Here is a 55,917-nt window from a genome sequence, read left to right as displayed (position 1 = left end):
TTCTTCCCCGGCAGGCCGGGAAGCCGCGGCGCGCCGCTAGGCAGTCCCGGCAGGCCGCCGCCCATGCCACCGAAGCCGGGCGGCATGCCGCGGGGCATTCCGGGCATCCCGCCACCGCCCTGCGCCGCGCGGGCCATCGCCTCGAGTTCCTTGGGGTCCATCTTCGACAGGTCCGGCATCCCGCCGCCCATGCCGCCCGGCATGCCGCCAAGACCCATCTTGCCGGCGAGGCCGCCCATCATCTTCTGCATCATGCCGCCCTTGCCCTTGCCCATAGACTTCATGACGTCGGCCATCTGGCGGTGCATCTTCAGGAGCTTGTTGATCTCGGCGGACGAGGTGCCGGAACCGGCGGCGATGCGCTTCTTGCGCGAGTGCTTGAGGATATCGGGATTGGCCCGCTCCTTCGGCGTCATCGAGCCGATCACCGCGAGCTGGCGCTTCAGCATCTTGTCGTCGAGCCCGGCCGCCGACATCTGGTCCTTCATCTTCCCCATGCCGGGCATCATGCCCATCATGCCGCCCATGCCGCCCATCTTCTGCATCTGGCGGATCTGGTCGGCGAGATCGTTGAGGTCGAACTTGCCGGACTGCATCCGCTTGGCCATCGCCGCGGCCTGTTCCGCGTCGATGTTCTCGGCAGCCTTCTCGACCAGCGAGACGATGTCGCCCATGCCGAGAATCCGGTCGGCGATGCGGGCCGGATGGAAATCCTCCAGCGCGTCCATCTTCTCGCCGGTACCGATCAGCTTGATCGGCTTGCCGGTGACGGCGCGCATGGACAGCGCCGCGCCGCCGCGCCCGTCGCCATCGACGCGGGTCAAGACGATGCCGGTGATGCCGACGCGCTCGTCGAAGGAGCGGGCGAGGTTCACCGCGTCCTGGCCGGTCAGGCTGTCGGCGACGAGCAGGATCTCGTGCGGCTTGGCGCGCGCCTTGATCTCGGCCATCTCGGCCATCAGCGGCTCGTCGATATGCGTGCGGCCGGCGGTATCGAGGATGACGACGTCGTAGCCGCCGAGACGGGCCGCCTGCTCGGCCCGGATGGCGATCTCGACCGGGCCCTGGCCGGCGATGATCGGCAGCGTCGCAACGCCGGTCTGCTCGCCGAGCACCTTCAGCTGCTCCTGGGCGGCCGGCCGGCGCGTATCCAGCGAGGCCATCAGGACCTTCTTGCGCTGCTTCTCGGTGAGCCGCTTGGCGATCTTACCGGACGTCGTCGTCTTGCCCGAGCCCTGCAGGCCGACCATCATGACGACGACCGGCGACGGCGCGTTCAGATCGATCGGGACCTGCGTCTCGCCGAGCGTCGCGATCAGCTCGTCATGGACGATCTTGACGACCATCTGGCCGGGCTTGATCGACTTCAGGATCTCGGCGCCGACGGCCTTGGCACGCACCCGGTCGGTGAAGTCCCGGACGACTTCCAGCGCGACGTCGGCCTCGAGCAATGCCCGACGGACCTCGCGCAGCGCGGCGGCGACATCCTTGTCGGACAGCGCGCCGCGGCCGGTGAGGCCGTTCAGGATGGACCCGAGGCGGTCCTGGAGTGAATCGAACATCGAGGCTTCCTTCCGTCCTTCCGGTGTCTCACCGGAAGGTGGTGCGGCTCGCCCTCCCCGACACGGACCATGCACAAAGCAAGGCGTCATCCGCGGGCGAATATCGCTGGCGGATGGTGACCTCCGGGCGGCTCTCGTAAAGAGGGACCCGGTCGGCGTGTCGCGGACGGCTAGTCGCGGATATGGGTCGGCAGAAACACCAACGGGTGGCAATTGTCAAATTTCGTCGGCATTGCGCGCGCCGGCTGCGACCGCAATGGAACCGTCACGCGTCTACGCTACTTCGGCTGCTGGTGGGACTGCAGCCCTTCGCCGACACCCGGCCGATCGCAAGAGCGTCCGTCTCGCACCGTAGCGGGCCGGCCGGGCGGCATCCCGGAGCATCGCAGGCGACGGTTCAGCCGGTCCAGCAGCCATCCCCATCGGCGGGCCGTCCCCCCCGCCCCGCGCAAGGAACTGAACGTGACCGCCCACCTGGTTCTTGCCGTCCTCACGGTTCTCTTCCTCGCCGCGACCGGCATTTCCTTCGTTCGGATCGCGCACGGCTTTGTGCGCTCCTTCTCCTTCCCGCGATTGCAGATCCTCGCCCTGACTGTCGTCCTCGCGGGCTTCACGATCTGGCTGGTCGACGACCCGCAATGGCTGTGGACCCTGCTGGCCGGCCAGGCGATCGTCGCCATCGTCCAGGCCGCCTGCATCCTGCAGTTCACCCCGCTCCGGCCGCGCCAGTCGGAACGCTTCGATGGCCCGGACGACGCCCCCAACGTCGTCTCGATCCTCTCCTCCAACGTTAAAATGTCGAACCGCGACTATGGCCGGACCGTCCAGATCGCGCGGGACGCAAATCCCGACATCGCGCTTTTCATGGAAGTCGACCAGGCCTGGACCGATGCGCTCGCCCCGATCGGCGAAGGGCGGCCGCACCAGGTCGTGCAACCCCTGGATAACGCTTACGGGATGGCGCTCTATTCGCGCCTCGAACTGGCGGACGTGCAGGTGCAGGACCTGATCATGGACGAGGTGCCCTCGATCATCGCCACGGTGACGCTTCGCGACGGCCGGAGCTTCCGACTCTACTGCGTCCACCCCGAACCGCCGGTCCCCCACATCGATTCCGCCGGCCGCGATGGTGAACTCATGCAGGTCGCGCATCTCGTCGATAAGGACGAGATGCCGGCGGTGGTCTGCGGCGACCTCAACGACGTCGCCTGGTCGCACACGACACGCCTCTTCCAGCGGCTCTCCGGGCTGCTCGACCCGCGCATCGGGCGTGGCTTCTACAGCTCCTTCGACGCGCGCTTCTGGTTCCTGCGCTGGCCGCTCGATCACCTGTTCCACGATGCCCGCTTCCGTCTCGTGTCGATGCGTCGGCTGCCTTATACCGGCTCGGATCATTTCCCGATGTATTTCAGCCTGGCGCTGACCCAGTCGACCGGCGACTCGGCGCCGCCGCCGGAAAAGGACGAGACCGATCTGGAAGAAAGCCGCGAGATTCGCGAGGAAGCCAGGGAGCTCGATCGCGACGCGATCGGCGTCGACTGGGAGAAGTGATCGTGGCCGCTGACAATCGTTGCAGAATGCAAAGGTCGCTGGCGGAACGATAGCCCGGCTACGGCATTCTGTCGCCGAAGGAACGCCGCGGCAACGGGCGCGTCCGGGTTGCGTTACCATCGCCCCTTGCCGTGACCTCTGTGGATCACGCCAGCGGGTCTCGGCCGCATCCGGGCTCGCCGGTCCGCTTCTCGCAAGGACCATTTCCATGACCGACCCCCACGACACGCGCCCCGAGCGCGACCGCACCGTCATCGTCAACAACGACCGCGGCGGCGGTGGTGGCGGCGGCTCCGGCTGGCTGATCGCCGGTCTGCTCATCGTTGTCATCGTCGTCGGCGGCTACTTCCTCTTCGGTGACCGTCTCACCGGCGGCGCTGGCGGCGGCGACACCAACGTCACGATCGACGCGCCGGACGTCAACGTGCCGGACGTCGACATGCCCGACGTCGACGTCACTCCCGAAGGTGGCAATGCAGCGCCCGCTCCGGCACCGGCCAACTGATCGATACTCCAAGGATCGGGACCCTGCGTCCCGATCCTTTCAATTCCGGGGTTGATCGGCCATATAGCCGTGATGACCGAGAGTGCCGAAACCACTGACGGGCGTTTCGTCCCGTTCGCCCGGATGAACGGGCTCGGAAACGAGATCATCGTCGCCGATCTGCGCGGCAGCAAGGCGCGCATTGCTGCCGATGCCGCGCGCACTCTGGCCGCCGTCGATGCGACGCGTTTCGACCAGATCATGGCGATCCACGATCCGCTGACGCCAGGCACCGACGCCTATATCCGGATCATCAATCGCGACGGGTCCGAGGCCCAGGCCTGCGGCAACGGAACGCGCTGCGTCGTCCAGGCGCTGTCCGCCGAGACCGGCCGGCACGACTTCACCTTCGAGACCCGCGCCGGAATCCTCTCCGCCAGCGAACGCCCGGACGGGCTGATCGCCGTCGACATGGGTATTCCCCACTTCGCCTGGAACGAGATCCCGCTGGCCGAGGAATTCCGCGACACGCGGGCGATCGAGCTGCAGATCGGGCCGATCGACGCGCCGGTGCTGCATTCGCCCTCCGTCGCCTCGATGGGCAATCCGCACGCGATCTTCTGGGTCGACCGCGACGTCTGGGATTACGAGCTCGACCGGTTCGGGCCGATCCTCGAGAACCACCCGATCTTTCCCGAGCGCGCCAACATTTCCATCGCCCGGGTCACCGGCCGCGACGCGCTGACGCTGCGCACCTGGGAACGCGGCGTCGGCCTCACCCGCGCCTGCGGCTCGGCGGCTTGCGCCGCAGCCATCTCGGCCGCGCGCACCCGCCGGACCGACCGGACCGTCACCGTCACCGTCCCCGGCGGCGACCTCTTGATCGAGTGGCGCGACGACGACCACGTGATGATGACCGGTCCGGCCGAATGGGAATGGTCAGGCAGGCTCGACCCGGCGACCGGTGTCTTCGAACGCGACGGCGAGCCGGTGCCGGCCTGATGGGGGTCGAGATCGTCTCCTTCGGCTGCCGCCTCAACACCTACGAGGCGGAGGTGATGCGGCGCGAGGCCGAGGCCGCCGGCCTTGGCGGCGACGCGCGCCCGGCCATCCTCTTCAACACCTGCGCCGTCACCGAGGAAGCCGTCCGCCAGGCGCGCCAGCAGATCCGCCGCGCCCGCCGCGACAACCCTGAGGCCCGGATCGTCGTTACCGGCTGCGCCGCGCAGACCGAGCCCGGCCGCTTCGCGGCGATGGCCGAAGTGGACGCAGTGATCGGCAACGCCGACAAGCTTTCGGCGGACGCCTATCGCGCGCTGCCGGATTTCGGCGTCGGCACCGAGGAAAAGATCCGCGTCAACGACATCATGAGCATCACCGAGACCGCCGGCCATATGGTCGACGCGATCGAGGGTCGCGCCCGCGCCATCGTCCAGATCCAGAACGGCTGCGACCATCGCTGCACCTTCTGCATCATCCCGTTCGGGCGCGGCAATTCCCGCTCCGTGCCGATGGGCGCGGCGGTCGACCAGATCCGGCGCCTTGTCGACAGCGGCTACAACGAGATCGTCCTCTCCGGCGTCGACATGACCAGCTGGGGCGCCGACCTGCCGGGCCGGCCACGGCTCGGTGATCTGGTGCAGGCGATCCTCGTTCACGTGCCGGCGCTGCGCCGCCTGCGGCTTTCCTCGATCGATTCCGTCGAGGCCGACGACGCGCTGGTCGAGGCGATCGGCTCGGACCGGCGGGTCATGCCGCATCTGCACCTGTCGCTGCAGGCCGGCGACGACATGATCCTGAAGCGCATGAAGCGCCGCCACACGCGCCAGGACGCGATCGATTTCTGCGCCACAATGCGGGGGCGCCGCCCGGAGATCATCTACGGCGCCGACCTGATCACCGGCTTCCCGACCGAGACCGAGGCGATGTTTCAGAACACGCTTGCGCTGGTCCAGGATTGCGGCCTGACGCATCTTCACGTCTTCCCCTTCTCGCCGCGCGAGGGAACGCCGGCGGCGCGCATGCCGCAACTACCGCGACCGGTGATCAAGGAACGCGCCGCGCGGCTGCGCGCGACGGGCGACGCGGCGCTGAAGGCTCATCAGGGGCGCCTGGTCGGCACCCGCCAATCGGTGCTCGTCGAGCGCGGCGGCGGCGGCCGCTGCGAGGACTTTACCCACTGCCGCATCGACGCAGGCCTCCCCGGCGACGTCGTCGACGCTATCATTGCGGCACAAGAGAACGGAAAACTGCAGGCGCGACCGTGGAACGGCGATGTTCCCCGCGCCACACTGGCTGCACAAGCCGAGAACGGGATCCATGGCTGACAAAAAGAGCTTCTTTCGGCGCGTCTTCTCCTTCGGCTCCGATACGGAGGCAGAGCGCACGCCCGAGCATGGCACGACGCCGCGCGCTTCGGACAGCGAATATGGCCGGCCGGGATCGCCCGATCCGGAAGTACGCCCGGTCGCGGCCGCCAGTTCCGTCGCCGACGACGAGGCCGGCGCCGCCAACGACGGGGGTGCCGGCGACGATGGCGGCGGCATCACGCCGCTGGCCGAGATGGCGGCGGCGGCAGACGCGAAATCCGACGATCACTCGGGCCCGGCTCAAAAAAAAACTCCGATTGGCTGACTGAACTTCCCGAAGACGAGAAGGACGGCGCGGATTTCTCCTTCCTCGAGTCGCCCGAGCCGGAGCCGGCCGAGGTCGACTTCTCCTTCCTTGAGCCGGGCGTGCCCCCGGTCGAAGGCGAGACGCGGGAGCCCTCGGATGAGGCTGAGGCCGTCGCGCCGCCCGTTGCGCCGGCATCCGACGCGGATCATCTCGACGGTCACGAACCGGAGGAGGACGCGGAAGAGGCGGACTTTTCCTGGCTCGACGAAGACCTGCCGCCCGAGGACGACGAGACCGTCCCGACCGACGTCGAGCGGATTGAGCCGAGCTTCGACGAGCCGGCAGCCGCCACGCCGCTCGCGCCGCCCGCTGCCCGTCCGACCATCGATCCCGACGCGGGCTTCCGGCTGCGGCAGGCACCCGCGCCGGCGGCACCCGCCGAGCCGGTGCGGGCACCCTGGCTGCTGCGCCTGCGCGAAGGCCTGTCGCGCTCGTCCAACCAGCTGTCCGGGTCGATCGGTTCGATCTTCACCGCCCGCAAGCTCGACGAGGAGACGCTGCAGGATTTCGAGGACGTGCTGATCCGCGCCGATCTCGGCCTCGAGACGGCGCTGCGCATCACCGACCGGCTGTCGGAAGGCCGCTTCGGCCGGACGGTCTCGGGGGCCGAAGTCCGCGGCATCCTCGCCCAGGAGGTCGAGAAGACGCTCACGGCTGTGGCGGTGCCGCTGGAACTCGACCTCGAGAAGAAGCCGCACGTGATCCTCGTCGTCGGCGTCAACGGCACCGGCAAGACGACAACGATCGGCAAGCTCGCCGCCAAGCTGACGCGCGCCGGGCTCAAGGTGACGCTCTGCGCCGGCGACACGTTCCGGGCCGCCGCCGTCGAGCAGCTGAACATCTGGGGCGAGCGCACCGGATCGGAGGTCGTTGCCAAGGCGATCGGCGCCGATGCGGCTGGCCTTGCCTACGAGGCCTATGACCGGGCCATCGAGAACGATTCCGACGTGTTGATCATCGACACGGCCGGCCGGCTGCAGAACAAGACCGAGCTGATGGCCGAGCTCGAGAAGATCGTCCGCGTCCTGCAGAAGCGCGAGCCGGACGCACCGCACACCGTCCTGCAGACGCTCGACGCCACTACCGGCCAGAACGCCCTGCAGCAGGTGGAGATCTTCCGCAACGTCGCGGGGGTGAACGGCCTGGTGATGACCAAGCTGGATGGCACGGCCCGCGGCGGCATCCTCGTGGCCATTGCCGCCAAGCACAAGTTGCCGGTGTATTTCATCGGCGTTGGCGAAGGGATCGACGATCTGGAGCCGTTCAGGGCGAAGGATTTTGCCGACGCCATTGCCGGCACGACGGCCGACGCGTAGCGCCGGCGACGACGCACGCAGGATTGTTCCGGCGATGCCTCGCATTTGCCGGCTTCCGCGCCGATAGCCACGCCGAACACGGAGTTTCCATGCGCGACCACATCCTCGAAGAAGACCCGAACAGTCCTGCCCGCAAGGAGATGAACCCGCTCCTGAAATTCGCGCTGGAGCTCGGGCCGCTGCTGGTCTTCTTCTTCGCCAATTCGCGCGGCGACCAGCTGGCCGAAGCGTTTCCCGTCCTGCATGAACTCGGCGGACCGCTGTTCATCGCGACCGGCCTGTTCATGGCCGCGATGGCGATCTCGCTGTCGGTCTCGTGGGCGATTACCCGCAGCCTGCCGATCATGCCGCTGGTGTCCGGCGCCGTGGTGCTGGTGTTCGGGACGCTGACCCTGTGGCTGCAGGACGAGACCTTCATCAAGATGAAGCCGACCATCGTCAACGCCTTGTTCGGGGCGGTCCTGCTCGGCGGCCTTGCCTTCGGCAAGTCGCTGCTCGGCTACGTCTTCGACCAGGCCTTCAAGCTCGATGCCGAAGGCTGGCGCAAGATGACGCTGCGCTGGGGCCTGTTCTTCCTGTTCCTCGCGGTGCTGAACGAGGTCGTCTGGCGGAATTTCTCGACCGATGCGTGGGTGGCATTCAAGGTGTGGGGGACGATGCCGATCACCATCGTCTTCATGCTGACGCAGATCCCGCTGCTGAAGCGGCATGCGCTGGAGCCGAAGGTCGCGGACGCGGGCAAGAGCTAAGGCACCCGCGCCGCCGGTCTGTGCCGGCCGGGGTCGCCCCCGCCGGCAGTTGTTCCTACCAGCGGTAGCTGACCCGTCCGATGCCGGAGAGCGTGGTGGAGTCGCTGGAGAGTTCGCTGTCGAAGGTGGCACCCACCGCCAGCCCATTGGACCAGGCCACTTCCGCTCCCGCCGAGGCGAGCAGGTAATCGCCGGACTCGTCGGCACCCTTGATCTGGAAGTCCGACCCCGGCAGCGCCCGGAAACTCGCGTCGAGGGTCTGTCCCGACACTTCGTCGTGGGCCCAGGCAAGACGGCTGCGCAGCTTGAGCGTGGCATCGTCGGAGAGCGGGATGATCTGGCCGAACCGGGCGCCGAGTTCGGTCCGCACGCCGGTCGAGTCGCTCGAGTCGACGTCGAGGACGAAGACCGAATTGCTGTCCGACGTCTCGCTGTAGTCCGGCGTATAATACTGCTGGACCTGCAGACTGGCATAAGGCGTGAACCACCCGCGGCCCGGTATCACAGCGATCTCGGGGACATCGAAGCGATAGCCGGTTTCCACCCGGCCGGCGAGATTCCAGGCGGAAAAGTCGGCATCGAAGCGCTCGGTTATGCCGATCGTCAGGTCGCGTTCCGTCGACACGTCGCTGTAGCCGACCGCGATCGAGGCCGCGACATAGGCGGCATCGAAATTGGTCCGACCGTAGATCGCCGCATGCACCATGTCGCTTTCGCCGGAACCGCTGGCGCCGTCGAGCCCGAAAGTGCTCCGGCCGAGACCGACGGCAAAGCCGGCAATCGTGTCGGGGGTCAGCGCGTAATCGATGCCGACGGCGACGCCCACCGTGTCGATTTCGCGGTCATGCGATCCCCAATAGCTGTCGCCGTCGGTCCGGGTCTCCTGGCCGTAGCCGGCAATCCAGCCATTCCAGGGTTTCGTCTGAGGCGGCGGGGCTGCGACCGGCGCGCCGTACATGGCGACGCCGCCCAGCATCTGCAGGGTCGTGCCGGCCTCCGGGCCATAGCCGAGAACCCGGACCGTGGCCGGCGGCGCCGGCTGTTCAGGGACGGTCTCGGGGGCGTAGGGTCCCTCGTTCATGCGGTCGAAGACCTCGTTCATGAACGAGTTCATCGCCTGCCGGCCGGCCGGCGCTACCGACGTGGCGACCTCGCCGGTCAACTGCTCGAGGACCAGGACGGTCTGCGCGGGCGTCAACAGGCGGAAGACCAGCGGCAACTCGCCGCCGCCGGCAACGAACGAATCGATGCCGTCAGCGACGGAGACGGCCGCGGGAGTCGGCAGGACCACGGGAGCCACGATCGCAATACTGCCGTCGGGCAGGATGAACACCGGCGTGCCGTCTGGGAGGGTGATTATGGGGGTGCCATCCGGGGGCGTCGCCACCGGCGTGCCGGGCGGAACCACGACGACGGGCGTGCCATCGGGCAGGGTCACGACCGGCGGCGTCACCACCGGAACCACCGGCACGGTCACTGCCGGGCACACCGTGATCCTGTTGGTGTCCAGTGTTACCGCGCCGTTGCGGGCCAAAGCGGCACCGCAGAGGATGTCGGCGCCGGTGTTGAGCGTGATGCTCGTCAGGGCGAGGATTTGCCCGGCCAGCGTCGTCTCGGTGCCGAGCGTCGCCGAGCTTCCGACCACGAAGAATACATTAGCACCCTGCGCACCGTTGATCAGCGATACCGTCGAGGTGCTCGCCGTCGTCAGCGTGCTGCCGATATTGATGATGAAGACGGCGTTCGGATTGAACTGCGCGTCGAGGGTCAGCGTCCCAGAGAGCTGCGCCGAGGTATCGTACTTGAACACGCCGGGTGACAGGGTCAGCCCGGCTAGATCCCGCCCGGAGAGATTGATCGTTGCCGGCCGATTGAATAGGTCGACATACCGGTTCGTCAGGTCGATCTGCGCCTGAACCGCGACACCATCATTGAGGAACGTCGCGTAGGGTGCGTTCACAATGCCTGGCGGAAAACCGACGACCGCGGTGCCTGGGCTGACGCCGACATTGCCGTTGATAACGGTGGACCCGGTATTGGTGACCGTGGATCCCGCCAGCACACCGAAGCTGTCGAGACTCTGTGCCAGCGACCGCGTTTCCCCTGCGCCAATGACCGCCAAAGCGGCCATGGTCAGTTTTACCCCAGCGAGTACCTTCATCATGCGAACCCCTGAATTTCCCCTATCACAAAGCGTTTAATCGCTTTCCCGACGGGAATCTGAGCTATATTGAACAACGTGTAATTGTGTCGCTTGCCGTTGCTGATCGGATACGCAAATGACAGGCTGCGTCGTCTCGTCATCGCTATCCCCGGGTCATCTGTTGGCCCCGGAGGGAGGGACCCTCTGCGATTATGCCAAGGGAGAGCGGATCTTCGTCCAGGGCGATGAAGGCGACGCGGTTTTCTTCATCCGGCGTGGACTCGTCAAGATTTCCGCCCTCTCCCCCAATGGCAAGGGAGCCGTCATCGCGGTTCTGCCGGATGGCGTATTCTGCGGCGAGACGTGCCTCGCCGAGCCGCAGCCAGTGCGCAACGCTACCGCGACAGCCTTGGTCGACAGCAGGATCACCCGATGGGACAGGACGGCCTTCCTGCAATTGCTGCAGCATGACCCGGAATTTGCCGCGACCGTCGTTTCCCGCCTTGCGGCCCGTGCTGGCCGCATGGAGGAAGATCTGATCGATCACATCCTCAACTCCAGCGAGAAACGGCTTGCGCGCCTGCTGTTGCTTCTCGCCGAAGTTGACCAGGATGGAGCGGCGGTGAAAGTCAGCCAGGAAGTGCTGGCGGAAATGGTCGGCACGACCCGCTCGCGCGTCTGTTATTTCATGAACAAGTTCCGCCGTCTGGGCTTCATCAGCTACAGTGATCAGTTGATCGTGCATCCTTCGCTGCGTAGCGTCGTGGATGCCGACGTCCCGCATGACGGGACGCATCCCTGATGTGGGGCGACACGAAACCTCTCTGACGAACGTGCCGCACACGGCCTCGGTGGTCATACTGCTGCAGCTCAGCGCATGACCGTGACCGGCGTGCCGACGGCGACGCGGGCGTAGAGGTCCAATATGTCGGCGTTGTGCATGCGGATGCAGCCATAGGACACGAAGCCGCCTATGGATCCCGGCCGGTTGGTCCCGTGAATGGCGTATTCTCCGCCGGACAGCGTCATCGCCGCCTCGCCCATCGGATTGTTCGGCGCACCGCTCGGGATCATCGCGGGAAGATCGGGCCGGTCCTTGAGCACCGCGAGCGGCGGGGCCCAGTTCGGGCGAATGTATTTTCCGGTGATCGCCGCAGTACCCGTCCACTGCCGGTCTGCGCGTCCGACGCCGACGTCGTAGCCGATGGCCTTGCCCGGTCCGACCACCAGATAAAGCCGGCGCTCGGAAGTCCTGACCATGATCGCCCCGGCCTCCAGGCCCGCGGTGTCGACACGAACCCGCTCGGCGCCGCTGGCTGTATTGGTTAGGCTGCCGAGCGACAGGGCCGCAACAGCGACCACCAGCTGAAGCAAGCGACGGCGCGGAATGATGGCAGAGGGCACGAAGGCTACTTCTCGCAAGGGGATCTCGATCCCGGTAAAAGGTCAATAGCCGACTATCATACGTCACGCGAGAGCGACGATGTCACACCGGCCCTCGCCTCGGTGCGATCCGCCCGGATGATGAAGCGCGGGTTAACAATCGCCACCGATTTCGGGAACGGTCCCGGCAACCACGGCTTTTCAAAACAATCGCGCCATTGCGATCGGCCGGTTCGGTGCCGATATCGCAAGCAGCAACGCAACCAGGGACCTCGTATTGATGGACATTCAGAAGCTACTCGGCCAATTCCTCGGCACCAACGGACAGGGAACGACAGGCTCGCAGCCCGGCCAGAACCGCCCCGGACAGGGCGGTGGGTCGCTGGTCGATCAGCTGGGCGGCATGCTGCAGGGCGGTGGTTCCGGCTCCGGCCTCGGCGGCATGCTCCAGGGCGGCGCCGGATCGGCGCTTGGTGGCGCACTGGCCGGCGGTCTCGCCACCAGCCTGTTCCGCGGCAAGGGCGTCGGCAAGCTGGGCGGCACGGCGCTGAAGCTCGGTGGCGCGGCGCTCGTCGCCGGCCTCGCCTACAAGGCCTATCAGTCCTACCAGGCGCAGCAGGGTCAGACCGCCCTGCCCGGCGCCGAGCCGCTCCGCCAGCTTCCCGCGGCCACCACGGCCGGCGAGATTCCCGAGCCCAAGGGCACGGCCTTCCTGCCGGCGGGCGAGGAGGAGGTCCGCTCGCGCCTGATGCTGTCGGCGATGATCGCCGCCGCCAAGGCCGACGGCTACATCGACGCCAACGAGGAGCAGGCGATCTTCGGCCGGATCGACGAACTCGATCTCGACGCCGAGGAGAAGGGTTTCCTGGTCGACGAGATGCGCCGGCCGATGACCCCCGAGCAGCTGGCCTCCCGCACCTCCACGCCAGAGATCGCCATGGAGGTCTACACGGCCTCGGTGCTGGCGATCGACGCCGACCACCCGGCCGAGCGCGCCTATCTCGACCGGCTGGCGGCGCAGCTCAAGCTACCGCCCGAACTCGCCGCAGAAATCCGGCGGACGACGAGCGAAGTCCAGGCCTGACGCTCCTCGCAGCGCTTCAGAACTCACCCGGCTTCAGGGAACGGCCGTCCGGCATGGCATCGCCGGACGCGCCGGCCGGGTTTCCGAAGGGCACGGTCGTGGCGCCCGTCTCGGCCTCCCGGTCATGGGCAAGCGCCCAATGCACCGTCGGAAACGCCAGATCGTCCCATGGAATGTCATCCCAGTCGAACAGCGCAACCTCGAGGCTTTCGGGCCCCGCCGAAAATTCCGGCACGGCCAGCCGCGCGCGGTAGATCAGCTGCACCTGGCTGATACGCGGCACAGAATAGACCGCCAGCAGCCGCTCGATGGCAAGCGTGGCGGTCGCCTCCTCCCGCGCCTCGCGCCGCGCCCCCTCCTCCGGGGTCTCGTTCAGCTCCAGATAGCCGGCCGGGATGGTCCAGAAGCCGCTTCGCGGCTCGATCGCCCGGCGGCAGAGAAGGATCCGCCCCTCGTGCCGGACCACCGAGCCGACGACGATCTTGGGGTTCTCGTAGGCGACGAAGCCGCAATTGTCGCAGACCTTGCGCGGCAGGTCGTCGCCCTCGGGGAGGCGCAGGGAGAAGGATGGCTGGTTCATGCTGGCAAACATGGTCCGCGATCGCCGTCCGGAAATGGCGACATCGGGTAGCGGAGGGCAGCTTTCGCGTCAGCTCGTCGGCGGCTTGCCGCGGGCATCTGGCGAAAGCGCCCGTTCCAGCGCCGGCAGCAGCCCACCGGCCACGGACTCGAGGGTGAACGGCCCGGTCTGCTTGAACAGGATCTCGCCGTCGGCGGCGACGAGGAAGCTCTCCGGTACGCCATAGACGCCCCAGTCGATCGTCGTCGTCCCGGTCTGGTCGACGCCGATCGCCGCATAGGGATTGCCGAGCGTGGCGAGGAAGCGCCGGGCATTCTCCGGCTTGTCCTTGTAGTTGATGGCGACGATGGCGAGGCGCGGATCCCGGGCAAGTTCCATCAGCAGCGGGTGCTCCTCGCGGCAGGGGCCACACCAGGAGGCGAAGACGTTGACCAGCACCGGCCTTCCGTCGCCGAATCCGGAAAGATCGAGACCGGGCATCGCCCGCCCGTCCGGGCCAGAGACGCCCTCGAGCGGCGGCAGCGTCGTCTGCGGCGCGGTCTTGCCGACCAGCACCGAGGGGATCTGCTGCGGGTCGTGGCCGGAAACCAGCTGGTAGAGGAACACCGACGCGAGCCCGCCGAACAGCAGCAGCGGCAGGAGCACGAAGACATTGCGCCGCGGCCGCGGCGTCGGGACGGTCGGCTCGGTCATGACGAGGTCTCCGGGCGTGCCGATGAGCGGCGGCGCACGCCCTTTTCCTCCAGCCCCGCGAGTGCCCGGCGCTGCGCCCGCGCGTCGAGCACGATCCACAGCGCCAGGCCTGCCAGGAGCAGCGCGGAGATCCCGTAGGCCGCGGCGATGAAGCCGAAATAGTCGTTCTGCATGCGAGCCTCAGGCCTCCGCGCGGCGGGCGGCGAGCCGCGACAGGGCGGCGACGCGCCGGCGCAGGATCTCGCTGCGCATCGCCGTCAGATGCAAGGCAAAGAACAAGAGCGTGAAGCCGAGCGCCGAGACGAGCAGCGGCGTCAGGAACACCGCCGGCATCGCCGGCCCGTCGGCGCGGATGACGCTGGCCGACTGGTGCAGCGTGTTCCACCAGTCCACCGAGAACTTAATGATCGGGATGTTGACGAAGCCGACGAGGACGAGGATCGCAGCGGCCCTGGCGCTCTTGCCGGGATCGTCGAGCGCCCGGGTCAGCGCGATCAGCCCGAGATACATCAGGAACAAGACGAAGACCGAGGTCAGCCGCGCGTCCCAGACCCACCAGGTGCCCCACATCGGCCGGCCCCAGATCGAGCCGGTGATCAGCGCCAGCGCGGTGAACACCGCGCCGATCGGCGCCGCCGCCTTGACCGCGACGTCGGCGAGCGGATGACGCCAGACCAGCGTGCCGAGCGCCGACAGGCTCATCACCGTCCAGACCATCATCGACAGCCACGCGAACGGCACGTGGATGAACATGATCTGCACCGTGGCGCCCTGCTGGTAGTCCGGCGGCGCCATGAAGCCGAGCGTCAGGCCGACGACCAGCGCGACCAGCGCCGCCGCATAGAGCCACGGCTGCAGCCGGCCCGACAGTTCGAGGAACCGGGTCGGGTTGGCGAGGATCGTGAAGCGCGACGGCTTGGTGGCGGAGAGGTCGGTCATGGTCCCGAGTTTAGGATGGTTCGAACCAAGCCGTAAACACCACGATTCCGGCCAAAGGAAGAACCGGCCGATCGTCGCGCTCAATCCCCGCCCGCCTTGAGCGCCGCGGCCGCCGCGATCGGGCCGAGCGCCCCGAAGAACAGCGTCAGGGCGACGAGGATCAGGAAGGGCGACAGGAACGGGTCCGGATCGTTTACCGCGCCATAGGTGGCCGAGACGCCGAAGATCAGCACCGGGATCGCCAGCGGCAGCACCAGCACGGACACCAGCAGCCCGCCGCGCGGCAGCGCCACGGCGACCGCCGCGCCGACGGCGCCGATGAAGGTGATGGCCGGCGTGCCGGCCAGCAGCGTCAGCGTGACGGCGCCGATGGCCGTCGGCTCCAGCGCCAGGAACAGGCCGAGCGCCGGCGCCGCCAGCACCAGCGGCAGGCCGGAGGCCGCCCACAGCGCCAGGCATTTGCCCAGCACCACCAGCGGCATCGGCGTCGGGCCGGTGAGCATCAGGTCGAGCGTGCCGTCCTCGCGGTCGGCTTGGAACAGCCGGTCGAGGGTCAGGAGGGTCGACAGCAGCGCCCCGATCCAGAGGATCGCCGGCCCGATCCGCGACAACAGGTTGAGGTCGGGGCCGACGCCGAACGGCACCGTCGCGACGACGGCGAGAAAGAAGATCACCGCCGTCATCGCGCCGCCACCGCCGGAGACCGCGAGCTTCAGGTCGCGCCAGAATACCGCCGTCACAGCCAGCCCTCGGCTGCGGCAAGGTCCGCATCGGCGATCGCCTGCCCCTTGTCCGTGAGATGTTCCGCCGGCGCCGGCACCATGCTCAGCTCGCGCGCCCCACCCAGCCCAAGCGGCTGGTGCGTCGCTGCGATGACGCTGCCGCCCGCATCGAGATGGCCCGCCATCAGTCCCGCGAAGCGCGCCTGCGAGGCGGTGTCGAGCGCCGCGGTCGGCTCGTCGAGGATCCACACCGGCCGGTGGGCGACGAGAAGCCGCGCCAGCGAGACGCGGCGCTGCTGGCCGGCCGAGAGATAGGCGAAGGGCAGATGCGCGAGGCCGGGCAGCCCCACTGATTCCAGCGCGGCGTCGGCCGAAAGCCCCGCCCCGCCGAGGAAGCGCGCCCAGAAGCCGAGATTGTCGGCGACGCTGACCGACGGCTTCATGGCGTTGCGATGGCCGACATAATGGGCGATCTCGGCGAGGCTCCGTGCCGGCTCGCCGTCCGGTGCCATCGCGCCGGCGACGGTGATTCGCCCGGCGAGCGGCCGCAGCAGCCCGGCCAGCGTGCGCAGCAGCGTCGACTTGCCGGCGCCGTTCGGGCCGGTGACGATCAGCGCCTCGCCGCCGCCAAGCGACAGATCCAGCGGGCCGGCGACCGCCGTGCTGCCGCGCCCGATGGTCAGGCCGGATACGGTGACGGCAAGGCCGCTCACGCGGCGCCGCCCGTCGTTTTAGCCCTTGCCGCCGGCTGCGGCCTCGTCGTGCCGCGCGTCCCCGCCCTGATCATCCGCCCTCGCATCCCCTCGCCGCGGCGGTCACGGCACAAATTCACCATCACCGTCCGACACGCCTTTATAGGCGTTACAAACTTCGTTATGAGGACGGCAACCACGCCAGCGACCGGAGTGGAATTTTTCAGCGCCGATCTCAAGGTTCCCGCCTGGCACCAGCGGAACCGGGGCGGACTAGCGGAAATGGTCGCACCCGCATCTTCGAGCGCTTTTCCGCTGCGCTCAAGGCCGTTCGCCCTTCGGACTCCATCCTGGTTCGAGAAGGAACGAAGCCACATGTCCAACGCATCCGACAGCTTCCATAGCCGCAAGACGCTCTCCGTCGAGGGCAAGGACTATGTCTACTACGATCTGCAGGAGGCCGAACGGAATGGCCTCGCCGGTGCCTCGCGGCTTCCCTTCTCGATGAAGGTGCTGCTCGAGAACCTGCTGCGCAACGAGGACGGCCGCACCGTGACGGCCGACGACATCCGCGCCGTCGCCAACTGGATCCACGACAAGGGCACCGCCGGCCACGAGATCGCCTACCGCCCGGCCCGCGTCCTGATGCAGGACTTCACCGGCGTTCCCGCCGTCGTCGACCTCGCCGCGATGCGCGACGCGACCACGCAGCTCGGCTCCGACCCCAAGAAGATCAATCCGCTGGTGCCGGTCGATCTCGTCATCGACCACTCGGTGATGGTCGACTTCTTCGGCCAGAAGGATTCCTTCGAGCGCAACGTCGACGCCGAATACGGCCGTAACGGCGAGCGCTACACCTTCCTGCGCTGGGGCTCGGAAGCCTTCGAGAATTTCCGCGTCGTGCCGCCCGGCACCGGCATCTGCCACCAGGTGAACCTGGAATATCTGGCGCAGACGGTCTGGACCAAGGAAGAGAACGGCGAGACCATCGCCTATCCGGACACGCTCGTCGGCACCGATTCGCACACCACCATGGTCAACGGCCTGTCGGTGCTCGGCTGGGGCGTCGGCGGCATCGAGGCCGAGGCGGCCATGCTCGGCCAGCCGATCTCCATGCTGATCCCCGAGGTCATCGGCTTCCGCCTCGGCGGCAAGCTGCCCGAGGGCACCACCGCGACCGACCTCGTGCTCACCGTCACCGAGATGCTGCGCAAGAAGAAGGTCGTCGGCAAGTTCGTCGAGTTCTTCGGCCCGGGCCTGTCGAACCTCACCCTTGAGGACCAGGCGACGATCGGCAACATGGCGCCGGAATACGGCGCCACCTGCGGCTTCTTCCCGATCGACAAGGACACGCTCGCCTATCTCGACGCGACCGGCCGCGACAAGCACCGCATCGCGCTGGTCGAGGCCTACGCCAAGGCGCAGGGCATGTTCCGCGAGGATGGCGTTGCCGATCCGGTCTTCACCGACACGCTGGAGCTCGACCTGTCGACGGTCGTGCCGTCGCTGGCCGGACCCAAGCGCCCGCAGGACCGCGTCGCGCTGACCGACGCCGCTTCGGCCTTCCGCACCGCCCTCGTCGAGCTGCAGGGCGGCCGCAAGAAGGCCTCCGACACGCAGAGCACCGCCGAGGCCCGCTACGTCGCCGAAGGCGCGACGGGGGCGTTCGACGCGCCGCCGGCCCGCCATCCGGTTTCAGGTGCCGACCACGGCATCTCCGACGGCGACGTCGTGATCGCGGCGATCACCTCCTGCACCAACACCTCGAACCCCAACGTCCTGGTCGCGGCCGGCCTCGTCGCCCGCAAGGCCCACGCCAAGGGCCTGACCGTAAAGCCCTGGGTGAAGACCTCGCTGGCACCCGGCAGCCAGGTGGTGACGGAATATCTCGAGAAGGCCGGCCTGCAGGCCGATCTCGACGCGATGGGCTTCAACCTCGTCGGCTATGGCTGCACCACCTGCATCGGCAATTCCGGCCCGCTGCCGGAGCCGATCTCCGAGGCCATCACCGAGAACGACCTCGTCGCCTGCTCGGTCCTGTCCGGCAACCGCAACTTCGAGGGCCGGGTGAACCCGGACGTGCGGGCGAACTATCTCGCCTCGCCGCCTCTGGTCGTCGCCTACGCCATCGCCGGCTCGATGTTCGTCGACATCACCAAGGAATCGCTCGGCAAGGACCACGACGGCAACGACGTGTTCCTCAAGGATATCTGGCCGACCACCCAGGAGATTGCCGAGATCGTCCGCGAGACGGTCACCCGGCAGATGTTCGAGGAGCGCTATGCCGACGTCTTCAAGGGCGACGCGCACTGGCAGAAGATCGCCGTGTCCGGCGGCCTGACCTATGACTGGGACGACCGCTCGACCTACGTGCAGAACCCGCCCTATTTCGAGGGCATGACCATGGATCCGGTGCCGGTCACCGACGTCCACGGCGCCCGCATCCTCAGCCTGTTCCTCGATTCGATCACCACCGACCACATCTCGCCGGCAGGTTCGATCAAGGCCAACGGGCCGGCCGGCGACTATCTCGTCAGCCACCAGGTCCGCCCGGTCGACTTCAACTCCTACGGCGCCCGCCGCGGCAACCATCAGGTGATGATGCGCGGCACCTTCGCCAATATCCGCATCAAGAACCAGATGCTGGACGGCATCGAGGGCGGCATGACCAGGCACTATCCCGACGGGGAGGTGATGCCGATCTACGATGCGGCGATGAAGTACCAGGAAGAAGGCGTGCCGCTGGTCGTCTTCGCCGGCAAGGAATACGGCACCGGCTCGTCGCGCGACTGGGCGGCCAAGGGCACCAACCTCCTCGGCGTGCGGGCGGTGATCGCCGAGAGCTTCGAGCGCATCCACCGCTCGAACCTCGTCGGCATGGGCGTCGTGCCCTTCGTCTTCGCCGAGGAAGGCACGTCCTGGAAGACGATCGGCATCAAGGGAGACGAGAAGGTGACGATCGAGGGCCTCGCCACCCTCAAGCCGCGCGAAGTGCTCGAAGCCAAGATCGAGCGCGCCGACGGCACGGTCGACAGCGTCCGGATCCAGGCCCGGATCGATACGCTGGACGAGCTCGAATACTACCGCAACGGCGGCATCCTGCATTACGTGCTCCGGCGCCTCGCCGCCTGAACGTCGATGGCGGCGCTCCCCGCGCCGCCCTGTGGCCGCCGGTCCCGAGCGACCGGCGGCGCGCTGCTTTCTCACCCGCAATTGACTGGAGGGTGTTCGCCTCCGTCGGTAGGTTCGCGTCCATGATGACAGCCGACGAGACAGCTCTGCGCCCGGACACCACGCGGGCGAGCGGCAAACTGCCGTGGCTCGCGTGAGCAGGATCGCCCCCGGGCGTTGTGCCCTCGCGTTCCTGGCGATGCTGCTCGCCGGCGGGGCGGCTCGCCCGGCCGTCGCCGGCGAGCCCATCGCCAAGCAGATCACCCACGTCATCGAGATGTTCACCAGCCAGGGCTGCTCGTCCTGCCCGCCGGCCGACGCGCTGCTGGCGAAACTCGCCGACGAGCCGGGCATCCTCGCCCTCGCCTATCATGTCGACTACTGGGACTATATCGGCTGGCGCGACACGTTCGGCTCGGCGGCCAACACCGATCGCCAGCGTGCCTATGCCAAGTCCTTCGACACGACGACGATCTACACGCCGCAGGCGGTGGTGAACGGCAAGGCCGCCGTCGTCGGCTCGCACGAGGCCAAGTTGCGCCGCCTGATCGACGGCGACGCGCTGTCCTCGCGGGCCTCGGCGGCGAAGATCGATCTGTCGGTCGTCGCCGACCGGCTGCACATCACCGCCAAGGGCGCGGCGGCAAGCCCCGGCGGCCAGACGCCGGTGCTGATGCTCGTTACCTTCGTCGACGAAGCGCCGGTCGCCATCGAGCGGGGCGAGAACAGCGGCCACACGCTGGCCAACACCCATGCGGTCAAGGACTGGCGGGTGCTGGGCATGTGGACCGGCGAGACGATGGAGATCGACCTGCCGCTGGTGACGCTGTTCGGTCCGGACACGCGGAAGGCCGGCTGCGCCGCCATCCTGCAGTCGGTGACGGCCGACGGCGCGCCCGGCCCGATTCTTGCCGCCGCCCAGCTGGAATTTCCCGCCGAATAGCCTTCTGCGGTGCTGCGAGGGCGGCGCCGGCTTGCCGCCGTCTTGCCGTGACGGGTGGACGCTTCCGGTTGCATCGCGTCGCCCGGCGCTTATCTTGGGAGAACCATGCGCGCCTTTCGGACGGCGCCGACAGATCGGACGAGGGGTCTCATCTTGCAGGATTTCAGGACGAACGGCGACGCGGCGGCGAATCTCCTAGCCTTCCCCGACAACCGTTCGCGAAGTCCCGTGGTCAGCTTCGATCGCGCCGAGCTGTCGCAGATCCTGCGCATCTACGGGCGCATGGTCTCCGCCGGCGAATGGCGCGACTACGCGATCGACATGCTGAAGGACCGGGCCGTCTTCTCGGTGTTCCGCCGCACCAGCGAGATGCCGCTCTACCGGATCGAGAAGAACCCCAAGCTCGCCCGCAAGCAGGGCGCCTACCAGGTCGTCGCGGCCGGCGGGCTGATCATGAAGCGCGGCCAGGATCTCGCCAATGTGCTGCAGGTCTTCGACAAGGCGCTGGCGCTCGCCGACAAGGCCTGAGCGCCGGTTCCGGTCTCACCCGCCGTACAGCGTTCCCGGGAACACCGTCTCGTCCGGCAGCGACGCGTTGCCGTCGCCGAGCTGCATCTGCATCTGTACGGTATCGATCCAGCGACCGAACTTGAAGCCCGAACCCTCGAACGTTCCGATCATGCGGAAGCCGGCGCGCCGGTGCACCCGGATCGAGGCTTCGTTGTCGGCCCCGCCGATCACCGCGACCATCTGGCGAAAGCCGCTTTCGCTGCAGAGCTCGACGAGCCGTGTCAGGAGATCCCGGCCGATGCCGCGTCCCCTGGCTTCGGGCGCGAGATAGATCGAGTCCTCCACCGACCAGCGATAGGCGGGCCTGTGCCGGAAGGCACTGGCATAGGCGTAGCCGAGCACAGTGCCGTGATGATCCTCGGCGACGATGAACGGGTAGCCGACGCCGGTGATCGCGGCGAAGCGGGCGCGCATCTCGTCGACATCCGGGGGCACCAGCTCGTAGGTGGCGGTGCCGTTGAGGACGGCTTCCTCGTAGATGTCGCGCAAGGCGGGGACATCGTCGGCGTGGGCGGGGCGGATCGTGTGGGCGCTCATCTGCAACTGCATCGAAAGAGGGGTCTGCCGCCGCGCGAAAGCGAGGCCACGGCAGACGATAAATTCGCCCGCCGGCTGCCGATGTTGCAGAAGCAGCGGCCAAAGAAAAGGGCGACCCGAGGGCCGCCCTTTCCGTCCGTCTCTGGCGTGAAGCCTATTCGCGGTTGCCGAACAGCTGCAGCATGAAGAGGAACATGTTCAGGAAGTCGAGATAGAGGCGCAGGGCACCCATCACGGCCTTGCGGCCCATGACGGCCGAGCCGTCACCCTCGTAGTACATTTCCTTGATCTGCTGGGTGTCGTAGGCGGTGAGGCCGGCGAACACCAGGACGCCGATCGCCGAGATGGCGAAGGTCAGCGCCGGCGAGGCGAGGAAGATGTTCACGACCATGGCGATGACCAGGCCGATCACGCCCATGAACAGGAACGAGCCCCAGGCCGAGATGTCCCGCTTGGTGGTGTAGCCCCAGAGCGACAGCGCGCCGAACGAGGCGGCCGTGATGAAGAACACCCGGGTGATCGACTCCTGCGTGTAGACGAGGAAGATCGTCGCGAGCGACAGGCCGACCATCGTGGCGTAGACCCAGAAGGTCGTCTGGGCTGCCGCGACGCTCATCTTGTGAACGCGGAACGACAGGAAGAACACCATCGCCAGCGGCGCCAGCATCAGCACCCACTTCAGCGGCGACACGAACACCGTATAGCCGAGATCCGTCAGATAGAGGTCCGGACGCACCTGGTAGGCGGTCGGCTCGACCGTGACGGACAGCGCATAGAGAGCATAGGCAGCAACGCCCGTGAGGGCGAGGCCGGCTGCCATCAGGTTGTACACCTTCAGCATGTAGGTGCGGAGACCCTGGTCGATGTCCGCCCTAGCACCGGCCGCGGGTACGGTCCGTACCCCGGGATTCCGATAGTCAGCCATTGAGTAGCAATCCTTTTCTGCGTGTCCCGTCCGGTGTCCACCGCTCTGGCCCGAAGGCTTCGCACGGTGAGGCGCCGCTGGCGGGACGCCCAGCGATCCTGAGGATAATATGCGGATCGACGTGCTTTTGCACAAGTCGCCGACGCCGCACTGCCGCAAAATAGAGCCCGATCGGGATTAATTCTGCGTTATCCGTCGCGGACATTGGCCGGCCCGCCGGACATTACCAATCAAGACTTACCATCAACCGGCCCGACGGCGCTCCGCATCACAGATTGCGAAGCACCGGCGCGGCCTTCTGGCCGAGGATGCGCCATGTGCCGGCGAGGCCGAAGCCGACGGTCAGCACCAGCGACACGACCAGGGTCGTGAGCGCGACGGTCCAGTCGAACACGTAAGGCAACTGCATGATCTGCGCGACCACGAACCAGGCGGCCAGCGCCCCGGCCGCGATGGCGAAGACGCCGGTGGCAAGGCCGAGCAGCAGGTATTCCGTCGCGAAGGCGCGGATCAGCGTCATGCGCGTCGCCCCCAGCGTCTTCAGCACCACCGCATCGTGGACGCGCCCGCGGTTGCCGGCGGCCAGCGCACCGGACAGCACCAGCACCGAGGCGACGAGCGCCACGGCGGCGGCGACGCGGATCGCCAGCGCCAGCTGCGCGATCAGGCCGTTAACCGCGTCCAGCGCCTCCTTGACCCGGACGCTGGTCACCGCCGGAAAGGCGTTGGTGACGCCGTTGAGCACCGACTTCTCGGCGGCCTCGCCGCCTTCGGGCATCGTCAGCGTGGCGAGCCAGGCATGCGGCGCCCCGGCAAAGGCGTTGGGCGAGAACACCATGACGAAATTGATCGACAGCGATTCCCATTCGACGCTGCGGAAGTTGGCAATGCGGGCGGTGATGTTGCGGCCGAGCACGTTGACCGTCAGCGTGTCGCCGACCGACAGGCCGAGTTCGCCGCCCTCTTCCGCCGAGAACGACACCAGCGGCTCGCCGTCGTAGTCCTCGGGCCACCATTCGCCAGCCGAGATCGTCGAGTTCTCCGGCAATGTCGCGGAATAGGTGATGCCGCGGTCGCCGCGCAGCACCCAGCCGCCTTCCGGCGGGATCTCCATCGTGGCGACATCCTGCTCGTTGAGGCGGGTGATCCGGCCGCGCAGCATCGGCGCGGCGTTCAGCGTCGAGCCCGGGGCGAGGGTCTCGATGGTATCGCGGAAGGCATCGACCTCGCCGTTCTGGATGTCGACGAAGAAGAAGTCCGGCGCCCGCGATGCGATGCCGGTACCGATCTCCTGGCGCAGATTATAGTCGATCGTCGCGAGCGTCACGAGCAGCGTCAGCCCGAGCCCCAGCGACAGGACGACCGAGCCGGTCAGCGAGCCCGGCCGGTGAATGTTGCCGAGGGCGAGCCGCAGCGGCGTCGAGCGCACGCGCGGCGCCCGCGCCGCCAGCCATTCGATGCCGGTCGCGACGAAGCGCAGGATCAGGAAGGCCGCGGCCGTGCCGATCAGGAAGACCAGTGCCACCCGCTTGTCGCCGGCCATGACAAGCGCCAGCACGCCGATCAGCGCGGCGAGGCCGAGCGCTGCCGCGAGATAGGTCCAGCGCATGCGGGTGAAGCCGGCGGTGCCGGCCTCGCGGAACAGCGCGGCCGCCGCGACGTCGCGGGTGCGCCCCAGCGGCAGCAGCGCGAAAGCCAGCGCCGTCAGCGCCCCGAACAGGGCCGCCAGCGCCAGATCGAGCGGATACACCGAGGCGCTCGCCGCGACCGGGACGACGGCTTCGAGGAACTGCGCCGTGACGAAGGGCGCGATGGCGCCCAGCAGCAGCCCGATCACGATACCGAGCGCTGCCAGCGTCATGATCTGGATGAGATAGACGGCGACGACGAAATTGCCGCCCGCCCCGAGGCTCTTGAAGGTGGCGATCACCGGCCGCTTGGAATCGAGATAGGCGTTCACGGCATTCGCCACCCCCACCCCGCCGACGATCAGCGCGGTCAGCCCGACCAGCGTCAGGAACTGCGAGAAGCGCTCGATATTGCGCTGGAGAGAAGGCGCCGCCTCGGCCGAGGTGCGGATGCTGAAGCCGGCATCGGGATACCGCTCGTTGGCAGCTTCCATTACCGCCTCGGCGTCGCCGGCGCGGTCCGGATTCAGCCGGACCTTGTACTGGTACTCGACCAGGCTGCCGGGCTGCACCAGCCCGCTCGCCGCAAGTCCGTCCAGCGACAGCATCAGCCGCGGCGCGAAGTTGAAACCGTCAGATAGGACATCCGGCTCCCGATCGAGGACGCCGCGCAGCACGATATCGGCATCGCCGAGCCGCACGATGGCGCCGGGCTCGATACCGAGGCGGTCGAACAGTTCCGGCGCGGCGATGGCGCCGAAGCGCCCGTCCTCTTCGCCGAGCAGCGTCGCCAGCGGCGCGTCGGGCGTCGTGTCGAGCGAGCCGTAGAGCGGATAGGCGCCGTCGACGGCCTTCACTTGGGTGAGCGACTGGTCGCTGCCGTCGGTCAGCCGCACCATCGACCGCAGGTCCGCCGACCGGGCTACCGTGCCCAGCCCCTCGAGATACTGCGCCTCTTCCGGCGTCACCTCCCGCTGTGTCAGCTCGAAGCGCAGGTCGCCGCCGAGAATGGTGCGGCCCTGCTCGGCGATGCCGGTGGTCATCATCGTCGCCACGGAATTGACCGCCGCGATCGCCGCGACGCCGAGCGTGATGCAGGCAAGGAAGATGTAGAAACCCGACAGGCCGCCGCGCATCTCGCGCAGGGCGAAGCGGAAGGCGAGCGCCAGCCGGCCGCGCCGGCCGACCGGCTCCGGCCGCACCCGGGCAGCGGCCGTGGCCGTATCCACCACGGTCATGCCGGCCGGCTTTCCAGCGTCTCTCCGAGGTGTGCCGACGCCATGCCCGAGCGCATGCGGTCATCGTGGATCTCGCCGGAGCGGACCGCGATCTCGCGTTCGCAGCGATGCGCGAGGTTCGGATCGTGGGTGACCAGCACCAGCGTCATGCCGCGCTTCTCGCGCTCGGCGAACAACAGGTCCGCCACCTGCCGGCCGGTCTCCTGATCGAGATTGCCCGTGGGCTCGTCGGCGATCAGGATCGCCGGCTCCGGCGCCAGCGCCCGCGCCATGGCGACGCGCTGCTGCTCGCCACCGGAAAGTTCGCCCGGATAATGCGCGATACGGTCGGCAAGGCCGACCTGGCCGAGCTCGCGTTCGGCCCGCTCGAACGCGTCGGGGTGGCCGGCCAGCTCCAGCGGCACCGCGACGTTTTCCAGCGCCGTCATGTTGGGTATGAGATGGAAGGACTGGAAGACGATGCCGACATTGCGGCCACGAAACGCAGCCAACTGGTCTTCGCTCAGCCCGACCAGCGACTGGCCGGCAATCTCGACCTCGCCCGCATCGGCCCGTTCCAGCCCGGCAAGCACCATCAGCAGCGTCGACTTGCCGGAGCCGGACGGCCCGACGATGCCGACCGACTCGCCACGCTCGACGAACAGATCGACGCCTTTCAGCACATGTACCGCGCTGCGCCCGGCCCCCAGGGTCAGATGAACGTTTCGTAATCGTACTGCCGGTTCCGTCAAGATCGCTCGTTCCTAGATCCGCCCCTCAAAGGGCCGCTTCCGGGGCTCGCGCTATATGGGGTGTGCAATGCAGCGCTTCCAACCGATCCTTGCCACCCTCACGCTGTTGTCATGGCTGGCGGTGCCGCTCGCCGCTTCCGCGCAACAGCCGGAATCGCCCGCTGGCCAGGAGACGATCGAGGTCGTGGCCTTCGGCGACAGCCTCGTCGCGGGCTACGGAGTCGGGCCCGACGAAGCTTTCCCGGCGCAGCTTGAGGCAGCGCTTCGCTCGGCAGGCTACGATGTTGCGGTGACGAATGCGGGGGTTTCGGGCGACACCACGACGGGCGGGCTCGCCCGGCTCGACTGGTCGGTGCCGGAAAGCGCCGATCTCGTCATCGTCGAATTCGGCGCCAACGACGCGCTGCGCGGCGTGTCGCCGCAGATCGCTGCGGACAATCTCGACCAGATCGTCGCGACGCTGAAGAAACGTGGCCAGAAGATGATCCTCGCCGGGATGATGGCGCCGCCGAACATGGGCCGCGACTATCAGGCCACGTTCGATACGATCTACCCGCGGCTTGCCGAGAAATACGACGTCGCGCTCTATCCGTTCTTTCTCGACGGCGTCGCGGCCGAAACCGCCCTGAACCAGGACGATGCGATGCATCCCAATCCGGCGGGCGTCGCGATCATCGTCGAGCGCATGCTGCCGACGGTCACCGCGAGCCTCGATGCAATCATCGCCCGGCGAGAGACGACGGATTGAGGCTTTCGGCCAGCCGCTGCAGCGGCCAGGTCACGAAATCAAACCCGTTGCGCCGCCAGTCGATCATCGCGAAGACGAAGGCTTCGCTTTCGTCGGCCCATTCCTCGGTGATGCTGGCGGCATCGGCGTAGGGGCGGCGAATTTCCGCCGTCACGTCGCCGGCGACGAAGCTGAGGTCGGCGCCGTGCTTGGCGGCGATCGCCTGCATCCGGCGGTTCTCGCGCAGGCAGGTCAGGAACAGCCGCCGCACGCCGCGATTGCGCGCCGACGCGATCAGCCGGCCGAAGAGACGGTCGCCGAAACCAAGGCCCTGAAACGCCTTCTCGATCGAAAAGGCGCCTTCGGCCTCGTTGCGGGAACCGATAAGATAGCGCAACTCCGCAACGCCGCGCAGCACGCCGTCGGCGAACAGGCCCATGATCAGCGCATCGGCGCCGAGTGCCAGCGCGGCGTAGCGCTCCAGGAAGTGATCGTTGACGGGATTGCCGAAGCGCAGCCGCCGCGCCTCGGCATCGAGGCGCATCAGATGCGCCAGCAGGAGATCACGCTCCTGGGGATGCAGGCGGCGGATCGACAGAGTGGGTGCGTCGTTGGCAGCTTTCGTCGCTGCGACGGCATCGCCGGGGATAGCCAGATACGACATGGGGTCGGCGCCTTCGTTTCGTCCTCCCCGGAGTGGGCCTCCCCATTCGCCACCGAAGATAATTGTGCATTGCGCAACGGACAACCGTGAATGCGCCGCTGCAGGGCTGCCCTGTCCTTGAAACATGGCTCCCGGGATGAGAGTCTTCCGGGGTGAAGGCAATGACGCACGGAAGGACCATCCGATGCCGAGACTGTTCACCGCCCTCGAAATCCCCCAGGCTCTCGCCTTCCCCTTGTCCCTGCTCCGCGGCGGCCTGCCGTCGGCGCGCTGGACCGACCCAGAGAACTATCACCTCACATTGCGCTTCATCGGCGACGTCGAGCCCCGCCTCGCCGACGAGATCGTCGCGGCGCTGGACCGGATCGAACGGCCGGGTTTTTCGATCGCGCTGCGCGGCCTTGCCGCTTTCGGCAGCAAGAAGCCCCGCTCGATCCACGCCGAAATCGAGGCTTCGCCGGCGCTGGCCGACCTGCAGCTCGAGATCGACCGGATCTGCCGCCGGCTCGGTCTGCCCGCCGACCAGCGCAAGTTTTCGCCGCATGTCACCCTGGCGCGGCTGCGCCAGCCCAAGCCCGAGGACGTCGCGCGCTATCTGGCAAGGAATGCCGGTTTCCGCACCCCGGCGATCAAGGTCGCCCGTTTCGGCCTGTTCTCGGCGCGCGATTCGGTCGGTGGCGGCCCCTATCTGCTCGAGGAAGCGTTTCCGCTCGGATCGACGCCCCGCGCCGACGAGGGATACAGTTCCTTCGCTTCGGGCGCGTTCGCCGGCCAGTATGGCTGACCTCGCCACTTGAGCCGGCGGCCGTCGCGATCCATCTAGCTGTCGACAGATGGCGGAGGAACTGATGGCGCGCGACATTCTCGATATCGACGCGGTACTGCAGCCGGGCACCGAAGAGGAGCAGGCGCGGCAGGAACAGCGGGTCCGCGCGTCGTTCTTCGACACCGCCCGCCGGGCGCTGCGTTACGTCCCCTTCATGGAGGACGTGATCGCCGCCTATTACTGCGCCATCGACCCAAAGACGCCCAGCGCCAGCCGCGGCGTGCTGCTGGCGGCGCTCGCCTATTTCGTGCTGCCGTTCGACATCATACCGGACTTCCTGTTCGGGATCGGGTTCACCGACGACATCGCGGTGATGTGGGCGGCGTTCCGAGCCGTGCGCGGCAACATCAAGCCGGAGCATTATGTGAAGGCACGTGAGACACTCGGGGAAATGTAGCCCTGACGGCTTCGGCGGCTGCCCTGCTTTTTTGCCCGCGAAAGGCGACCTTACGAGACCGTAACCTCCGTTGCCGTCCTGCCGCCAAACTGTCGCCCGATTTTGTCCCTCATTCAGCGATGGGTATCTTCCGGCTGTCCCGGCCGCATGTTTGCGACAGCGAACCCTTCCCGCAAAACGTCTTGCGGGCATTCGGCTTTCGTTAACCAAGGATAAACGGGCTTCGGTCTAGTTTGCCGGGACATTCGCCACCGGGACCGGCGCCGATATCGGCGCCGGCCGCGACCAATCGCCAATGACGCACGCACAAACGAGCGGGGAACCATGCAACTCAAGAACGTCCTGACGGCTACGGCGGCCATTCTGATCTTCTCGAGCGCCGCGGGCGCCGCACAGACCCCGACACGGATCAGCCAATTCAACGCCTGGGGCACCTATTCCTACGACGATTCCGCCGGGAAGGTCTGTTACATTTTGTCGACACCGACCGCGATGACCCCGGCCAGCGTCAACCACGGCGACATCTTCTTCCTGGTGTCGCAGAAGCCAGGCCAGGGCGTTTCCTACGAGCCGCAGGTGGTGATGGGCTATCCGCTGCGCGAAGGCTCGAAGGTCGTCGTCGACATCGACGGCAAGGACTATTCGATGTTCGTCAAGGGCGAGTCCGCCTGGATGGAGAACGCCGCCGAGGAGCCGCAGCTCGTAGCCGCCCTCAAGGCCGGCCGCAGCATGAAGGTCGACGCGACCTCGCAGCGCGGCACGGCAACCAGCTACACCTATTCGCTCGCCGGCGTGACCGCCGCGCTGAACTCGATCAACGAGTGCCGCTAGTCGACGCTTCTGCAGCGAAGAAGTGACGGCAACGCCGGGCCCGGGCCCGGCGTTTTGCTGCTCGAAGTGGCCTAAACCTTGCGAAACCGGCCGGAAAGCGTCATGTGACGGGATCATTCCCCTTGTGACGAGACTGGCCGGCAACCCGGCCGAGGAACCTATGGCCTTTTCGCTCGACCTCGCTTCGCCTGATACGCGGCCCCGCGTGCCTGCCGCGACGATCCCGGCAACGTCCGGCGAGAAGCCGTCGCTGATCGGCTTGGATCGCGAGAGCCTTGCCACGGCGCTGCGCTCGCTGGGCGTCCCTGAGCGGCAGATCCGGATGCGCGTCGCGCAGCTCTGGCACTGGCTCTATGTGCGCGGCGTCGCCGACTTCGGCCAGATGGCCAACATCGCCGGCACGCTCCGGCAGGCGCTGGATGCCGCGTACACGATCGCCCGGCCGGAAATCGTCGAGGAGCAGATTTCCGTCGACGGCACCCGCAAATGGCTGTTCCGCTTCCCCGCCCGCGGCGCCGGCCGGCCGGTCGAGATCGAGACCGTCTACATTCCCGAGGAAGGCCGCGGCACGCTCTGCGTCTCCAGCCAGGTCGGCTGCACCCTCACCTGCACCTTCTGCCACACCGGCACGCAGCGCCTGGTGCGCAACCTGACGCCGGACGAGATCGTCGGCCAGGTCATGGTCGCGCGCGACCGGCTCGGCGATTTTCCCGACGCCGCGACGCCGGAAGGCGGCATCCTGCCGTCGGAGGGGCGCCTCGTCTCCAATGTGGTGATGATGGGCATGGGCGAGCCGCTCTACAATTTCGACAATGTCCGCGCCGCATTGGCCGTCGTTTCCGACGGCGAGGGCCTCGCTTTGTCGAAGCGGCGCATCACGCTCTCGACGTCCGGCGTCGTGCCGATGATCGCGCCGACCGGCGAGGACATGGGCGTCGGCCTCGCCATCTCGCTGCATGCGGTCCGCGACGAATTGCGCGACGTGCTGGTGCCGATCAACAAGAAATACCCGCTGGCCCAGCTGCTGGAGGCCTGCCGCACCTATCCGGGCGTCTCCAATGCCCGCCGCATCACCTTCGAATACGTGATGCTGAAGGACGTCAACGACAGCCTCGTCGACGCGCGGGAGCTCGTCCGCCTGCTCCACGGCATTCCGGCCAAGATCAACCTCATCCCGTTCAACCCCTGGCCCGGCAGCGCCTACGAATGCTCCGACTGGGACCAGATCGAGCGCTTTGCCGAGGTGGTGAACCAGGCCGGCTACGCCTCGCCGATCCGCACCCCCCGCGGCCGCGACATCTTCGCCGCCTGTGGCCAGCTGAAGTCGGAATCGGAACGCATGAAGAAGGGCGACCGTATCGCCATGGAATCCGCCCCCGCGAGCGAACTCGCCGCCGGCTGACGATCGCCCGGCGCGCGGGAGCGTCATCTATTCTCGTCCGTCATGGCTCGCGCGGCGCCGCCGCTGAAGGTATTCGTCGTCGATGAGCACCGTCCTGCGCTTTCTCTTCGTGATTCCGTTCGGCTTCATCGCGGCCTGCCTGGTCGCGGCCTTCGCCATGCTCTGGCCGTTTCTCGAGCTTCCCTCGGGCCGCATCGGTGATCCGGTCTTCCTGTTCCACGCCACCGTTGCCTTCGGTGCCCAGTCCGCCCAGATCGGCTCGGTCGTCCTCCTGCCCTTCGCGCTGTTCGTGCTGGCAACGGAAATCTTCGCGCTCTCCTCGATCTTGCTTCATCTCGCCGCCGGGCTGCTCGGCGGCGTCGCGGTGCTGTTCGGCACCTACGGGCGCGACGTGCCGCATATGAGCGTCCAGACCGCGATCCTCGTCGCCTCGCTCTGTTTCGCCCTCGTCTACTGGATCATCGCCGGCCACCGCGCCGGGCGATGGCGCAGCAGTGAGACGCGGCCACTCCCCGCCCCCACCTCAGAAGGATAGGTCACTTGGCCAGACGCCCGCTCGACCCTCGCGAAGCCGCAGAGGCGATGTTCAAGCCGACAAAGCCGGTCGCCACCGGCCGCGTACGCGAAACGCCCGGCGCGATCCCGGCTGGCCGGGAGATGGTCTCGCTGCGGATCGACCGCGACGTGCTGGCGCATTTCCAGGACGACGGGCCGGGCTGGCAGGACCGGATGAATGCGGCGCTGCGCCAGGCCGCCGGGCTCTGAGCCTCCTGCGGACCGGACCTCGCAGTTCCTCCTGCTTCCCTTGCTGAAATCGTTCCTTGCGGCAGATTGGCGCCGATGATCACCGTTCACCACCTCAACAATTCCCGCTCCCAGCGCATCCTCTGGATGCTCGAAGAGCTTGGCGTGCCTTACGAAGTGAAGCGCTACGAGCGGGGCAAGGACATGCAGGCGCCGAAGGCGATGCGGCAGATCCATCCGCTCGGCAAGTCGCCGATCCTCACCGACGGCGAGCGCACCATCGCGGAGACCGGCGCCATCGTCGAATATATCCTTGAGCGCCACGGCGACGGCCGGCTGATGCCGCCGCCGGGCACCGAGGCTTACTGGCAGGCCCGGCATTTCCTGCATTATGCCGAGGGATCGGCGATGCCACCTCTGTTCCTGATGCTGGTGCTGCAGATGATCCCGGCCCGCGCGCCGATGCTCGTGCGCCCGATCCTCAGATCCGCGATGCAGAAGGTCGACACGCTGCTGGTTCTGCCGCAGCTCAAGCTGCATCTCGATCACTGGGAGCAGTCGCTGGGTGCCACCGGCTGGTTCGCCGGCCCGCAGATGTCCGTCGCCGACATCATGATGAGCTTTCCGGTCGAGGCCGCGGCCCAGCGTTTCGGCTACGAGGACCGGCCGCGCCTGCGCGAGTTCCTGCTGCGCATCCATGCGCGCCCTGCCTACCGCCAGGGGCTGAAGCGCGGCGGGCCCTACGCCTACGCCTGAGGCCGTAGCAGGCTCTGCCGCTTCAGCGGCCTTGGGTCAGCAGGATCTTGATGGCGAAAGCCGAGAAGACGCTGGCGAACAGCCAGTCGATGCCGCGCATCACCGCCGGCCGACGCTTCAGCGCCGCGGCGAAACGGTCGGCGGCCAGGATCACCGCGACCGCGATCGGGATCGCCAGGGCGATGAAGTAGACGCCCAGGAAGAACAGCTTGGCCGCAGCGTCCGGATCGCCCACCGAGACGAATTGCGGCAGGAACGTCACGAAGAACAGGATGATCTTCGGATTGAGAAGGTTGATGCCGAGCCCCGTCAACCAGTTCGCCGCGATGCTGTGGCGCCGGCCCCCGGCCCGCGCATCGAGCTGCAGGCGGGACCCCGAGCGGATCGCCTGGATCGCGAGATAGACCAGATAGGCCGCGCCGGCGAGCTTCAGCGCCAGGAACGCGTCCGGCGATGCGGCGATCAGCGCGGAAATGCCGAGAGCTGCAAGGCTGGTATGGATGAGGATGCCGGTCGTTGCGCCGAGCATGGCGGCAAGACCGGCCGCCCGCCCCTCCGATAGCGTTCGGCCGAGAAACAGCGTCATGTCCGGCCCCGGCGTGATGGTCAGGACGAGCCCAGCAAGCGTGAAGGCGAGGATCGTCGGAAGGTCGGGGATGAAATCCATGGTGTCGCTTCCTGCCAGCAGAACTGGCGATTCCTTATCTGCCCGCAAGACTTCCCACCAGAGGCGAACCGCCAGCCCGCCTGATGCCCGGCCGGGTCGGCTGGCTCGGCGCGATTGTCATCCGAACGATACCTGCCGATCATCTGCAGGTCATCGAGAGGCCCCAGACCTGCGACACAGCAGGCGGGGGAGTGGTTACATGATGGAGACGGGGCCGGGGCTTCGGGGCGGACGCGCTGGCAAGGCAAGCGGGCCGAATGGCACTCAGGGGCCTGGAGAATGCGGCAGACGGGTTCCGCGCCGGCGCGGCCGATCTGGTCAGGATGGCGGAGACGACCCCGGTCGGATTGCTGGCGCGGGTCCTGTTGGTCTTCAGCTTCCTGTTCATGGCGCTGCCCGGCATCGATCTCGCCGTCTCCAGCTGGTTCGCCGGCCCCCAGGGCGGCTTTCCCCTGGAAGCCGACCCGGCGCTAAACCTCCTGCGTTCGCTGAACGACGCCTTGATCCTGGCGCTGCTTGCCACCGCGACGATCAGCCTGGTGTCGGCCGCTGCCGACCGGCCCTCGCGCTGGCTGATGCGCCCGTACAAGGCGCTGTTCCTGTTCGCCGTCTTTGCCGTCGGCCCGGGCCTTGTCGTCAATCTCATCATGAAGGAGCTGTTCGGGCGGGCACGGCCGCGCGAGATCCTCGAATTTGGCGGCGACCTGCCGTTCTCCGCCCCCTGGCAGGTCGTTGGCGGTTGTGCCGGAAACTGCTCCTTCACCTCCGGCGAAGCCGCCTCCGCCGCGGCGATGCTGGCCGTCGGCCTCCTTGTCGCCAGGCCTTGGCGTCCGGTCGTGTTGGCCGCGATCGCCCTGCCGGCCGCGGCGATCTCGCTGAACCGCATCGCCTTCGGCGGGCATTTTCTCTCGGACGTCGTATTGTCGTGGCTGATCGTCGCGATCGTCATGCTGCTGATCTGGCCGGTCTTCGCCGCTGCCGCGCCAGTGATCGACAAAAGGGTGACCGGATCTGGCTTGGAGGCATGGCGGATCGCCAAAGCGCGCTTCGGAGCCGTCCGGCGACCGGTATCTGCAGCGAGCGACGTAAGCCCGGCCTGAGCCTTCTGGCTGCCGACTAGGCGAACGACCTGTCCCGCCCGGCTGTGTTCCCGGCCATCTCTTGCTATAGAGCCCGCAACGCACTCTCGTGGGACAACAGCATGGTACAGCATCGCGACGTCAAGAAGGTCGTGCTCGCCTATTCGGGCGGCCTCGACACCTCGATCATCCTGAAATGGCTGCAGACCGAATACGGCGCCGAGGTGGTCACCTTCACCGCCGATCTCGGCCAGGGCGAGGAACTGGAGCCGGCCCGCAAGAAGGCCGAGATGATGGGGGTCAAGGAGATCTACATCGACGACGTCCGCGAGGAGTTCTGCCGCGACTTCGTGTTCCCGATGTTCCGCGCCAACGCCGTCTACGAAGGCACCTACCTGCTCGGCACCTCGATCGCCCGGCCGCTGATCTCCAAGCGCCTCGTCGAGATTGCTCACGAGACCGGCGCCGACGCCATCGCCCACGGCGCCACCGGCAAGGGCAACGACCAGGTGCGGTTCGAGTTGTCGGCCTACGCGCTCGACCCCGACATCAAGGTGATCGCGCCCTGGCGCGAATGGGAGTTCAAGTCCCGCACCGACCTCGTCGACTTCGCCGAGAAGAACCAGATCCTCGTCTCCAAGGACAAGCGCGGCGAGGCGCCGTTCTCGGTCGACGCGAACCTCCTGCACTCGTCCTCCGAGGGCAAGGTGCTCGAGGACCCGAACGTTGCGCCGCCGCCTTACGTCTTCCAGCGATCCGTCAGCCCCGAGGACGCGCCGGACAAGGCGACGACGATCACCATCGGCTTTGCCAAGGGCGACCCGGTCTCGATCGACGGCAAGTCGATGAAGCCGCATGAGCTGCTGGCCGCGCTGAACGATCTCGGGCGCGACAACGGCATCGGCCGGCTGGATCTCGTCGAGAACCGCTTCGTCGGCATGAAGTCGCGCGGCATCTACGAGACGCCGGGCGGCACCATCCTGCTGGTCGCCCACCGCGCCATCGAGTCGATCACGCTCGACCGCGGCGCCGGCCACCTCAAGGACGAGCTGATGCCGCGCTATGCGGAGCTGATCTACAACGGCTTCTGGTTCTCGCCCGAGCGCGAGATGCTGCAGGCGGCGATCGACCACAGCCAGCAGCATGTCGAGGGCACGGTGACGCTGAAGCTCTACAAGGGCAATGTCATCGTCGAGGGCCGGGCTTCGCCGAAATCGCTCTATTCCGACGAACTGGTCACCTTCGAGGACGACCACGGCGCCTATGATCAGAAGGACGCCGCCGGCTTCATCCGCCTGAACGCCCTGCGCCTGCGGACGCTGGCCAAGCGCGACGTGCGGTAGTCACCAACCGCGTCCACAGTCGCGGTATCACTCAAACGAAAAGGCCCGGCCGATCGCTCCGCCGGGCCTTTTTCATGTCGGTTGCTGAGGCCGCAGCCTATTCCGCTGGCACGGCCGAGCCGGTCGCGACCTTCTGGCGGCCCTTGTTGAAGGCCATCGCGGCGATCACCGCGACCAGCCACACCACCGCCAGGATCGCCCAGAACCCGCCATAGATCAGGGCCATGCCGATCAGGCCTGCCTGAACGACGTAATAGGTCATCGGGATCAGCGTCATGCGGATCACCTCGCCCTCGCGGTCGGTCAGCCCGACCACCGCCGAAGCCGCGACAACGTTGTGGACGCAGATCATGTTGCCGGCGGCACCGCCCACGGCCTGCAGCGTCACGACGATCATCGCGCCCGCAGCCCCGAGGCCGATCTGCTCGGCGGCGGAGAACTGGAACAGTGAGAACATCATGTTCGACACGGTGTTCGAGCCGGCGATGAAGGCGCCGAGCGCGCCGAGCAGCGGCGAGAACAGCGGCCAGGCCGAGCCCGCGACGCTGGAGACGCCCTCGGCCAGCACCAGCGGCATCGACTCCATCGGCCCGCGGCCGGTGTTGAGGAACACCTGCACCATCGGCACCGCAAGCAGCAGCGCCGGGGCCGCGGCGACCATGGTCTTCGCCGAACCTGCCCAGGCCCGTGCATAGGCCTTGCCGCTCATCCTGAAGATCAGCACCGACAGCAGCGATGCGATGATCAGCACCGTTCCCGGCGAATAGAGCAGCTGCGCCGTGGCGTTGATCCCCGAGCCGAACATGTCGTTGAAGGCGAGCGTCGCCTCCGGCGAGGTCAGCGCCGCCTTCAGCGGGGCGATCACGCGGGTGAGCACCAGGAGGATCGCGATGATCAGATACGGCGACCAGGCCCGTAGCAGCGAGATCTGTGCGCTGCCGTCCCGCGCCGCGATGACCTCCTCGGCCTCTGCCGCCTTCAGCGTGCCGAACCAGTGGCTGTTCCAGCCGGCGCGCTCGGGAAACTCGAAGCGGTCCGTTGGCAGCAGGAAGCCGCGGCGGGCGGCGGGCACGACGATCAACAGGCCGATCAGGCCGCCGAGCAGCGACGGGAATTCCGGGCCGAGCAGCCAGGCCACGAGATAATACGGGACCGTGAAGGCCAGGCCGGCGAACAGGGCGAACTTCCAGACCCGGAAGCCCTCCATGAACGAGCGGTTGGCGCCGAAGAAGCGGGTCAGCATGCCGACCATGATCAGCGGGATGACGAAGCCGACAAGGGCATGCACCATCGCGACATTGGCGGCGACGGCATAGACATAGTCGATGAGCGACATCGGGGCGATCGACGCCAGCACGCCCTCGTTGCCGCCGAGGCCGGTGTTGACGCCGACGAGCATCGGCGTGCCGACGGCACCGAACGACACCGGCGTCGACTGGATGATCAGCGTCACCAGAACGGCGGCCATCGCCGGGAAGCCGATCGCCACCAGCAGCGGCGCCGCGACGGCGGCAGGCGTTCCGAAGCCGGACGCGCCCTCGATCATCGAGCCGAACAGCCAGGCGATGATGATCGCCTGGATGCGCCGGTCCGGCGAGAGTTCGGTGAAGCCGCGGCGGATGGCACGGATCGCGCCGCTCTCGTGCACGGTCTGCAGGACGAGGATGGCGCCAAAGATGATGAAGAGGAGCGTGAGGGCGGTGACGAGGCCGTTGATCGTGGCGCCGGCGACGGTGCCGACGGCCTGGTCCCAGACGGTCAGGGCGAGCGCCGCGGTTGCCAGATAGGCGACCAGCATCGCCAGTTTCGCCGATCGCCGCATGACCACGAGCAGCAGAAAGACGATCGCGATCGGCAGCAGCGCCATCGCGAACAGGAAACCAGAGCCCATCACAAACCTCCCAGAATGTTCCTCACCTGGTTTCCTAGTTTCCGGTCGGCGGTTTCAATGCAAGCCTGATTGTTCACATTACGGATCAATCTGCGTTCATACCCTTTGTGAAACGCGGGTTTCGACGCCACGTAAGACCAAAGTTCAACCATCGAAGGCCGTCGCCATGGTTCCCTATAGCGTTCTCGACCTCTCCCCGATTCCGGAAGGCGGCACCGCCGCGGAGGCGCTGCGCAACTCCGCCGCCCTCGCCCGCCACGCCGAAGGGCTTGGCTACGACCGCTTCTGGATGGCCGAGCATCACAACATGACCGGCATCGCCAGCGCCGCGACGGCGGTGGCGTTGGGCTACGTCGCCAGCCAGACCACCTCGATCCGCGTCGGCGCCGGCGGCGTGATGCTGCCGAACCACGCGCCGCTGGTGATCGCCGAGCAATTCGGCACGCTGGCGACGCTCTATCCCGACCGCGTCGATCTCGGCCTAGGCCGGGCGCCGGGCACCGACATGCTGACGGCGCGGGCGCTGCGACGCAGCCTCGACAATTCCGACAACTTCCCGCAGGACGTCTTCGAGCTGATCAGCTATTTCGAGCCCGCCGGGCCAGGCCAGAAGGTTCGCGCGATCCCCGGCGCCGGCACCAGGGTACCGGTCTGGATCCTCGGCTCCAGCCTCTACGGCGCGCAGCTCGCCGCTCATCTCGGCCTGCCCTACGCCTTCGCCTCGCATTTCGCGCCGGCCGCCCTGGAACAGGCGATCGAGGTCTATCGCGACACATACCGTCCGTCCGAGCGCTCGCCGGAGCCGCATTTCATGCTGGCGATCAACGTCTTCGCCGCCGACACCGACGAGGCGGGCCGGGTCCTGAAATCCTCGATGCAGCAGGCCTTCGTCAATCTGCGCACCGGCCAGGCCGGCCCCCTGCCGCGCCCGGTCACGGATTTCGAGGAACGGGTCGATCCGATGGCCAAGGCGATGGTCGACGACGCGCTCTCGGTCTCCGCCACCGGCTCGCCGGCCACGGTCAGGGCGGAACTCGCCCGCCTGATCGACACTCATCAGCCCGACGAGGTGATCCTCACCGGCCAGATCCACGATCACGCGGCGCGGCTGCGCTCCTTCACGATCGCCGCCGAGGCGATGCGGCAGATCGGCGCCGCGCAAGAGGCCGCCGCGTAGCGGTACCGCAGTGCCTGGCAGCCCGGCGCTGCCGGCCTGCGGTCTGGCAAACACGCCTCACCTGCCAATAATTCGCGCCTTGAGCCTTGAAAGTTTAAGCGGTTACCTTCTCAGGCCGGGTAGGCTGGGCTAGGCAGCCGATGCGCGGATACCGCTGGAGCGGATCGCCGAGTGGAAATCGGCCCGCGTGCCGCTGTGGCAGGATGGGTATAGAGTATGATTGAGAAGCGGCTCGTATTCCTGTTTCCGGGTTTCGAGCCCTTGCGAGCCGAGGCCCAGGTAGAGCGGTTCCATCGGGCGGCGAAACGCTCGGCTGCCGTATGGGATGCCGAGGTCGCGCTGGACGCCGCTGAAATCCGCGGCGGTCACGCCGCCCCTTTCGCCGCCTTTCACGCCTCGCTTACACGTCCGGGCTTCAGCACCGAGACCGAGATCGTCGTCTGCGACTGGAGCGACCTGATCCGCGCCTACGCTGGACGCCCCGTCGTTACTCGCCTCGTCACAGGCCTCGTCGCTCTCGGCGATTTCTTCCTGACCGGCACGGTGTTCCGGTATCTGCGGACCAGCTGGCGCTACGGCTTCTTCTATGCTTTTCCGCTGGCCATGGTGCTGTTTGCGCTGGTGCCGGCGCTGCTCGTGTTCAGCTCGCTGGCCGCGCTGATGCCCGGCGCCTTGGGCGTCCTGGCGGGTCTGGCTGCAGGCGGCTGCGTCGCCCTTGCCCTGCTGTGGTGGGTCAACCGCCAACTGCATCTATTGACCGCCCTGGACGACTGGGCGATGGCCCGCGATTTCTGCCGCGGCCGCAATCCCCTGATCCTCGCTCGGATCGAGTGCCAGGCGGCGGAAATCCGCCGGCTGAGCGAAGCGAGCGACGCCCAGGAGATCGTCCTGGCGGCTCACAGCCTCGGGGCGAGTTTGGCGATCCTTGCCATCGACCGCGCGATCCGCGACGGGCTCGCGGTCGACCGGCTGCACATTCTCACCGTCGGCTCCAGCCTGCTCAAGACCGCCCTGCACCCTGCCGCAAGCGATCAGCGCGAAAGCGTCCGGCGCCTGGTCGTCGATCACCGGCTGCCATGGACCGACTGCCAGGGCCTCTCCGATCCCATCAATTTCTACAAGTCGAACCCCGCCACTTCGCTGGGTATCACCGACGGGCGGACCCCGGTCGTCGTGCGGATCCGCTTCAAGCACCTGGTGAAGGCCGAGACCTACCAGCGGATCAAGCGCGATTTCTTCCGGCTGCATCGCCAGTTCGTGCTCGCCGTCGAGCAGCGCTGCGCCTATTCCTTCCACATGCTGCTCCTCGGTCCCCGCCCGCTCGCCGATTTCGCAAAAGCCGGAACCGTCGCCCTGCCGCCGCTCGCCGCCGAAGCACCCTGCGCCCGGCATCCGGCGACGCCGCTCGCGGCGTCCGGCGGTGTCCAATGACTCCGGCGCTCGCCGGCAGCATCCTCTGGGTGCTGATGGTCGTCGGCTGGTACGTCATCCGCTACCCGTTCGAGCGGCGCGCCAAGCGCCGCCGCGTCGAGCGGACCCGCCGCGGCACGGCCGAGACCGTCCGCATGGCGATCTCGTTTACCGGCCTCGGTATTCTGCCGGGCGTGTCGGTAGCGACCGGCTGGCCGGAATTCGCCGGATTCGATCCATACTGGTGGCAGATCGGCCTCGGCGCCATCGCGATGGTCCTGGCGCTCGTCCTGTTCCGCAAGACCCACAAGGCGCTCGGGCGCATGTGGTCGGTGTCGCTCGACATCCGCGAGAAGCACGAGCTGGTGACCTCGGGCATCTACCGGCGGCTTCGTCATCCGATGTACACGGCGTTCTGGACGATGGCGCTGGCGCAGGCGCTGCTGGTGCCCAACTGGATCGCCGGGCTCGCCGGGCTGGTTGGTTTCGGCACCCTGTTCTTCTTCCGCATCGGCCCGGAGGAGCGGATGATGGAAGAGACCTTCGGCGAGGCCTATCGCGACTACCGGCAGAAAACGGCACGGATCATTCCCGGCGTGTTCTGACCCTCCCGCCGATGCAAGACGTGGCGGGCGACGCCATATCCGGCCTGGGACACCCTGTCCGACCCGTCCCGCCGGGAGTTGCCTATGCCTTGGTCCCTCACCATCGGCCGCGTGTTCGGATCGGAGATCCGGATACACCTCACCTTCCTGCTGCTGCTGCTCTGGATCGGCGTATCCGCCTATCAGAGCGGCGGCCAGGCGGCGGCGATCGAGGGCATCGCCTTCATCGTCGCGATCTTCGCCTGCGTCGTCGCCCACGAACTCGGGCACGCACTGGCCGCCCGGCGCTATGGCATCGCGACGCCCGACATCACCCTCCTGCCGATCGGCGGCGTCGCCCGGCTGGAGCGCATGCCGGAGCGGCCGCGCGAGGAGATCGTCGTCGCGCTGGCCGGCCCGGCGGTCAACGTCGTCATCGCGGCGGTGCTGTTTCTCGCGCTCGGTGCGCGGTTCGACGCCGCCTCGATCGAGGCCCTGGACAATCCCGCCGCCGGCTTCCTCGCGCGGATCGCCACCGTCAACGTCTTCCTCGTCCTGTTCAACCTGATTCCGGCCTTTCCCATGGACGGCGGGCGGGTGCTGCGGGCCCTCCTGGCCATGCATTACGACCGGGCGACCGCCACCCGCTACGCGGCGCGTGCCGGTCAGGTGCTTGCCTTCGGGTTCGGCTTCTGGGGTCTGACGACCGGCAACGTCTTCCTCGTCTTCATCGCGGTGTTCGTCTATCTCGCCGCCGCCGGCGAGAGCTACCAGGTCGGCGTCGAGGATGCCGGGCGGACGGTATCGGCCAGCGAGGCGATGATCACGCGCTTCGAAACGCTCGGGCCGCAGGCGACGCTGGCGAATGCCGCCGAGGCCCTGATCCGCACGACGCAGCACGAATTTCCCGTGGTCGACGGCGCTGGTCAGTTGCGCGGCATCCTCACCCAGAAGGCGTTGATCCAGGCGCTGGCGCGTACCGGCCGCGAGACGCCGGTGGTCGAGGTCATGGTGCGCGACGTGCCGACCATCCGCGAGAATGCCGCGCTCTCCTTCGCGATGAAAAAGATGCGTGAGCACGACGCCCCTGCCCTCGGGGTCGTCGACCGCGACGGACGGCTCGTCGCCTACATCACCCCGGAGAATATTGCCGAGTACATGATGCTGGCGAAAGCCGGCGGCCTCGGGCGGCTGCGGCCGACGCCGCAAGCCGGGCCGTTCGACCCGCCGCGGCGGGGCTAGTCGCGATCGCTGCGCGGCATTTCCGGCGCCGGCACCAGGGGCCGCGGCTCCGGCAACAGCGCCGAGGCGCTGCTGCGATGCACGAGATAGGCGGAGATCGCCAGCAATCCGAGGCACGGAATGATGATCTGCGTCGCCAGCACAGGCTCGCCGATGAGCGCCGCGAGCGTACTGCCGGCCAGCCCCGCCCCGGTCTGGATGAAGCCCATCATCGCCGCCGCGGCACCCGCCATGTCCGGAAATGGCGCCAGCGAGGCGGTCGTCATGGCAGGCATGACGAAGGCGATGCCGAAGGCGTAGAGCCCGACCGGCATCATGATCGACGGATAGGAGATCGGCAGGAGCGCGATCGACAACGCCAGTCCCGCGCTGCCCGCCGCGATGAAGCCGAGGCCGACCGGCACCAGCCGGTAGGCGCTGGTCCGCGTCATGGCGTAGCGCACCGCCAGGGAGCCGCCGAGGAACATGCCGGACTGGGCGAGCATTCCGACGCCGAACTGCGTCGGCGAGAGCCCGGCACGGTCGATCAGCACGAAGGGCAGCACCGTCGCCAGCGTGTAGAGCGCGCCGACGGCACCGGCGACGGTCAGGCTGGTCGCCAGGAACTGCCGGTGTGTGGCGAGCCGCCCATAGGCCCACAGGATCGCCTTGGGCCGGATGCGGGAGCGGTCCGGCGTTCCGGTCTCGCGCATGAAGCCGAGCGTCACGCCGACGACGATGAGGCCGCAGAGCATCATCAGCACGAAGATCGCGTTCCAGCCTGCCAGAGCCAGGGTGAGGCCGCCCAGGGTCGGCGAGACCGCCGGGCCGATGGCCAGGATGATGCCGATGGCATTCATGATCTGCGACGAAGTCTCGCCGGAGAACTGGTCGCGGACGATGGCTCTCGCCGTGGTGACGCCGACGGAGGCGCCGATCCCCTGCAGGAGCCGCGCGGCGATCAGCGTCTCGACGTTCGGCGCCGCCACCGCCAGCGCCGAGCCGGCGACATAGATGACCATGAAGGCGAGCGTCGTGAACCGTCGCCCGAATGCGTCGGAGACCGGGCCGCAGACCAGCTGGGTCAGCGCGAAGCCGGCGAAATACACCGACAGCGTCAGCTTGATCATCGATTCGGTGGTGCCGAATTCGTCGACCAGGATCGGCATCGCCGGCGTGTAGAGGGCCAGCGAGATCGGCCCGATCGCCACCAGGCAGCCGCCGATCAAGGCGGTCCGGCGCTGCGACATGGTCGCCGGCGGGGCGGAAGGTGAGAGCAAGACGAGGCTCCGGGTGTTTGCTGCGACGAACGACCCGGCACCCCGCGATGCGGGGGCCGGCCGGACTCACAGGAACGGATGGGTCTTAAGCGGAGCGCGGAAGCGGGAGCGCCTGATCAGGGGCCGTCGGACCGACGATCTGCGGATCGTTCGTCAGATTGGCGCGGATCTTCTGCAGCAGCGTGTCGACCAAGACCCGCTCGTCCTCGCTGAAGCCGTCCACTGTCTGCTCGTAGAGCGCCATGGCCACCGGCCGGACCTCGGTGAACACCTTGTCCGCCGCCTCGGTCGGGCGCACCACCTTGGCGCGGCGATCCGACGGGTCGACCGTGCGGCTGATCAGCCCGCGCGCCTCCAGCCTGTCGAGATAGGCCGACAGCGTCATCGGCTCGACACCCATGCGTTCGGCCAGCACGGCCTGGCGGGTTCCCTCGAACCGGGCGACATAGGCCAGCGCACGGATCTCGCCCGGGGTCAGCTCGAGGCCCGCCTCCACGACCGCCTTCTCGAAAGACTGGCGAAACAGCCGCGCCGCGTCCACCAGCAGGAAGCCCAGGGAGTTGCTCGGGAGGAGTTGGGTCATTGTCGTCAGCACTCGCATTGACCACGTGAAGCGGCAGAACGGTCGCCGCGCCATCGGTGGACGGCTATCAATAGTCGATCGTACCGCTGTCCGTAAGTACACGCTCGTTTAGAACCAACCTAACCGAAATGCGCCTCGGCGAAAACGAAAGCTTGCTCCATGAACGTTTCCCTCGCCGCCGCCGCTTCTGCCATCGCCTTCCGCGATGATGGCGCCCTGCCCGATTTCGTGGCGATCCGGCCGGAGGCCTTCCTGCCCGCCTTCGAGGCGGCCATGGCCAGTCATCGCGCGGAGATCGCCGCCATCGCCGGTGATCGGGCCGCCCCGACCTTCGACAACACCCTGGGGGCGCTGGAGCACGCCGGCGAGCGCTTGGGCGAAGTGGCGCGGATCTTCTTCGCCCTGGCCGGCGCCCATACCGACGCCGCCCTGCAGACGGTGGAGCGTGACGTCTCCCCTGCGCTCGCCCGCCACAGCTCGGCGATCGCGCTCGATGCCGAACTGTTCGCGCGCGTCGACGATCTCTACCAACGCCGCGACGTGCTTGAAGGGCTCTCTGGCGAGGACAGGCGGCTGCTCGAGCGGACCCATGCCGGCTTCGTGCGCGCCGGCGCCCGGCTGGTCGGCGACGACCGCCAGCGCCTTGCCGAGATCGATGCGGTGCTTTCGACGCTCGGCACGCAGTTCTCGCAGAACGTCCTCGCCGACGAGCGGGACTGGGTGATGCCGCTCGGCGCGGACGATCTGGCGGGCCTGCCGGACTACCTCGTCGCGGGCATGTCGGCGATCGCAGCCGAGAAGGGCATCGACGGCTATGCCCTCACCCTGTCGCGCTCGGTCGTGGTGCCGTTCCTCGGCTTTTCGACGCGACGCGACCTGCGCGAGATCGCCTTCCGCGCCTGGACCAGCCGCGGCGAGAACGACGGCCCGTCGGACAATCGCGGGATCATGGCCGAGATGCTGGCACTCAGGGCCGAGAAGGCCCGGCTGCTCGGCTTTGCCTCCTACGCCGCCTACAAGCTCGACGACCAGATGGCGAAGACGCCCGCAGCGGTTCGCGGGCTCCTGGAAACGGTCTGGACCCATGCCCGCGAACGGGCGCTGCAGGACGCACAGGCGCTTGCGGCGCTCGCCGTCGCCGAGGGCGACAACAGCCCGATCGAGCCCTGGGACTGGCGCTTCTACGCCGAGCGGCGCCGGCAGGCGGAGTTCGATCTCGACGAGACCGAACTCAAGCCGTATTTCCAGCTGGACCGGATGATCGACGCTGCCTTCGACGTCGCCGGGCGGCTGTTCGGCCTGATCTTCGAGCCGATGCCGGAGGCCAGGGCCTGGCATCCCGATACGCGCGTCTGGCGCGTCCGGGAGCGGGACGGGCGGGAGCGCGGCCGCTTCATCGGCGACTATTTCGCCCGCTCTTCGAAGCGCTCCGGCGCCTGGATGAGCGCGCTGCGCGGCCAGCACAAGCTCGAGGGCGGGCAGCTGCCGGTCATCTACAATGTCTGCAATTTCGCCCGACCCGCCGATGGCGAGCCGGCACTGCTGTCGCTCGACGATGCCCGTACGCTGTTCCACGAGTTCGGCCACGCGCTGCACGGCCTCCTCTCCGACGTCACCTGGCCCTCGCTTGCCGGTACCGCCGTCTCGCGCGACTTTGTCGAGCTGCCCTCGCAGCTCTTCGAGCACTGGCTGACCGTGCCGGAAATCCTCGAGAAGCACGCGGTCCACGCCACGACCGGCGCGGTCCTGCCGCGGGCCCTGCTCGACAAGTTGCTGGCGGCACGGACCTTCGATGCCGGCTTCGACACCGTGGAGTACACGTCCTCGGCGCTGGTCGATCTCGGCCTGCACGAGACCGCGAGCCCGCCGCAGGATCCGCTGGCGGCCGAGCGGGCGATGCTGGAGGCCCTCGGCATGCCGCGCGAGATCGCCATGCGCCACCGCTCGCCGCACTTCGCCCATGTCTTCGCCGGCGACGGCTATTCGGCCGGCTACTATTCCTACATGTGGTCGGAAGTGCTCGACGCCGACGCCTTCGAGGCCTTCCGGGAAACAGGCGATCCGTTCGACCCCGAAACCGCCGGCCGGCTGCTCGAGCATGTCTATTCGGCCGGCAACAGCCGCGACGCCGCCGTGCTCTACACCGCCTTCCGGGGCCGGATGCCGAGCCCCGAGGCGCTTCTGCGCAAGCGCGGCTTCGTCGCCGGCTCAGCCGGGAGGGGCCGGCAAGGGCGTTAGGACAGGCTGCAGCGCAGTTTGGAACGACTCGAAAACTTCGCATGGCTGCAATCGCACTGCCATGCGAGCCGCCGATGGTAAGGGCCTCGATCCAACGGAGCCTGCGTCGATGTCATCTGCCCGCTTCCCCCTGTCGCGCCGCCACTTCCTCGCCTCGTCCGGCGCCGCTGCCCTCGTCGCCGGCTCCGGTCTTGCCATGCCGGCGATCAGCCGCGCGGCCAGCCGTCCGAGCTTCACCCACGGCGTCCAGACCGGCGACGTCGACGCCACGTCCGGCATGATCTGGACCCGCGTCGACCGCCCGTCGCGCATCGACGTCGAATGGGCGACCACCGAGAGCTTTGCCAACAGCCGCAAGCTCTCCGGCCTGACGACGCTGCCGGAATCCGACTTCACCATGAAGCGCCTGATCGACGGCCTGCCGTCGGACCAGGAGATCTTCTGGCGCGCCGTCGCCACCGAGCTCAGTGACGTCAACGCCACGGCCGAGCCGATCGTCGGCCGCTTCCGCACCGCGCCGGCAGGACGCCGCTCGGTGAAGTTCACCTGGTCGGGCGACACGGTCGGCCAGGGCTGGGGCATCGACGAGAGCCGCGGCGGCATGAAGGCCTACGCCACCATGGCGCGCCACGAGCCGGACTTCTTCCTGCATTCCGGCGACACGATCTATGCCGACGGGCCGCTGAAGGAGAGCGTCGAGCTCCCCGACGGCAGCACGTGGAAGAACATCCTGATCCCCGAGAAGGAGAAGGTCGCCGAGACGTTGGCTGAGTATCGCGGCCAGTGGAAGTACAACCTCATGGACGCCAACGTGCAGGCGATGAATGCCGCCCTGCCGACCTTCTTCCAGTGGGACGACCACGAGGTCGTCAACAACTGGTCCTCGGGCAAGGACCTCTCCGCCGACGACCGCTACAGCGTCAAGGACATCGGCCTGCTCACCGCCCGTGCCGCGCGCGCCTTCCACGAGATGACGCCGATCGGCTACGTGCCGGCGGAGCCCGGCCGGGTCTATCGCAAGATCGCCTATGGCCCGCTGCTGGACGTGTTCTTCCTGGATCTGCGGTCCTACCGCGATGCCAACAACGAGGGAATGCAGACCGAGACCGGCGACGGCACCACGATGATGGGGCGCGAGCAGATCGCCTGGCTGAAGCGCGAACTCGCCAGTTCGCAGGCCACCTGGAAGGTCATCGCCTCCGACATGCCGATCGGCCTCGTCGTCTGGGACAAGGTCGGCGACAAGAGCTTCATCGAGGCGATCGCCCAGTCGGACGGCGGCGCGCCGAAGGGCCGCGAGCTGGAATTCGCCGACCTTTTGCGCTTCATCAAGTCGGCCGGCGTCACCAACACGGTGTGGCTCACCGCCGACGTCCACTACACCGCCGCGCATCACTACAGCCCCGACCGGGCGGCTTTCCAGGATTTCGAGCCGTTCTGGGAATTCGTCTCCGGCCCGATCCACGCCGGCAGCTTCGGCCCCAACGACCTCGACATGACCTTCGGCCCGGAACTGCGCTACGTGAAGGCGCCGAGCGAGGAACAGGGGCAGAACGTCAGCCCGGCTTCGGGCCTGCAGTTCTTCGGCATCGTCGACATCGATGGCGACAGCGAGCAGATGACCGTCCGGCTGATGGACGCCGAGGACCAGGAACTGTGGAAGACCACGCTCGATCCGATCCGCCAAGGCTGATCCGGAGTTCCAGAAAGGCCGGCGGCATTTCATCGCCGGCCTTTCCTTGCACTTCCGGTCGCGGGCGATAACCCTTTCGCAACTGCACAAAATGTTGTAAGAGACCCGCATCAGTGCCGGGCGGAGCGTTTTCGACGTTCTACCGCGGCCTTACTTTGTTTCCGGTGACCCTTATGAAACTCCGCAACATCGCGATCATCGCGCATGTCGATCATGGCAAGACGACCCTCGTCGACAATCTGCTCGCCCAGTCCGGCACGTTTCGAGACAACGAGCGGCACGACGAACGTGCCATGGATTCCAACGACCTCGAAAAGGAACGTGGCATCACGATCCTGGCCAAGGCGACGTCGGTGGAGTGGAACAACACCCGCATCAACATCGTCGACACGCCGGGCCACGCCGATTTCGGCGGCGAGGTCGAGCGCATCCTCAACATGGTGGACGGCGCGGTCATCCTCGTCGATGCCTCCGAAGGCCCGATGCCGCAGACCAAGTTCGTCCTCGGCAAGGCGCTGAAGGTCGGGCTTCGGCCGATCGTCGCGATCAACAAGATCGACCGCACCGACGAGCGCCACCAGGAAGTCCTGAACGAGATCTTCGACCTGTTCGTCTCGCTCGACGCCACCGAAGAGCAGCTCGACTTCCCGGTGCTCTACGGCTCCGGCCGCTCCGGCTGGATGGCCACCGAGCCGGAAGGCCCGCAGGACCAGGGCCTGACGCCGCTGTTCGACATGATCCTCAAGCACGTGCCGGAGCCGGACACCGCCGGCAAGGACGAGCCGTTCAAGATGATCGGCACGATCCTCGAGGCCAACCCGTTCCTCGGGCGTCTGATCACCGGCCGCATCCAGGCCGGCTCGATCAAGCCGAACCAGCCCGTGAAGGTTCTCGACGGCCAGGGCAAGCTGCTGGAATCCGGCCGCATCTCCAAGATCCTCGCCTTCCGCGGTCTCGACCGCGTGCCGCTGGACTATGCAGAGGCCGGCGACATCGTCGCCATTGCCGGGCTGTCGAAGGGCACCGTCGCCGACACGTTCTGCGACCCGGCCGTCACCGAACCGCTGCACGCCCAGCCGATCGATCCGCCGACCGTCACCATGTCCTTCCTCGTCAACGACTCGCCGCTGGCCGGCACCGAGGGCGACAAGGTCACCAGCCGCGTCATCCGCGACCGTCTCCTCAAGGAGGCCGAGGGCAACGTCGCGCTGAAGATCGAGGAAGCCTCCGACCGCGACTCCTTCTACGTCTCCGGCCGCGGCGAGCTGCAGCTGGCGGTGCTGATCGAGACGATGCGCCGCGAGGGCTTCGAGCTCGGCATCTCGCGTCCGCGCGTGGTGATGCAGAAGGGCGAGAACGGCGAGATCCTGGAGCCGATCGAGGAAGTCGTCATCGACGTCGACGAGGAGCATTCCGGTGTCGTCGTGCAGAAGATGAGCGAGCGCAAGGCCGAGATGGTCGCGCTGCGCCCCTCCGGCGGCGATCGCCAGCGCCTGGTCTTCCATGCCCCGACCCGCGGCCTCATCGGCTACCAGTCGGAGCTTCTGACCGACACGCGCGGCACGGCGATCATGAACCGCCTGTTCCACTCCTACGCGCCGTTCAAGGGTGAGCTCGCCGGTCGTAATACCGGCGTCCTGATTTCCACCGATGCCGGCGAGAGCGTCGCCTTCGCGATGTTCCATCTGGAAGATCGCGGCCCGATGGTGATCGAGGCCGGCGTCAAGGTCTATGCCGGCATGATCATCGGCATCCATACTCGCGAGAACGATCTCGAGGTCAACGTGTTGAAGGGCAAGAAGCTCACCAACATGCGCGCCTCCGGCAAGGACGAGGCGATCAAGCTGACCCCGCCGATCCGCATGACGCTGGACCGGGCGCTATCCTGGATCCAGGACGACGAGCTGGTCGAGGTGACGCCGAAGACCATCCGGCTGCGCAAGTTGTATCTGGATTCCAACGAGCGCAAGCGCTTCGAGAAGAGCCGCAAGGCCGCCTGATCAGACTGGGGCTGACGAAACAGGGCCGCCGGGGGAATCCTCCGGCGGCCCTTTTGCGTTCTGCCGCCGCAAGGCGGCCCTCTTCGACCTTCTGCCGCCGAAAGCTTCGACCTTCTGCCGCCGAAAGGCGGCCCCGCCTCCGCACCGGATCATTCCCGGCCGGCAAGGCTCCGCGCCTGCCTGAGGCCCGGGAACATCCAGGCCCAGAGACCCGCGACGCCCATCGTCGCCGCGCCGCCGATTACTACCGCCGGCACCGCCCCCAGCCAGAACGCCATGACGCCGGCGCGGAACTCGCCGAGTTCGTTCGACGCGCCGATGAACACCATGTTGACGGCGTTGACCCGGCCGCGCACCTCGTCCGGCGTCCACAACTGCATCAGCGTCTCGCGGACATAGACGCTGATCATGTCCGATGCCCCCATCAGCACCAGCGCGACGACCGCCAGCCACGGCACCGTGGCGAGGCCGAACACCGTCGTGCAGGCGCCGAACAGGAAGACGAAGCCGAACATCAGCGCGCCGGCATGGTCCTTGATCGGATGGGCGGCGAGCCATACGGCCATCGTCACCGCCCCGATACCGGGCGCCGCGCGCAGCAGCCCGAGGCCCCACGGGCCGACGTCGAGCACGTCGCGGGCATAGACCGGCATCAGCGCGACCGCACCACCGAGCAGCACGGCGAAGAGATCCAGCGAGATGGCGCCGAGCACGATCTTCTCCGACCAGATGAAGCGGAAGCCGGCAACGATCGTCTCGATGCTCGCCGGCTCGTTGCTGCGCCGCTGCGCCGGCGCCGAGATCGACATCACCAGCACGGCGGCGGCAAGGAACAGCACCGTGCCCGTTGCATAGGCGGCGATGGGCGAGAGACCGTAGAGCAGGCCGCCGGCTACCGGCCCGACGATCGCGGCGATCTGCCAGGAGGACGAGTTCCAGGCGATGGCGTTGGCAAGTTCCTCGCGGGTCACGAGATTGACCACCAGCGACTGCGAGGCCGGGCCGAAGAACGCCCGCGCGATGCCGAAGCCGACAAGGACGGCGAATACGGGCAGCGGCGAAGCCAGCCCGTGCCAGGTCAAGAGCAGCAGCGCCGACGCGCCGACCGCCTCCACCAGGATCGAGAAGCCCATGATCCGCCGCCGCGAGTAGCGGTCGGCGACCGACCCGGTGACCAGGACCAGCAGCAGTGCCGGCAGGAACTGGCAGAGCCCGACGAGCCCCAGATCCAGCGGATTGCGCGTCAGGTCGTAGATCTGCCAGCCGACCGAGACGACGACGATCTGGATGGCGAAAGTGGAGAAGAAGCGCGCCAGCCAGTAGCGCACGAACTGCGGATTGCGGAAGGCGGCGAAACGATCGTCGTCGGGGACGGCCACCGGCGCGCCATCAGGCTTCGCCGCGGATGCCGGGTCGTTGGTCTCGCTCACGCACGCACCTGCCATGGTCCGGGTCGTGCCGCCAGAGGCGGCCCGTCCAGGCCTGCGGGACATCCGGGAAGAGAGGAACACTGGCGAATGGTGGAGCTGAGCGGGATCGAACCGCTGACCTCGTCATTGCGAACGACGCGCTCTCCCAACTGAGCTACAGCCCCGTCCACCAGTGCGCGGCATTTAGTGCGTCGGACTCCGCCCTGTCAACGACCAATCGCCGGGGCTGCCCGAACCGCGCGATCCGGCCTTGCTTGCGATTCAGCCGGGCGATGGCTACATCGGGAAGGCCATCGCAAAGGTTTCGGATTTCATGCTCGCAGTCACCTACGTGCTCTACCAGGCGCTCAACCTCTATTGGTGGGTCGTCGTCGCCTCGGCCGTGCTCTCGTGGCTGTACGCCTTCAACATCGTCAATCCGGGCAATCCGTTCGTCGACTCGATCGGGCGCTTCCTGTGGCAGCTGACCGAGCCGGTCTATCGCCGGATCCGGCGGGTGCTGCCGGATCTCGGCGGCATCGACCTGTCGCCGCTGGTCGTGCTCTTCGGCATCATGTTCCTGCAGTATCTCATCGTCTACTACATCAACCCGGCGATCATGCAGGCCGGCGTCTGATCTCTTCCCGATGACGGCCGGCTTCTGGCGGCCAGTCGAGGGTTGCGTGCTGGTCGAAGTCCGGCTGACGCCGAAATCTGCCGCTGATCGGATCGAGGGAGTCGTCGCCGCTTCCGATGGATCGCTTCGGCTGAAGGCGCGGGTCCGGGCAGTCCCGGAAGACGGCAAGGCCAACAAGGCGGTCGAGCAACTGCTGGCCAAGGCGCTCGGCGTCCCGAAGAGCGCCGTCAGCATCGTCGCCGGCCATGCCGCGCGATCGAAGACGCTCCGGGTGGACGGCGATCCGGCATCGATCGGCGCGGCTCTCGAGCGCCTGGCCGAATAGCTCTCGAAGCCCGATCGACCATCCGACATTTCATGCTGCGCCGAAACGGTCGCGAGTTTCCCGGTCCGCGGCACGAAAAAGCCGCCCGACCCGTAAGGTCGCGCGGCTGATGTCTGGCGTATCGATGCGAACCGCGGGTGCGGGTCGCGTGGCGCCTTAGCGGCGGCCGAAACGAACGACGGAGGCGATGTCGCCGCGGTCGATGCCGATGTCCGCGAGTTCGCGGTCGTTCATCTGCTCGAGCTGGCGGATGTCGGCGCGATGGCTGCGGAAGGATTTGAAGCGGGTGGCGAACTGGCGAAGCATGGGAGTTGGTCCGGTTAAGTGAATCTGATGATCGTGAGATAAGATACCCAGCTGCCTATTAGCAGTGCATTTTACTGCACTCCTGTTGTGCAATCTGCGCATGGCACGATCATATTTCCTTTACCCTTCGTTAGGCATTGGCGTCCGTCACACCCGATTCAGCGCCGCCGAAACGAAAAAGGGCGCGACGATCGCTCGCCGCGCCCCTTCCATCGATAGGTATTCTTGAAGGCTATCAGGCCTTCTGGGCGTCGAAACGCTCAACGGCCTCGCCGATGAGGCGCTTGGCCATGGCGGAATCGCCCCAGTCGCCGATCTTCACCCACTTGCCGGGCTCCAGATCCTTGTAGTGCTCGAAGAAGTGGGCGACCTGCAGCAGCGTGATCTCCGGCAGGTCGCGATATTCGGAAACGTTCTCGAAGCGCCGCGTGATGTGCGGCGACGGCACGGCGATGATCTTCTCGTCCTGGCCGCTGTTGTCCTCCATGACGAGGACGCCGATCGGCTTGCAGTTGATGACGCAGCCGGGAAACAGCGGTCGCGTGTTGCAGATCAGGACGTCGATCGGGTCGCCATCATCCGACAGCGTGTGTGGCACGAAGCCGTAATTTCCAGGATAGGTCATCGGCGTATAGAGGAACCGGTCGACGACGAGGCAGCCGGCTTCCTTGTCCATCTCGTACTTGATCGGATGGCCGCCCAGCGGCACCTCGATGATGACGTTGATGTCCTCGGGCGGATTGTCGCCGCGGGCGATCGCGTCGATGCGCATGATCTGTTCTTCTTTCGGTGTGAGGATGAGCCGTGCGGCTGCTTACCGGCTGGCGCTTTGCGGCGCAATATGCGCGGCTGGCCGCGCCGAGGCGCGCACCGTCAGTTCCAGGAGAAGGCGATCTTGGCGAGATGGCGTCCGTCGAAGCTTTCGCCGCCTTCGGCAATGTCCGAGCCGCCGAGACTGCGGTAGAAACTCACCGCCGTGTCGTTCTCCGCCAGCGCCCAGACGACGAGACCGCTGAAGCCACGATCGGCAAGCAGGCTACGGGCGGAAGCAAACAGCCGGCTGCCGAAACCCAGGCCCTGATATTCCGGTTTCAGGTAGATCTCGTAGATCTCGCCCTCGGCCCTGAGCGCACTGGTACGGTTTCGGCCGATCGTTGCGTAGCCGACCGTCTCGCCGCCGAAATCGACGACCAGGATCCCGGCGCCGTTGCGCACGGCACGGGACCACCAGCAGGCATGCCGGCGACCGATCATCTGGTTCAGGCAGCGATGCGGGATGATGCCGCGATAGGCGCCGCTCCAGGCAGCCTCGTGCACTGCGGCGAGAGCTGCAGCGTCACGACTTTCGGCGAACCGGATCTCGGCAACAACGGTGGTCATCGATCGTTAACCATATTCCGCCTGTTCCGCTCCACTCTCTGCGAGAAAAACTGAACGGGCTATCGCCCGGACAATCAAGATCGCGTGACGGACGGGAGACTCGGAGGCGGAGTTCTCCCCGGATTTCGCTCTGGTGGGTGCCATCCGGGACAATAGCGACAATAAGAAAAATTTATTGCCGTCGCAGAAATTACGATTTTACCTAAGGCGCCGCGCCGGTTACAAAACCCGGAAAACGGTCAGTGCGGGCACCTCTGACTCAAAGGCCGATGGGCCATAACGGGGAGGTTTTCCATGCCGCACGGAACACGACATCTGTTCATTCCAGGTCCGACCAACGTTCCCGACCGGGTGCGCCGGGCAATGAACGTGCCGATGGAGGACCAGCGCGCGCCGGACTTCCCGTCGCTGACGCTGCCGCTGTTCAGGGACCTCAAGACCGCCTTTCGCAACGAGAAGGGCCGCGTCTTCATGTACCCATCCTCGGGCACGGGCGCCTGGGAAGCCGCCATCCAGAACACGCTGGCGCGCGGCGACAAGGTGCTGATGTCGCGCTTCGGCCAGTTCTCGCATCTGTGGTGCGACATGGCCGTGCGCCTGGGGCTGGACGCGACGATCATCGACGTCGAATGGGGCGCCGGCGTGCCGCTCGATGATTACGAGAAGGCCATCGCCGCCGACCGCGACCACGAGATCCGCGCCGTCTTCGTCACCCACAACGAGACCGCCACCGGCGTCACCTCGGACGTCGCAGGCGTGCGCAAGCTGCTCGACGCGCATTCGCATCCGGCGATGATCTTCGTCGACGGCGTCTCCTCCATCGCCTCGATCGATTTCCGCCAGGACGAATGGGGCGTCGATCTGGCCGTTGCCGGCTCGCAGAAGGGCTTCATGCTGCCGGCCGGCCTGTCGTTCCTGTCGGTCTCCGAGAAGGCGCTGGCGGCCAGCCGCGACAACCGGCCGAAGATGGACCGCTGCTATTTCTCCTTCGCCGACATGATCACCAACAACGACAACGGCTATTTTCCCTACACGCCGCCGACGCAGTTCTTCCACGGCCTGCGCACGGCGCTCGACATGCTCTTCGAGGAGGGGCTGGAGAACGTCTTCGCCCGCCACCACCGGCTGGCCGAAGGCGTGCGCCGCGGCGTCGCGGGCATGGGCCTCAAGCTGCAGGCCGTCGCGCCGCAATGGCACTCCGATACGGTCACGGCGATCCGCGTGCCGGAGGGCGTCGATGCCAACGCGGTGCTGAAGATCGCCTATGAGCGCTACAACACCTCCTTCGGTTCGGGTCTTGCCCGGCTCTCCGGCAAGGTGTTCCGTATCGGCCATCTGGGCGATCTCAACGAGGTGATGTGCCTTGCCGCCCTCGCCTCGGCCGAGATGGCGCTGGCCGATGCCGGTGCCCGCATCGAACTCGGCTCGGGCGTCGCGGCGGCGCAGGCCTATTACCGCGAACGCCACGCTGCTGGCGCCGAGAGCCGCGAGGCCGCCGAATAGCGGCGTCCGTCCCGCTCTAGGCTCGGGCGCGATCAGTCGAACTCGGCGAGCAGCGACGGGATGGCGCCCAGCCGCTCGACCTGCCGGAACAGCGTCTCGCCGACCGGCGCCTCGGCGTGCTCGACCACCCAGGTCAGCGTGTGCGGAACATGCACACCGACGCTGCCGGCGGCGATCGCCGGCAGCACGTCCGACTTCAGCGAATTGCCGATCATCATCGCCCGGTCCGGCCCGTCGCCATGCCGGTCGAAGACCCGCTGGTAGGTCGCGGCATTCTTGTCGCTGACGATCTCCACCGCGTCGAAATACCCGCCGAGCCCGGAGGCCGCGAGCTTGCGCTCTTGGTCGAAGAGGTCGCCCTTGGTGATGAGGACGACCCGGTAGCGTCCGACGAGCCCCGCCAGCGTCGCTTCGGCGTCCGGCAGGGTCTCCACCGGATGCGCCATCATCTCCCGTCCGGCATCGAGGATCTGCCGTATGGTCTCCGGTCCGGCTCTGTCGGCGGTGATGTCGAGCGCCGTCTCGAT

At 67.3% G+C, this 55,917-nt stretch carries 54 protein-coding genes, 1 tRNA gene and 1 pseudogene (2 of these 56 cut by a window edge); 32 read left to right on the top strand and 24 right to left on the bottom strand.

All coding sequences use genetic code 11. The features are described from left to right. Window positions 1–1,562, bottom strand: partial view of a signal recognition particle protein gene (gene ffh, locus GTW51_RS12440; RefSeq protein ID WP_163044251.1) — the 5' portion only. Its footprint begins 7 nt before the window's first position; only the first 1,562 of its 1,569 coding nucleotides appear in the window; the start codon lies at window positions 1,560–1,562; the stop codon falls past the left edge of the window. Between the two features lie 462 nt (window positions 1,563–2,024). Between ffh and GTW51_RS23925 the strand changes: the two genes are divergently transcribed. From GTW51_RS23925 to GTW51_RS12405, 7 genes are all read left to right on the top strand, one after another. Then, entirely contained in the window at window positions 2,025–3,113 is a 1,089-nt protein-coding gene (locus GTW51_RS23925; protein WP_203566049.1) for an endonuclease/exonuclease/phosphatase family protein, read from the top strand. Window positions 3,114–3,321: 208 nt separating this feature from the next. Then, a complete protein-coding gene (locus GTW51_RS12430; protein WP_246233046.1) occupies window positions 3,322–3,618 on the top strand; it encodes a hypothetical protein in 297 nt (98 codons plus the stop codon). Between the two features lie 72 nt (window positions 3,619–3,690). Further along, window positions 3,691–4,599 (top strand): diaminopimelate epimerase, encoded by a 909-nt coding sequence (dapF, locus tag GTW51_RS12425; RefSeq protein ID WP_163044250.1) that lies wholly within the window; start codon window positions 3,691–3,693, stop codon window positions 4,597–4,599. Next, window positions 4,599–5,924: a tRNA (N(6)-L-threonylcarbamoyladenosine(37)-C(2))-methylthiotransferase MtaB gene (mtaB, locus tag GTW51_RS12420; protein WP_163044249.1), complete on the top strand. Its 1,326-nt coding sequence runs from the start codon at window positions 4,599–4,601 to the stop codon at window positions 5,922–5,924. The genes dapF and mtaB overlap by 1 nt, the downstream gene beginning before the upstream one ends. Continuing rightward, complete coding sequence (locus GTW51_RS12415; RefSeq protein WP_163044248.1) at window positions 5,917–6,231, top strand: hypothetical protein; 315 nt, start codon at window positions 5,917–5,919, stop codon at window positions 6,229–6,231. Before mtaB ends, GTW51_RS12415 begins: the two co-directional genes overlap by 8 nt. Next, window positions 6,228–7,589 carry a signal recognition particle-docking protein FtsY gene (ftsY, locus tag GTW51_RS12410; RefSeq protein WP_203566053.1) on the top strand — a complete coding sequence of 454 codons (1,362 nt, stop codon included), beginning with the start codon at window positions 6,228–6,230 and terminating at the stop codon, window positions 7,587–7,589. The genes GTW51_RS12415 and ftsY overlap by 4 nt, the downstream gene beginning before the upstream one ends. 89 nt (window positions 7,590–7,678) lie before the next feature. Beyond that, entirely contained in the window at window positions 7,679–8,338 is a 660-nt protein-coding gene (locus tag GTW51_RS12405) for a septation protein A (RefSeq protein WP_163044246.1), read from the top strand. Between the two features lie 55 nt (window positions 8,339–8,393). Here the strand turns inward: GTW51_RS12405 and GTW51_RS12400 are convergent, their stop codons facing one another. Continuing rightward, window positions 8,394–10,502 (bottom strand): ice-binding family protein, encoded by a 2,109-nt coding sequence (locus tag GTW51_RS12400; protein ID WP_163044245.1) that lies wholly within the window; start codon window positions 10,500–10,502, stop codon window positions 8,394–8,396. A gap of 115 nt (window positions 10,503–10,617) precedes the next feature. On the opposite strand from GTW51_RS12400, the gene GTW51_RS12395 reads away from it, so the two are divergent. Beyond that, a complete protein-coding gene (locus tag GTW51_RS12395) occupies window positions 10,618–11,283 on the top strand; it encodes a Crp/Fnr family transcriptional regulator (protein WP_163044244.1) in 666 nt (221 codons plus the stop codon). Window positions 11,284–11,351: 68 nt separating this feature from the next. On the opposite strand, the gene GTW51_RS12390 is transcribed toward GTW51_RS12395, so the two are convergent. Beyond that, window positions 11,352–11,903 (bottom strand): L,D-transpeptidase, encoded by a 552-nt coding sequence (locus GTW51_RS12390; protein ID WP_246233044.1) that lies wholly within the window; start codon window positions 11,901–11,903, stop codon window positions 11,352–11,354. 241 nt (window positions 11,904–12,144) lie between these two features. Here GTW51_RS12390 and GTW51_RS12385 point away from each other — a divergent pair, with 241 nt between their 5' ends. Further along, entirely contained in the window at window positions 12,145–12,948 is an 804-nt protein-coding gene (locus GTW51_RS12385) for a tellurite resistance TerB family protein (RefSeq protein WP_163044243.1), read from the top strand. A gap of 16 nt (window positions 12,949–12,964) precedes the next feature. Here GTW51_RS12385 and GTW51_RS12380 read toward each other — a convergent pair whose 3' ends face one another. The 6 genes and pseudogenes from GTW51_RS12380 to ccmA all read right to left on the bottom strand — a co-directional run. Next, window positions 12,965–13,528 carry an NUDIX hydrolase gene (locus GTW51_RS12380; RefSeq protein WP_163044242.1) on the bottom strand — a complete coding sequence of 188 codons (564 nt, stop codon included), beginning with the start codon at window positions 13,526–13,528 and terminating at the stop codon, window positions 12,965–12,967. Window positions 13,529–13,597: 69 nt separating this feature from the next. Next, window positions 13,598–14,221: a DsbE family thiol:disulfide interchange protein gene (locus GTW51_RS12375; RefSeq protein ID WP_163044241.1), complete on the bottom strand. Its 624-nt coding sequence runs from the start codon at window positions 14,219–14,221 to the stop codon at window positions 13,598–13,600. Then, on the bottom strand, window positions 14,218–14,394 hold the full coding sequence (gene ccmD / locus GTW51_RS12370) for a heme exporter protein CcmD (protein WP_163044240.1): 177 nt from the start codon (window positions 14,392–14,394) through the stop codon (window positions 14,218–14,220). Before ccmD ends, GTW51_RS12375 begins: the two co-directional genes overlap by 4 nt. 7 nt (window positions 14,395–14,401) lie before the next feature. Then, on the bottom strand, window positions 14,402–15,160 hold the full coding sequence (locus tag GTW51_RS12365) for a heme ABC transporter permease (protein ID WP_163044239.1): 759 nt from the start codon (window positions 15,158–15,160) through the stop codon (window positions 14,402–14,404). Window positions 15,161–15,240: 80 nt separating this feature from the next. Then, window positions 15,241–15,900, bottom strand: a complete 660-nt coding sequence (ccmB, locus tag GTW51_RS12360; protein ID WP_163044238.1) for a heme exporter protein CcmB — start codon at window positions 15,898–15,900, stop codon at window positions 15,241–15,243. After that, window positions 15,897–16,538: pseudogene (ccmA, locus tag GTW51_RS12355) on the bottom strand (heme ABC exporter ATP-binding protein CcmA); the annotation flags it as partial. The gene ccmB and the pseudogene ccmA, both read right to left, overlap by 4 nt. Window positions 16,539–16,949: 411 nt before the next feature. Between ccmA and acnA the strand changes: the two are divergent. From acnA to GTW51_RS12340, 3 genes are all read left to right on the top strand, one after another. Continuing rightward, window positions 16,950–19,706, top strand: a complete 2,757-nt coding sequence (gene acnA / locus GTW51_RS12350) for an aconitate hydratase AcnA (protein ID WP_163044236.1) — start codon at window positions 16,950–16,952, stop codon at window positions 19,704–19,706. 193 nt (window positions 19,707–19,899) lie between these two features. Continuing rightward, a complete protein-coding gene (locus tag GTW51_RS12345) occupies window positions 19,900–20,688 on the top strand; it encodes a DUF1223 domain-containing protein (RefSeq protein ID WP_163044235.1) in 789 nt (262 codons plus the stop codon). A 153-nt stretch (window positions 20,689–20,841) separates the two neighbouring features. After that, entirely contained in the window at window positions 20,842–21,216 is a 375-nt protein-coding gene (locus GTW51_RS12340) for a DUF2794 domain-containing protein (RefSeq protein ID WP_246233042.1), read from the top strand. 15 nt (window positions 21,217–21,231) lie between these two features. On the opposite strand, the gene GTW51_RS12335 is transcribed toward GTW51_RS12340, so the two are convergent. The 4 genes from GTW51_RS12335 to GTW51_RS12320 form a co-directional block, all read right to left on the bottom strand. Beyond that, on the bottom strand, window positions 21,232–21,795 hold the full coding sequence (locus tag GTW51_RS12335; RefSeq protein ID WP_163044233.1) for a GNAT family N-acetyltransferase: 564 nt from the start codon (window positions 21,793–21,795) through the stop codon (window positions 21,232–21,234). Window positions 21,796–21,949: 154 nt separating this feature from the next. Beyond that, window positions 21,950–22,720, bottom strand: coding sequence for a Bax inhibitor-1/YccA family protein (locus GTW51_RS12330; RefSeq protein ID WP_163044232.1), 771 nt, complete (start codon window positions 22,718–22,720; stop codon window positions 21,950–21,952). 268 nt (window positions 22,721–22,988) lie between these two features. Next, window positions 22,989–25,586 carry an ABC transporter permease gene (locus GTW51_RS12325; RefSeq protein WP_163044231.1) on the bottom strand — a complete coding sequence of 866 codons (2,598 nt, stop codon included), beginning with the start codon at window positions 25,584–25,586 and terminating at the stop codon, window positions 22,989–22,991. Next, window positions 25,583–26,317: an ABC transporter ATP-binding protein gene (locus tag GTW51_RS12320; protein ID WP_163044230.1), complete on the bottom strand. Its 735-nt coding sequence runs from the start codon at window positions 26,315–26,317 to the stop codon at window positions 25,583–25,585. The genes GTW51_RS12325 and GTW51_RS12320 overlap by 4 nt, the downstream gene beginning before the upstream one ends. Before the next feature lie 67 nt (window positions 26,318–26,384). On the opposite strand from GTW51_RS12320, the gene GTW51_RS12315 reads away from it, so the two are divergent. Further along, window positions 26,385–27,065, top strand: coding sequence for an arylesterase (locus GTW51_RS12315; protein WP_246233040.1), 681 nt, complete (start codon window positions 26,385–26,387; stop codon window positions 27,063–27,065). Here the strand turns inward: GTW51_RS12315 and GTW51_RS12310 are convergent. Beyond that, window positions 27,037–27,708, bottom strand: a complete 672-nt coding sequence (locus tag GTW51_RS12310; RefSeq protein ID WP_163044228.1) for a GNAT family N-acetyltransferase — start codon at window positions 27,706–27,708, stop codon at window positions 27,037–27,039. The two genes, GTW51_RS12315 and GTW51_RS12310, sit on opposite strands and share 29 nt — an antisense overlap. Window positions 27,709–27,892: 184 nt before the next feature. On the opposite strand from GTW51_RS12310, the gene thpR reads away from it, so the two are divergent. The 7 genes from thpR (at window position 27,893) to GTW51_RS12275 (ending at window position 32,664) form a co-directional block, all read left to right on the top strand. After that, window positions 27,893–28,492: an RNA 2',3'-cyclic phosphodiesterase gene (thpR, locus tag GTW51_RS12305; RefSeq protein ID WP_163044227.1), complete on the top strand. Its 600-nt coding sequence runs from the start codon at window positions 27,893–27,895 to the stop codon at window positions 28,490–28,492. 64 nt (window positions 28,493–28,556) lie between these two features. Further along, window positions 28,557–28,931 (top strand): YkvA family protein, encoded by a 375-nt coding sequence (locus tag GTW51_RS12300; protein ID WP_163044226.1) that lies wholly within the window; start codon window positions 28,557–28,559, stop codon window positions 28,929–28,931. A gap of 324 nt (window positions 28,932–29,255) precedes the next feature. Continuing rightward, the gene (locus tag GTW51_RS12295; RefSeq protein WP_163044225.1) at window positions 29,256–29,762 is read left to right on the top strand and encodes an invasion associated locus B family protein; all 507 of its coding nucleotides are present in this window, start codon (window positions 29,256–29,258) and stop codon (window positions 29,760–29,762) included. Window positions 29,763–29,922: 160 nt separating this feature from the next. Further along, window positions 29,923–31,164 carry a dual-specificity RNA methyltransferase RlmN gene (gene rlmN, locus GTW51_RS12290; RefSeq protein WP_163044299.1) on the top strand — a complete coding sequence of 414 codons (1,242 nt, stop codon included), beginning with the start codon at window positions 29,923–29,925 and terminating at the stop codon, window positions 31,162–31,164. An 82-nt stretch (window positions 31,165–31,246) separates the two neighbouring features. After that, the gene (locus GTW51_RS12285) at window positions 31,247–31,699 is read left to right on the top strand and encodes a hypothetical protein (protein ID WP_163044224.1); all 453 of its coding nucleotides are present in this window, start codon (window positions 31,247–31,249) and stop codon (window positions 31,697–31,699) included. A gap of 47 nt (window positions 31,700–31,746) precedes the next feature. Beyond that, on the top strand, window positions 31,747–31,929 hold the full coding sequence (locus GTW51_RS12280; RefSeq protein WP_163044298.1) for a BrnA antitoxin family protein: 183 nt from the start codon (window positions 31,747–31,749) through the stop codon (window positions 31,927–31,929). 75 nt (window positions 31,930–32,004) lie between these two features. Then, window positions 32,005–32,664: a glutathione S-transferase family protein gene (locus GTW51_RS12275; protein WP_163044223.1), complete on the top strand. Its 660-nt coding sequence runs from the start codon at window positions 32,005–32,007 to the stop codon at window positions 32,662–32,664. Window positions 32,665–32,686: 22 nt separating this feature from the next. On the opposite strand, the gene GTW51_RS12270 is transcribed toward GTW51_RS12275, so the two are convergent. After that, window positions 32,687–33,331, bottom strand: a complete 645-nt coding sequence (locus GTW51_RS12270) for a LysE family translocator (RefSeq protein ID WP_163044222.1) — start codon at window positions 33,329–33,331, stop codon at window positions 32,687–32,689. A 257-nt stretch (window positions 33,332–33,588) separates the two neighbouring features. On the opposite strand from GTW51_RS12270, the gene GTW51_RS12265 reads away from it, so the two are divergent. Together GTW51_RS12265 and GTW51_RS12260 are read left to right on the top strand one after the other, a co-directional pair. Next, on the top strand, window positions 33,589–34,431 hold the full coding sequence (locus tag GTW51_RS12265; RefSeq protein WP_163044221.1) for a phosphatase PAP2 family protein: 843 nt from the start codon (window positions 33,589–33,591) through the stop codon (window positions 34,429–34,431). 101 nt (window positions 34,432–34,532) lie between these two features. Further along, on the top strand, window positions 34,533–35,753 hold the full coding sequence (locus GTW51_RS12260) for an argininosuccinate synthase (protein ID WP_163044220.1): 1,221 nt from the start codon (window positions 34,533–34,535) through the stop codon (window positions 35,751–35,753). Window positions 35,754–35,850: 97 nt separating this feature from the next. Here GTW51_RS12260 and GTW51_RS12255 read toward each other — a convergent pair whose 3' ends face one another. Further along, window positions 35,851–37,644, bottom strand: coding sequence for an L-lactate permease (locus GTW51_RS12255; protein ID WP_163044219.1), 1,794 nt, complete (start codon window positions 37,642–37,644; stop codon window positions 35,851–35,853). Window positions 37,645–37,810: 166 nt separating this feature from the next. Here GTW51_RS12255 and GTW51_RS12250 point away from each other — a divergent pair, with 166 nt between their 5' ends. The 4 genes from GTW51_RS12250 to GTW51_RS12235 all read left to right on the top strand — a co-directional run bounded on the left by GTW51_RS12250 (window position 37,811) and on the right by GTW51_RS12235 (window position 42,057). Beyond that, window positions 37,811–38,821: an LLM class flavin-dependent oxidoreductase gene (locus GTW51_RS12250; protein WP_163044218.1), complete on the top strand. Its 1,011-nt coding sequence runs from the start codon at window positions 37,811–37,813 to the stop codon at window positions 38,819–38,821. Window positions 38,822–39,037: 216 nt separating this feature from the next. Beyond that, entirely contained in the window at window positions 39,038–40,252 is a 1,215-nt protein-coding gene (locus GTW51_RS12245) for a hypothetical protein (RefSeq protein ID WP_163044217.1), read from the top strand. Next, window positions 40,249–40,836, top strand: a complete 588-nt coding sequence (locus GTW51_RS12240; RefSeq protein ID WP_163044216.1) for a protein-S-isoprenylcysteine O-methyltransferase — start codon at window positions 40,249–40,251, stop codon at window positions 40,834–40,836. Before GTW51_RS12245 ends, GTW51_RS12240 begins: the two co-directional genes overlap by 4 nt. An 84-nt stretch (window positions 40,837–40,920) precedes the next feature. Then, entirely contained in the window at window positions 40,921–42,057 is a 1,137-nt protein-coding gene (locus tag GTW51_RS12235; protein ID WP_163044215.1) for a site-2 protease family protein, read from the top strand. Here GTW51_RS12235 and GTW51_RS12230 read toward each other — a convergent pair. Both GTW51_RS12230 and GTW51_RS12225 read right to left on the bottom strand, forming a co-directional pair. Beyond that, window positions 42,054–43,286 (bottom strand): multidrug effflux MFS transporter, encoded by a 1,233-nt coding sequence (locus tag GTW51_RS12230; RefSeq protein WP_163044297.1) that lies wholly within the window; start codon window positions 43,284–43,286, stop codon window positions 42,054–42,056. The genes GTW51_RS12235 and GTW51_RS12230 overlap by 4 nt on opposite strands. Before the next feature lie 115 nt (window positions 43,287–43,401). Then, a complete protein-coding gene (locus GTW51_RS12225) occupies window positions 43,402–43,899 on the bottom strand; it encodes a MarR family winged helix-turn-helix transcriptional regulator (RefSeq protein WP_163044214.1) in 498 nt (165 codons plus the stop codon). A 159-nt stretch (window positions 43,900–44,058) separates the two neighbouring features. On the opposite strand from GTW51_RS12225, the gene GTW51_RS12220 reads away from it, so the two are divergent. The 3 genes from GTW51_RS12220 to typA all read left to right on the top strand — a co-directional run bounded on the left by GTW51_RS12220 (window position 44,059) and on the right by typA (window position 49,830). Beyond that, window positions 44,059–46,137, top strand: coding sequence for a M3 family metallopeptidase (locus GTW51_RS12220; protein WP_163044213.1), 2,079 nt, complete (start codon window positions 44,059–44,061; stop codon window positions 46,135–46,137). A gap of 109 nt (window positions 46,138–46,246) precedes the next feature. Then, on the top strand, window positions 46,247–47,830 hold the full coding sequence (locus tag GTW51_RS12215) for an alkaline phosphatase D family protein (protein WP_163044212.1): 1,584 nt from the start codon (window positions 46,247–46,249) through the stop codon (window positions 47,828–47,830). A 173-nt stretch (window positions 47,831–48,003) separates the two neighbouring features. Further along, on the top strand, window positions 48,004–49,830 hold the full coding sequence (gene typA / locus GTW51_RS12210) for a translational GTPase TypA (RefSeq protein ID WP_163044211.1): 1,827 nt from the start codon (window positions 48,004–48,006) through the stop codon (window positions 49,828–49,830). Between the two features lie 149 nt (window positions 49,831–49,979). On the opposite strand, the gene GTW51_RS12205 is transcribed toward typA, so the two are convergent. Continuing rightward, a complete protein-coding gene (locus GTW51_RS12205; protein WP_343034008.1) occupies window positions 49,980–51,209 on the bottom strand; it encodes an MFS transporter in 1,230 nt (409 codons plus the stop codon). A gap of 139 nt (window positions 51,210–51,348) precedes the next feature. After that, window positions 51,349–51,424, bottom strand: a tRNA-Ala gene (locus GTW51_RS12200). A 149-nt stretch (window positions 51,425–51,573) separates the two neighbouring features. Between GTW51_RS12200 and GTW51_RS12195 the strand changes: the two genes are divergently transcribed. Both GTW51_RS12195 and GTW51_RS12190 read left to right on the top strand, forming a co-directional pair. After that, the gene (locus GTW51_RS12195; protein WP_163044209.1) at window positions 51,574–51,876 is read left to right on the top strand and encodes a YggT family protein; all 303 of its coding nucleotides are present in this window, start codon (window positions 51,574–51,576) and stop codon (window positions 51,874–51,876) included. A 10-nt stretch (window positions 51,877–51,886) separates the two neighbouring features. Continuing rightward, window positions 51,887–52,201, top strand: a complete 315-nt coding sequence (locus GTW51_RS12190) for a DUF167 family protein (RefSeq protein ID WP_163044208.1) — start codon at window positions 51,887–51,889, stop codon at window positions 52,199–52,201. A 156-nt stretch (window positions 52,202–52,357) separates the two neighbouring features. On the opposite strand, the gene GTW51_RS12185 is transcribed toward GTW51_RS12190, so the two are convergent. The 3 genes from GTW51_RS12185 to GTW51_RS12175 all read right to left on the bottom strand — a co-directional run bounded on the left by GTW51_RS12185 (window position 52,358) and on the right by GTW51_RS12175 (window position 53,887). Then, the gene (locus tag GTW51_RS12185) at window positions 52,358–52,507 is read right to left on the bottom strand and encodes a DUF1127 domain-containing protein (protein ID WP_163044207.1); all 150 of its coding nucleotides are present in this window, start codon (window positions 52,505–52,507) and stop codon (window positions 52,358–52,360) included. 235 nt (window positions 52,508–52,742) lie between these two features. Beyond that, window positions 52,743–53,279: an inorganic diphosphatase gene (gene ppa / locus GTW51_RS12180; protein ID WP_163044206.1), complete on the bottom strand. Its 537-nt coding sequence runs from the start codon at window positions 53,277–53,279 to the stop codon at window positions 52,743–52,745. 101 nt (window positions 53,280–53,380) lie between these two features. Next, entirely contained in the window at window positions 53,381–53,887 is a 507-nt protein-coding gene (locus GTW51_RS12175) for a GNAT family N-acetyltransferase (RefSeq protein WP_163044205.1), read from the bottom strand. A 294-nt stretch (window positions 53,888–54,181) separates the two neighbouring features. Between GTW51_RS12175 and GTW51_RS12170 the strand changes: the two genes are divergently transcribed. Continuing rightward, window positions 54,182–55,390: an aminotransferase class V-fold PLP-dependent enzyme gene (locus GTW51_RS12170; RefSeq protein ID WP_163044204.1), complete on the top strand. Its 1,209-nt coding sequence runs from the start codon at window positions 54,182–54,184 to the stop codon at window positions 55,388–55,390. A gap of 32 nt (window positions 55,391–55,422) precedes the next feature. Here GTW51_RS12170 and GTW51_RS12165 read toward each other — a convergent pair whose 3' ends face one another. Then, window positions 55,423–55,917: the 3' portion of an HAD family hydrolase gene (locus GTW51_RS12165; RefSeq protein ID WP_163044203.1), read on the bottom strand. It continues 204 nt past the right edge of the window; 495 of the gene's 699 nt are visible here — the last part of the coding sequence; its start codon lies off the right edge, out of view; it ends in the stop codon at window positions 55,423–55,425.

The organism is Aurantimonas aggregata, assembly GCF_010500835.1.
GTDB classification, from domain to species: domain Bacteria; phylum Pseudomonadota; class Alphaproteobacteria; order Rhizobiales; family Rhizobiaceae; genus Aurantimonas; species Aurantimonas aggregata.
The sequence above is the reverse complement of the archived record's forward strand: the minus strand, read 5'-3'. Positions and strand labels throughout refer to the sequence as shown.

Bases quoted from the DNA above. Each gene is read 5' to 3' on its own strand.
- GTW51_RS12265 (WP_163044221.1), top strand. From the start codon at position 33,589: ATGGCACTCAGGGGCCTGGAGAATGCGGCAGACGGGTTCCGCGCCGGC.
- GTW51_RS12295 (WP_163044225.1), top strand. From the start codon at position 29,256: ATGCAACTCAAGAACGTCCTGACGGCTACGGCGGCCATTCTGATCTTC.
- ppa (WP_163044206.1), bottom strand. From the start codon at position 53,279: ATGCGCATCGACGCGATCGCCCGCGGCGACAATCCGCCCGAGGACATC.
- rlmN (WP_163044299.1), top strand. From the start codon at position 29,923: ATGGCCTTTTCGCTCGACCTCGCTTCGCCTGATACGCGGCCCCGCGTG.
- GTW51_RS12365 (WP_163044239.1), bottom strand. From the start codon at position 15,160: ATGACCGACCTCTCCGCCACCAAGCCGTCGCGCTTCACGATCCTCGCC.
- GTW51_RS12315 (WP_246233040.1), top strand. From the start codon at position 26,385: ATGCAGCGCTTCCAACCGATCCTTGCCACCCTCACGCTGTTGTCATGG.
- GTW51_RS12335 (WP_163044233.1), bottom strand. From the start codon at position 21,795: ATGAGCGCCCACACGATCCGCCCCGCCCACGCCGACGATGTCCCCGCC.
- GTW51_RS12395 (WP_163044244.1), top strand. From the start codon at position 10,618: ATGACAGGCTGCGTCGTCTCGTCATCGCTATCCCCGGGTCATCTGTTG.
- GTW51_RS12270 (WP_163044222.1), bottom strand. From the start codon at position 33,331: ATGGATTTCATCCCCGACCTTCCGACGATCCTCGCCTTCACGCTTGCT.
- GTW51_RS12405 (WP_163044246.1), top strand. From the start codon at position 7,679: ATGCGCGACCACATCCTCGAAGAAGACCCGAACAGTCCTGCCCGCAAG.
- dapF (WP_163044250.1), top strand. From the start codon at position 3,691: ATGACCGAGAGTGCCGAAACCACTGACGGGCGTTTCGTCCCGTTCGCC.
- GTW51_RS12195 (WP_163044209.1), top strand. From the start codon at position 51,574: ATGCTCGCAGTCACCTACGTGCTCTACCAGGCGCTCAACCTCTATTGG.
- typA (WP_163044211.1), top strand. From the start codon at position 48,004: ATGAAACTCCGCAACATCGCGATCATCGCGCATGTCGATCATGGCAAG.
- GTW51_RS12215 (WP_163044212.1), top strand. From the start codon at position 46,247: ATGTCATCTGCCCGCTTCCCCCTGTCGCGCCGCCACTTCCTCGCCTCG.
- GTW51_RS12225 (WP_163044214.1), bottom strand. From the start codon at position 43,899: ATGACCCAACTCCTCCCGAGCAACTCCCTGGGCTTCCTGCTGGTGGAC.
- GTW51_RS12385 (WP_163044243.1), top strand. From the start codon at position 12,145: ATGGACATTCAGAAGCTACTCGGCCAATTCCTCGGCACCAACGGACAG.
- GTW51_RS12230 (WP_163044297.1), bottom strand. From the start codon at position 43,286: ATGTCGCAGCGCCGGACCGCCTTGATCGGCGGCTGCCTGGTGGCGATC.
- GTW51_RS12400 (WP_163044245.1), bottom strand. From the start codon at position 10,502: ATGATGAAGGTACTCGCTGGGGTAAAACTGACCATGGCCGCTTTGGCG.
- GTW51_RS12275 (WP_163044223.1), top strand. From the start codon at position 32,005: ATGATCACCGTTCACCACCTCAACAATTCCCGCTCCCAGCGCATCCTC.
- GTW51_RS12430 (WP_246233046.1), top strand. From the start codon at position 3,322: ATGACCGACCCCCACGACACGCGCCCCGAGCGCGACCGCACCGTCATC.
- GTW51_RS12325 (WP_163044231.1), bottom strand. From the start codon at position 25,586: ATGACCGTGGTGGATACGGCCACGGCCGCTGCCCGGGTGCGGCCGGAG.
- GTW51_RS12240 (WP_163044216.1), top strand. From the start codon at position 40,249: ATGACTCCGGCGCTCGCCGGCAGCATCCTCTGGGTGCTGATGGTCGTC.
- GTW51_RS12245 (WP_163044217.1), top strand. From the start codon at position 39,038: ATGATTGAGAAGCGGCTCGTATTCCTGTTTCCGGGTTTCGAGCCCTTG.
- GTW51_RS12235 (WP_163044215.1), top strand. From the start codon at position 40,921: ATGCCTTGGTCCCTCACCATCGGCCGCGTGTTCGGATCGGAGATCCGG.
- GTW51_RS12250 (WP_163044218.1), top strand. From the start codon at position 37,811: ATGGTTCCCTATAGCGTTCTCGACCTCTCCCCGATTCCGGAAGGCGGC.
- GTW51_RS12185 (WP_163044207.1), bottom strand. From the start codon at position 52,507: ATGCTTCGCCAGTTCGCCACCCGCTTCAAATCCTTCCGCAGCCATCGC.
- GTW51_RS12415 (WP_163044248.1), top strand. From the start codon at position 5,917: ATGGCTGACAAAAAGAGCTTCTTTCGGCGCGTCTTCTCCTTCGGCTCC.
- GTW51_RS12220 (WP_163044213.1), top strand. From the start codon at position 44,059: ATGAACGTTTCCCTCGCCGCCGCCGCTTCTGCCATCGCCTTCCGCGAT.
- ccmD (WP_163044240.1), bottom strand. From the start codon at position 14,394: ATGCAGAACGACTATTTCGGCTTCATCGCCGCGGCCTACGGGATCTCC.
- GTW51_RS12190 (WP_163044208.1), top strand. From the start codon at position 51,887: ATGACGGCCGGCTTCTGGCGGCCAGTCGAGGGTTGCGTGCTGGTCGAA.
- GTW51_RS12375 (WP_163044241.1), bottom strand. From the start codon at position 14,221: ATGACCGAGCCGACCGTCCCGACGCCGCGGCCGCGGCGCAATGTCTTC.
- mtaB (WP_163044249.1), top strand. From the start codon at position 4,599: ATGGGGGTCGAGATCGTCTCCTTCGGCTGCCGCCTCAACACCTACGAG.
- thpR (WP_163044227.1), top strand. From the start codon at position 27,893: ATGCCGAGACTGTTCACCGCCCTCGAAATCCCCCAGGCTCTCGCCTTC.
- GTW51_RS12280 (WP_163044298.1), top strand. From the start codon at position 31,747: ATGTTCAAGCCGACAAAGCCGGTCGCCACCGGCCGCGTACGCGAAACG.
- GTW51_RS12300 (WP_163044226.1), top strand. From the start codon at position 28,557: ATGGCGCGCGACATTCTCGATATCGACGCGGTACTGCAGCCGGGCACC.
- GTW51_RS12170 (WP_163044204.1), top strand. From the start codon at position 54,182: ATGCCGCACGGAACACGACATCTGTTCATTCCAGGTCCGACCAACGTT.
- GTW51_RS12175 (WP_163044205.1), bottom strand. From the start codon at position 53,887: ATGACCACCGTTGTTGCCGAGATCCGGTTCGCCGAAAGTCGTGACGCT.
- GTW51_RS12285 (WP_163044224.1), top strand. From the start codon at position 31,247: ATGAGCACCGTCCTGCGCTTTCTCTTCGTGATTCCGTTCGGCTTCATC.
- GTW51_RS12330 (WP_163044232.1), bottom strand. From the start codon at position 22,720: ATGGCTGACTATCGGAATCCCGGGGTACGGACCGTACCCGCGGCCGGT.
- GTW51_RS12260 (WP_163044220.1), top strand. From the start codon at position 34,533: ATGGTACAGCATCGCGACGTCAAGAAGGTCGTGCTCGCCTATTCGGGC.
- GTW51_RS12310 (WP_163044228.1), bottom strand. From the start codon at position 27,708: ATGTCGTATCTGGCTATCCCCGGCGATGCCGTCGCAGCGACGAAAGCT.
- GTW51_RS12380 (WP_163044242.1), bottom strand. From the start codon at position 13,528: ATGAACCAGCCATCCTTCTCCCTGCGCCTCCCCGAGGGCGACGACCTG.
- GTW51_RS12255 (WP_163044219.1), bottom strand. From the start codon at position 37,644: ATGGGCTCTGGTTTCCTGTTCGCGATGGCGCTGCTGCCGATCGCGATC.
- acnA (WP_163044236.1), top strand. From the start codon at position 16,950: ATGTCCAACGCATCCGACAGCTTCCATAGCCGCAAGACGCTCTCCGTC.